Source organism: Aeromonas simiae (genome assembly GCF_014892695.1).
Classification (GTDB): domain Bacteria; phylum Pseudomonadota; class Gammaproteobacteria; order Enterobacterales; family Aeromonadaceae; genus Aeromonas; species Aeromonas simiae.
In genome coordinates this window covers 2,468,890-2,526,560 of the sequence record NZ_CP040449.1, presented here as the reverse complement: position 1 = coordinate 2,526,560, position 57,671 = coordinate 2,468,890, and the positions used below count along the sequence as shown (strand labels likewise).

At 59.2% G+C, this 57,671-nt stretch carries 49 protein-coding genes, 2 pseudogenes and 1 riboswitch (2 of these 52 only partly in view); of the genes and pseudogenes, 43 read left to right on the top strand and 8 right to left on the bottom strand.

Features of this window, described 5'->3' with window-relative positions; translation table 11 throughout:
• The 6 genes from FE240_RS11835 to FE240_RS11810 all read left to right on the top strand — a co-directional run.
• Positions 1–434: the 3' end of an amino acid ABC transporter permease gene (locus FE240_RS11835; RefSeq protein WP_226798799.1), read on the top strand. 751 nt of this gene lie to the left of the window's left edge; the window shows 434 of its 1,185 coding nt (coding positions 752–1,185); its start codon lies off the left edge, out of view; it ends in the stop codon at positions 432–434.
• Between the two features lie 9 nt (positions 435–443).
• Positions 444–1,538: an amino acid ABC transporter permease gene (locus tag FE240_RS11830; protein WP_193001154.1), complete on the top strand. Its 1,095-nt coding sequence runs from the start codon at positions 444–446 to the stop codon at positions 1,536–1,538.
• Positions 1,539–1,550: 12 nt separating this feature from the next.
• Positions 1,551–2,297 carry an amino acid ABC transporter ATP-binding protein gene (locus FE240_RS11825; RefSeq protein WP_193001152.1) on the top strand — a complete coding sequence of 249 codons (747 nt, stop codon included), beginning with the start codon at positions 1,551–1,553 and terminating at the stop codon, positions 2,295–2,297.
• Between the two features lie 61 nt (positions 2,298–2,358).
• Positions 2,359–2,853 (top strand): NUDIX hydrolase YfcD, encoded by a 495-nt coding sequence (yfcD, locus tag FE240_RS11820; RefSeq protein ID WP_193001150.1) that lies wholly within the window; start codon positions 2,359–2,361, stop codon positions 2,851–2,853.
• Between the two features lie 74 nt (positions 2,854–2,927).
• Positions 2,928–3,401: a peroxiredoxin gene (locus FE240_RS11815; protein WP_193001148.1), complete on the top strand. Its 474-nt coding sequence runs from the start codon at positions 2,928–2,930 to the stop codon at positions 3,399–3,401.
• Between the two features lie 94 nt (positions 3,402–3,495).
• Positions 3,496–4,461 (top strand): calcium/sodium antiporter, encoded by a 966-nt coding sequence (locus FE240_RS11810; protein WP_193001146.1) that lies wholly within the window; start codon positions 3,496–3,498, stop codon positions 4,459–4,461.
• A gap of 63 nt (positions 4,462–4,524) precedes the next feature.
• Here FE240_RS11810 and FE240_RS11805 read toward each other — a convergent pair whose 3' ends face one another.
• Positions 4,525–5,676 carry a type III PLP-dependent enzyme gene (locus FE240_RS11805; RefSeq protein WP_193001144.1) on the bottom strand — a complete coding sequence of 384 codons (1,152 nt, stop codon included), beginning with the start codon at positions 5,674–5,676 and terminating at the stop codon, positions 4,525–4,527.
• Between the two features lie 436 nt (positions 5,677–6,112).
• Positions 6,113–6,216, top strand: a riboswitch (glycine riboswitch).
• A gap of 105 nt (positions 6,217–6,321) precedes the next feature.
• On the opposite strand from FE240_RS11805, the gene FE240_RS11800 reads away from it, so the two are divergent.
• Positions 6,322–7,695: an alanine/glycine:cation symporter family protein gene (locus tag FE240_RS11800; protein ID WP_193001143.1), complete on the top strand. Its 1,374-nt coding sequence runs from the start codon at positions 6,322–6,324 to the stop codon at positions 7,693–7,695.
• Positions 7,696–7,761: 66 nt separating this feature from the next.
• On the opposite strand, the pseudogene FE240_RS11795 reads toward FE240_RS11800, so the two are convergent.
• Positions 7,762–8,440 (bottom strand): annotated as a pseudogene (locus tag FE240_RS11795) (lipoyl protein ligase domain-containing protein).
• Positions 8,441–8,529: 89 nt separating this feature from the next.
• Here FE240_RS11795 and FE240_RS11790 point away from each other — a divergent pair.
• Positions 8,530–9,645, top strand: a complete 1,116-nt coding sequence (locus tag FE240_RS11790) for a GGDEF domain-containing protein (protein WP_193001141.1) — start codon at positions 8,530–8,532, stop codon at positions 9,643–9,645.
• A 1-nt stretch (position 9,646) separates the two neighbouring features.
• Here the strand turns inward: FE240_RS11790 and FE240_RS11785 are convergent, their stop codons facing one another.
• Positions 9,647–9,895, bottom strand: a complete 249-nt coding sequence (locus tag FE240_RS11785; protein WP_193001139.1) for a YciN family protein — start codon at positions 9,893–9,895, stop codon at positions 9,647–9,649.
• Positions 9,896–9,967: 72 nt separating this feature from the next.
• The gene (locus FE240_RS11780) at positions 9,968–11,347 is read right to left on the bottom strand and encodes an MATE family efflux transporter (RefSeq protein WP_193001137.1); all 1,380 of its coding nucleotides are present in this window, start codon (positions 11,345–11,347) and stop codon (positions 9,968–9,970) included.
• 116 nt (positions 11,348–11,463) lie between these two features.
• On the opposite strand from FE240_RS11780, the gene FE240_RS11775 reads away from it, so the two are divergent.
• The 5 genes from FE240_RS11775 (at position 11,464) to ptsG (ending at position 18,835) form a co-directional block, all read left to right on the top strand.
• On the top strand, positions 11,464–12,342 hold the full coding sequence (locus tag FE240_RS11775; protein ID WP_226798797.1) for a helix-turn-helix transcriptional regulator: 879 nt from the start codon (positions 11,464–11,466) through the stop codon (positions 12,340–12,342).
• A gap of 33 nt (positions 12,343–12,375) precedes the next feature.
• On the top strand, positions 12,376–14,070 hold the full coding sequence (locus FE240_RS11770; protein ID WP_193001135.1) for an NAD-dependent malic enzyme: 1,695 nt from the start codon (positions 12,376–12,378) through the stop codon (positions 14,068–14,070).
• A 573-nt stretch (positions 14,071–14,643) separates the two neighbouring features.
• Positions 14,644–15,969 (top strand): maltoporin, encoded by a 1,326-nt coding sequence (locus FE240_RS11765; protein WP_042048101.1) that lies wholly within the window; start codon positions 14,644–14,646, stop codon positions 15,967–15,969.
• Positions 15,970–16,048: 79 nt separating this feature from the next.
• A complete protein-coding gene (locus tag FE240_RS11760) occupies positions 16,049–17,011 on the top strand; it encodes a MalM family protein (RefSeq protein WP_193001133.1) in 963 nt (320 codons plus the stop codon).
• A 393-nt stretch (positions 17,012–17,404) separates the two neighbouring features.
• Positions 17,405–18,835: a PTS glucose transporter subunit IIBC gene (ptsG, locus tag FE240_RS11755; RefSeq protein ID WP_193001132.1), complete on the top strand. Its 1,431-nt coding sequence runs from the start codon at positions 17,405–17,407 to the stop codon at positions 18,833–18,835.
• 92 nt (positions 18,836–18,927) lie between these two features.
• Here ptsG and FE240_RS11750 read toward each other — a convergent pair whose 3' ends face one another.
• The 4 genes from FE240_RS11750 to map all read right to left on the bottom strand — a co-directional run bounded on the left by FE240_RS11750 (position 18,928) and on the right by map (position 24,074).
• Entirely contained in the window at positions 18,928–19,314 is a 387-nt protein-coding gene (locus tag FE240_RS11750; protein WP_193001131.1) for a DUF3461 family protein, read from the bottom strand.
• A 113-nt stretch (positions 19,315–19,427) separates the two neighbouring features.
• Entirely contained in the window at positions 19,428–20,255 is an 828-nt protein-coding gene (dapD, locus tag FE240_RS11745; RefSeq protein WP_193001130.1) for a 2,3,4,5-tetrahydropyridine-2,6-dicarboxylate N-succinyltransferase, read from the bottom strand.
• 355 nt (positions 20,256–20,610) lie between these two features.
• Positions 20,611–23,235 (bottom strand): bifunctional uridylyltransferase/uridylyl-removing protein GlnD, encoded by a 2,625-nt coding sequence (glnD, locus tag FE240_RS11740; protein WP_193001129.1) that lies wholly within the window; start codon positions 23,233–23,235, stop codon positions 20,611–20,613.
• A 50-nt stretch (positions 23,236–23,285) separates the two neighbouring features.
• A complete protein-coding gene (gene map / locus FE240_RS11735) occupies positions 23,286–24,074 on the bottom strand; it encodes a type I methionyl aminopeptidase (RefSeq protein WP_042048109.1) in 789 nt (262 codons plus the stop codon).
• A 356-nt stretch (positions 24,075–24,430) separates the two neighbouring features.
• Here map and rpsB point away from each other — a divergent pair, with 356 nt between their 5' ends.
• The 30 genes and pseudogenes from rpsB to FE240_RS11585 form a co-directional block, all read left to right on the top strand.
• Positions 24,431–25,159: a 30S ribosomal protein S2 gene (gene rpsB, locus FE240_RS11730; RefSeq protein ID WP_042048110.1), complete on the top strand. Its 729-nt coding sequence runs from the start codon at positions 24,431–24,433 to the stop codon at positions 25,157–25,159.
• Between the two features lie 106 nt (positions 25,160–25,265).
• The gene (gene tsf / locus FE240_RS11725) at positions 25,266–26,147 is read left to right on the top strand and encodes a translation elongation factor Ts (protein WP_193001128.1); all 882 of its coding nucleotides are present in this window, start codon (positions 25,266–25,268) and stop codon (positions 26,145–26,147) included.
• 70 nt (positions 26,148–26,217) lie between these two features.
• Positions 26,218–26,952, top strand: a complete 735-nt coding sequence (gene pyrH / locus FE240_RS11720) for a UMP kinase (protein ID WP_042048112.1) — start codon at positions 26,218–26,220, stop codon at positions 26,950–26,952.
• A gap of 43 nt (positions 26,953–26,995) precedes the next feature.
• Positions 26,996–27,553 (top strand): ribosome recycling factor, encoded by a 558-nt coding sequence (gene frr, locus FE240_RS11715; protein ID WP_042048113.1) that lies wholly within the window; start codon positions 26,996–26,998, stop codon positions 27,551–27,553.
• A gap of 71 nt (positions 27,554–27,624) precedes the next feature.
• A complete protein-coding gene (gene uppS, locus FE240_RS11710; RefSeq protein WP_042048115.1) occupies positions 27,625–28,401 on the top strand; it encodes a polyprenyl diphosphate synthase in 777 nt (258 codons plus the stop codon).
• A gap of 23 nt (positions 28,402–28,424) precedes the next feature.
• Positions 28,425–29,273 carry a phosphatidate cytidylyltransferase gene (locus FE240_RS11705; RefSeq protein ID WP_193001127.1) on the top strand — a complete coding sequence of 283 codons (849 nt, stop codon included), beginning with the start codon at positions 28,425–28,427 and terminating at the stop codon, positions 29,271–29,273.
• A gap of 8 nt (positions 29,274–29,281) precedes the next feature.
• A complete protein-coding gene (gene ispC / locus FE240_RS11700) occupies positions 29,282–30,469 on the top strand; it encodes a 1-deoxy-D-xylulose-5-phosphate reductoisomerase (protein WP_193001126.1) in 1,188 nt (395 codons plus the stop codon).
• Positions 30,469–31,821, top strand: coding sequence for a sigma E protease regulator RseP (gene rseP / locus FE240_RS11695; RefSeq protein ID WP_193001125.1), 1,353 nt, complete (start codon positions 30,469–30,471; stop codon positions 31,819–31,821). The genes ispC and rseP overlap by 1 nt, the downstream gene beginning before the upstream one ends.
• Positions 31,822–31,855: 34 nt before the next feature.
• Positions 31,856–34,279 (top strand): outer membrane protein assembly factor BamA, encoded by a 2,424-nt coding sequence (gene bamA, locus FE240_RS11690; RefSeq protein ID WP_193001123.1) that lies wholly within the window; start codon positions 31,856–31,858, stop codon positions 34,277–34,279.
• Between the two features lie 107 nt (positions 34,280–34,386).
• Positions 34,387–34,893, top strand: a complete 507-nt coding sequence (locus FE240_RS11685) for an OmpH family outer membrane protein (RefSeq protein ID WP_042048120.1) — start codon at positions 34,387–34,389, stop codon at positions 34,891–34,893.
• Positions 34,894–34,907: 14 nt separating this feature from the next.
• The gene (gene lpxD / locus FE240_RS11680) at positions 34,908–35,930 is read left to right on the top strand and encodes a UDP-3-O-(3-hydroxymyristoyl)glucosamine N-acyltransferase (RefSeq protein WP_193001121.1); all 1,023 of its coding nucleotides are present in this window, start codon (positions 34,908–34,910) and stop codon (positions 35,928–35,930) included.
• Positions 35,931–35,953: 23 nt separating this feature from the next.
• The gene (gene fabZ, locus FE240_RS11675) at positions 35,954–36,415 is read left to right on the top strand and encodes a 3-hydroxyacyl-ACP dehydratase FabZ (protein WP_042048122.1); all 462 of its coding nucleotides are present in this window, start codon (positions 35,954–35,956) and stop codon (positions 36,413–36,415) included.
• A 2-nt stretch (positions 36,416–36,417) separates the two neighbouring features.
• Positions 36,418–37,209, top strand: a complete 792-nt coding sequence (gene lpxA, locus FE240_RS11670) for an acyl-ACP--UDP-N-acetylglucosamine O-acyltransferase (protein ID WP_084214820.1) — start codon at positions 36,418–36,420, stop codon at positions 37,207–37,209.
• The gene (gene lpxB / locus FE240_RS11665) at positions 37,202–38,341 is read left to right on the top strand and encodes a lipid-A-disaccharide synthase (protein WP_193001119.1); all 1,140 of its coding nucleotides are present in this window, start codon (positions 37,202–37,204) and stop codon (positions 38,339–38,341) included. The genes lpxA and lpxB overlap by 8 nt, the downstream gene beginning before the upstream one ends.
• Before the next feature lie 43 nt (positions 38,342–38,384).
• Entirely contained in the window at positions 38,385–38,975 is a 591-nt protein-coding gene (gene rnhB / locus FE240_RS11660) for a ribonuclease HII (RefSeq protein ID WP_193001117.1), read from the top strand.
• 4 nt (positions 38,976–38,979) lie between these two features.
• Positions 38,980–42,459 carry a DNA polymerase III subunit alpha gene (gene dnaE, locus FE240_RS11655; protein WP_193001115.1) on the top strand — a complete coding sequence of 1,160 codons (3,480 nt, stop codon included), beginning with the start codon at positions 38,980–38,982 and terminating at the stop codon, positions 42,457–42,459.
• Positions 42,460–42,473: 14 nt separating this feature from the next.
• The gene (accA, locus tag FE240_RS11650) at positions 42,474–43,424 is read left to right on the top strand and encodes an acetyl-CoA carboxylase carboxyl transferase subunit alpha (RefSeq protein ID WP_042048129.1); all 951 of its coding nucleotides are present in this window, start codon (positions 42,474–42,476) and stop codon (positions 43,422–43,424) included.
• Between the two features lie 281 nt (positions 43,425–43,705).
• Positions 43,706–45,202: a lysine decarboxylation/transport transcriptional activator CadC gene (cadC, locus tag FE240_RS11645; protein WP_193001113.1), complete on the top strand. Its 1,497-nt coding sequence runs from the start codon at positions 43,706–43,708 to the stop codon at positions 45,200–45,202.
• Positions 45,203–45,705: 503 nt separating this feature from the next.
• Complete coding sequence (cadB, locus tag FE240_RS11640; protein WP_042048131.1) at positions 45,706–47,034, top strand: cadaverine/lysine antiporter; 1,329 nt, start codon at positions 45,706–45,708, stop codon at positions 47,032–47,034.
• A gap of 78 nt (positions 47,035–47,112) precedes the next feature.
• Positions 47,113–49,245 (top strand): lysine decarboxylase, encoded by a 2,133-nt coding sequence (gene cadA / locus FE240_RS11635; protein ID WP_042048132.1) that lies wholly within the window; start codon positions 47,113–47,115, stop codon positions 49,243–49,245.
• Between the two features lie 64 nt (positions 49,246–49,309).
• A complete protein-coding gene (gene pdxY / locus FE240_RS11630; protein ID WP_193001111.1) occupies positions 49,310–50,173 on the top strand; it encodes a pyridoxal kinase PdxY in 864 nt (287 codons plus the stop codon).
• A gap of 417 nt (positions 50,174–50,590) precedes the next feature.
• Positions 50,591–51,889 carry an HAAAP family serine/threonine permease gene (locus FE240_RS11625; RefSeq protein ID WP_193001109.1) on the top strand — a complete coding sequence of 433 codons (1,299 nt, stop codon included), beginning with the start codon at positions 50,591–50,593 and terminating at the stop codon, positions 51,887–51,889.
• 170 nt (positions 51,890–52,059) lie between these two features.
• The gene (locus tag FE240_RS11620; protein WP_193001107.1) at positions 52,060–53,355 is read left to right on the top strand and encodes a methyl-accepting chemotaxis protein; all 1,296 of its coding nucleotides are present in this window, start codon (positions 52,060–52,062) and stop codon (positions 53,353–53,355) included.
• A 284-nt stretch (positions 53,356–53,639) separates the two neighbouring features.
• Entirely contained in the window at positions 53,640–54,557 is a 918-nt protein-coding gene (locus FE240_RS11615) for an IS5 family transposase (protein ID WP_193000518.1), read from the top strand.
• Positions 54,558–54,607: 50 nt separating this feature from the next.
• Positions 54,608–55,090 (top strand): annotated as a pseudogene (locus FE240_RS11610) (tyrosine-type recombinase/integrase); the annotation flags it as partial.
• Positions 55,091–55,143: 53 nt separating this feature from the next.
• Positions 55,144–56,043, top strand: coding sequence for a hypothetical protein (locus FE240_RS11605; protein ID WP_193001105.1), 900 nt, complete (start codon positions 55,144–55,146; stop codon positions 56,041–56,043).
• Positions 56,044–56,157: 114 nt separating this feature from the next.
• Entirely contained in the window at positions 56,158–56,391 is a 234-nt protein-coding gene (locus tag FE240_RS11600; protein ID WP_193001103.1) for a helix-turn-helix transcriptional regulator, read from the top strand.
• Positions 56,392–56,711: 320 nt separating this feature from the next.
• Positions 56,712–56,945 (top strand): hypothetical protein, encoded by a 234-nt coding sequence (locus tag FE240_RS11595; RefSeq protein WP_226798796.1) that lies wholly within the window; start codon positions 56,712–56,714, stop codon positions 56,943–56,945.
• Complete coding sequence (locus tag FE240_RS11590; RefSeq protein ID WP_043168316.1) at positions 56,942–57,220, top strand: hypothetical protein; 279 nt, start codon at positions 56,942–56,944, stop codon at positions 57,218–57,220. Before FE240_RS11595 ends, FE240_RS11590 begins: the two co-directional genes overlap by 4 nt.
• 111 nt (positions 57,221–57,331) lie before the next feature.
• Positions 57,332–57,671 carry the 5' portion of a hypothetical protein gene (locus FE240_RS11585; RefSeq protein WP_226798795.1) on the top strand. It continues 182 nt past the right edge of the window, so 340 of the gene's 522 nt are visible here — the first part of the coding sequence; the start codon lies at positions 57,332–57,334; the stop codon falls past the right edge of the window.

The following is a 57,671-nucleotide window of genomic DNA, read 5'->3' as shown; positions in this document are numbered from 1 at the left end:
ACTTCCACGGTGGGGTAACCGTGCTGCCCGAGTTGGCTGCGCTGCTCACCGCGCTGACCATCTACACCGCCGCTTTTATCGCTGAGACGGTGCGCTCGGGGATCCTCGCCATTGGGCACGGGCAGAGCGAGGCGGCCCATGCGCTGGGCCTCTCTAACTTGCAGACCTTGCGTCTGGTGATCATCCCGCAGGCGATGCGGGTCATAGTCCCGCCGTTGACCAGCCAATACCTGAACCTGACCAAGAACTCGTCGCTGGCCACCGCCATCGGTTACCCGGATCTGGTCTCGGTCTTCATGGGCACCACCCTCAACCAGACTGGTCAGGCGATCGAAGTGATCGCCATGACCATGGCGGTCTATCTCACCATCAGTATTGGTACCTCGATCCTGATGAACCTGTACAACCGCAAGATAGCGCTGGTCGAGCGTTAAGGAGTCACTATGGCAATCTATGAGCTGCAACCGACCCTGCCGCCGCCTTGCCAGCGCAGCGGTGTCCTTGGCTGGCTGCGCCACCGGCTGTTCCCTAACTGGTGGAGTGCTCTGCTCACCTTGGCGCTGCTCTATCTGTTGCTGCCGCCCTTGTGGCATTTCTTGCAGTGGGCCCTGCTCTCGGCCACCTGGCAAGGAGAGAGCCGGGCTGCGTGCAGCAGCGAGGGGGCCTGCTGGGCCTTCATCGGCCATCGCTTGAACCAGTTTATCTATGGCTTCTACCCGCCCGAACTCTATTGGCGGATCAATCTGGTGTTTGCCCTGCTGGCTTCGCTGATTGCCGGGCTGCTCTTGCCGCGCCTGCCTGGCAAGGGGCGGCTTGGTCTCTTTGCCCTGCTCGGCTTCCCGCCGCTGGCCTGGTGGCTCATTCACGGCGGCGCCGGGCTTGAGGTGGTGTCAACCAACCTCTGGGGCGGCCTGATGCTGACTCTGGTGCTGGCCCTCACCGGCATGGTGTTCGCCTTGCCGCTAGGGGTGCTACTGGCTCTGGGGCGCCGCTCCAAGATGCCGGTCATCGCCGCGTTTTCCGTGGTCTATATCGAGTTCTGGCGGGCGGTGCCGCTTATTACTGTGCTGTTCATGGCCTCGGTCATGCTGCCCCTTTTCGTCACCACAGGCGTTGAGATCGACAAGCTGCTACGGGCCATGATCGGCATCATCTTGTTCCAGTCGGCCTACATGGCCGAGGTGGTGCGCGGTGGTTTGCAGGCGGTGCCCAAGGGGCAATACGAGGCTGGGGCGGCTCTGGGGTTTAACTACTGGAGAGCGATGGGACTGATCGTGTTGCCGCAGGCGCTGAAAATCGCCATCCCCTCGATCGTCAACACCTTCATTTCCCTGTTTAAAGACACCAGTCTGGTGCTCATCATCGGCCTGTTCGATCTGCTGGCCATCTCCAAGGTGGCGCTGGCCGATCCGGCTTGGCTTGGGTTCTCCACCGAGGCCTATTTGTTCGTCGGCCTGGTGTTTTGGATATTTTGTTTCGGCATGTCGCGCTACTCCATCCATCTGGAAGGCAAGCTGCACACAGGCCACAAGCGTTAGGAGAGAAGTGACATGGATGCCCATCAGGTAGTGGTAGAGCTTAAGGATGTGAACAAGTGGTACGGCGAGTTCCATGTGCTGCGCAACATCAATCTGCAAGTCAGCCGGGGGGAGAAGATCGTCATCTGCGGCCCCTCGGGCTCGGGCAAGTCGACCATGATCCGCTGCATCAACCGGCTCGAGGAGCACCAGCGCGGCGACATCATCGTCAAGGGCACGCCGCTGACCTCGGATCTCAAGCAGATCGAGCAGGTGCGGCGCAGCGTCGGCATGGTGTTTCAGCACTTCAACCTGTTTCCCCACCTCACCGTGCTGGAGAACTGCTGCCTGGCCCCAATCTGGGTACAGCAGCGGCCGCGCAAAGAGGCCGAGGCGCTGGCGATGAAGTTTCTCGAGCGGGTACGCATTCCGGATCAGGCCCTCAAGTACCCGGGGCAGCTCTCCGGCGGGCAGCAGCAGCGGGTGGCGATTGCCCGCAGTCTCTGCATGAACCCGGAGGTGATGCTGTTTGACGAGCCGACCTCGGCGCTCGACCCTGAGATGGTGCGCGAGGTGCTCGATGTGATGGTCGAGCTGGCCCAAGAGGGGATGACCATGCTCTGCGTGACCCATGAGATGGGCTTTGCCAAGGAGGTGGCGGATCGGGTCATCTTCATGGATCGCGGCCAGATCGTGGAGGAGAACGAGCCCGGCGCCTTTTTCGGTCATCCCCAGTCGGAGCGTACCCGCGCCTTTCTCTCCCAGATCCTGGCCCACTGAGGGGTGGCGTTTGCCCTCGAGCCTCTTATACTGTCGCCCTTGCTAGAGCAAAGGAGCAGGCATGGAACTGGTCGATGTGGTAGACGAGAAGAACCAGGCGGTGGGCATCGCACCCCGTGACGAGGTGCGCAGAGACAACCTGGCCCACCGGGCCACCTACATCCTGGTGCGGCGCGGTGATGGCCGTGTGGTGGTGCAGCGGCGAACCCTCAGCAAGGATTTCTGCCCCGGCATGCTCGATGCCTGCTGTGGCGGCGTGGTGAGCGCCGGCGAGCAGTACGACGAGAGCGCGCTGCGTGAGCTGGGCGAAGAGCTTGGCATCGTCGGCGTGCCGCTCGAGGGGTTTGGCACCTTCCACGCCAAGGGGGAGAACTACCATGTCTGGGGTGGCCTCTACCTGTGCACCTATGACGGTGCACTGACCTTGCAGGCGGAGGAGGTGGCGGCCGTGCTCGAGCTGACCCTAGATGAGATCGCCGAGCGCGCCGCCGAGTTCACTCCCGATTCTCTCATCGCCATCGAGGCGCTGCGCCAGCGCGGCGCTTTTTCTCGATAACCCCAGGCCTTGGCCGGTGTTATCACACTGTCAGAGCCGCTATTCTAGCGACTTTACCCGCAAAGGAGCCTGCCATGATCAGCGAAGGAAGCACACTGCCCGACCACGAATTTACCTTCATCACCCCGGAGGGGAAGGTAACGCGCAGCAGCCGCGATCTGTTTGGCGGCAAGCGTATCGTGCTGTTTGCCGTGCCCGGCGCCTTTACCCCCACCTGCTCCAATGCCCATCTGCCTGGCTATGTGGTCAAAGCCGACGAGTTCGCCGCCTGCGGGGTGGACGGACTGTGCTGCCTGTCGGTCAACGATGCCTTCGTGATGCGCGCCTGGCAGCGGGAGCAGAACGCCGAGGCGATCACCATGCTGGCAGATGGAGATGGTTGTTTCGTGACCAAGTTGGGGCTTGGCAAAGAGACCGGGGCATTTGGCGGTCTGCGTGCCCAGCGCTTTGCCTTGATCGCCGACGATGGGGTGGTGACCCGGCTACGAGTCGAGGCGCCGGGTCAGTTCGAGGTCTCCGACGCCGAGAGTCTGCTTGCCCTGCTGTAAATTCATCGCCGACGGTTTACACTGGCGAACGTTTCGGGCCTGCCTGCGTGCAGGCCCGCCTGTTTCTCTATCCGTTTTGTGAGAGGATCTGCCCATGACGCTTCCCCTGCTGGCCATCCTGGTCGGACTGGCGCTGTTGGTCTGGAGTGCTGACAAGTTTGTTGACGGAGCGGCCGCCACCGCCCGCTATGCGGGGATGCCGCCGCTGCTCATCGGCATGGTGATCATCGGCTTTGGCACCTCGGCCCCTGAGATGGTGGTGTCGGCGCTGGCCGCTTCCCAGGGTAATCCGGGATTGGCGCTCGGCAATGCTTACGGCTCCAACATCACCAACATCGCGCTGATCCTCGGCCTCACCGCCCTGCTCAGCCCCATTGCCGTCGCCTCTCAGGTAGTGCGCAAAGAGATCCCCTTGCTGCTGGGTATCACTCTGCTCTCCGGCGCCCTGCTCATCGACGGGAATCTGGGTCAGGGAGATGCGCTGATCCTGCTGGTGGTCTTCTTCCTCCTGATGGGGTGGTCGATCTGGCAGGGGATGCGCGGGCGGGGGGATGCCCTCGATACCGAGATGCAAGACGACCTCGACGCAGAGGGGATGAGCCTGAAATCGGCCCTGTTCTGGCTGGTGCTGGGCCTGGTGCTGCTGGTAGGGGCCTCGCGCCTGCTGGTGTGGGGCGCCGTCGAGGTGGCGCACGGGCTCGGCATCAGCGATCTGGTCATCGGCCTGACCATAGTGGCCATCGGCACCTCGCTGCCGGAGCTTGCCTCCTCACTGATGGCCATCCGGAAGAAGGAACATGATCTGGCCCTTGGCAACGTGCTGGGCTCCAACGTCTTCAATACCTTGGCTGTGGTCGGCATCGCCGCCGGCATCCACCCGCTCGACGTCGATCCGCTGGTGCTCTCGCGCGACTGGAGTGTGATGATGGCACTGACGCTGGTGCTGCTGATCATGTGTGTCGCCCGCAAAGGGCAGGGGCGCATCAACCGCCTCGAGGGGGGGCTGCTGTTGGTCTCGTTCTTTGCCTATACCGGCTGGCTGCTGGCGAGCCAGTTCTGAGATCACAGGTAGCGAAAAGGGGAGCCGAGGCTCCCCTTTTTCATGGCGTGATGGTGTGGTTTCTCAGGCCACTGCGGTCAGCTTCTTACCCAGTTGGCTTGAGTCGATCACCAGGATGTCGGCCTTGGGGAAGAAGTTGAAGGTCGAGGCGGAGGCCCAGGTGTAGGCGCCCATGACGCGCCCCACCACCAGATCGCCGATCTCCAGCTCCGGCAGAACGATGTCATCACGGATGACGTCCACGCTGTCGCAGGTCGGGCCGGCCAGCACGCTGCGGTGCGGCTCGCCGTCGGCATAGGGCACGCTCACCGGGTAGGTGACATGGTCATACAGTTGGCCGTTGTAGCTGCCATAGAGACCGTCATCCAGGTAGTACCACAGCTTGTCGCCACGATGGGCCTTGCCCATGACACTGGCCACCGAGGTCATGGCCGGCGCCGAGATGAAACGGCCCGGCTCGGCGATGCGCTGCACTGTGGCGGGCAGCTTGGCTAGCGCTTCACGGATCGGGGCGCAGAAGGCGTCGATGTCGAGATCGCCCCCCTCATAATCGACCGGGAAGCCGCCACCGATATCCAGCACCCAGGGTTTGAGACCCAGCTCCCACGCCTGCTCGAGGATCTCGCGGCAGGCGTCGATGGCCTGCACGTGGCGCTTGGCGTTGGGCACCTGGGAGCCGACGTGGAACGACAATCCCATGACCTTGAGACCCTTGGCCTGGGCCAGTTGCATCAGGGGCAGGGCCTGCTCCGGGGTGCAACCGAACTTCTTGGAGAGATCGACCTTGGTCTCGGGATTGGGGAAGCTCACCCGCAGCAGCAGCTTCACTTCGTCCTTGTAGGGCAGGAACTTGTCGAGCTCCCACGGGTTGTCATACACGAACACGGTGCAGCCGTACTCCAGGGCGTGGCAGATATCGCCGTCACGCTTGATGGGGTGGGTATGGATGCAGCGACCGGGGCGGACTCCCTGGCTTTTGACCAGATCCACTTCGCCATTGGTGGCCAGATCGAAACAGGCTCCCTCTTCCTTGAGCACCTCAACCAGCGCCGGGTGGGGCAGGGGTTTGAGGGCATAATGCAGACGCACATCGGGGAGGGCGGCGGCCAGAGCCCGGTATTGCTTGCGGACGGCGGCCTTGTCGAGGAGTAGCAGGGGAGAGCCGTGTTGTTCAACCAGTTGGCGGTAATCCAGAGCCAGAGAGGTCTCGTTCATTGTCGTGTGATCATCCTTAGGGGGCGTGGGCCCAGTCCTGTGACAGTGAACCGGCGGCGGCCGGCTCAGGCGAAGGGTCAAGAGTGACCCGAACTAAGGCCTCCCATGAGGTGCTTAGTTATGCGCGTGATTATCGGCAGATTGCGCATTTGTGCAACAGTGGTGACTGGATATGTTGGCGAGTATTTCTGTTCGAGACGAAAGGGGAATCTGCTGTTGTCATATCTGGGCCGGATCGGCGCTGGTTGATGCTGCTGACCTACCATATAGGGGGAGAAAAAATCGAGCCGATGCGGGACAGATCACACTTTTTTTATTACCATAGCCCGGCCTAATCCAAATTTAGTTCGGATGAAGGTGGCAGGAGAGCGATGGGGAACCATCCACCGAAGAAGTGAATCTTTCAGGTACCGGGCAACCGGTGTGGACTGCCACTGGACGATACTCTGGAGAGACCCGTTGAATCGGGCGCCGAAGGAGCAAGGCTACCGACCCGTGCGGTAGCCGGAAACTCTCAGGCAAAAGGACAGAGGGGATGGGATGGTTGTACCCGGGCTTATGCCCTTCGCATCGCCTCTGCGATCGTATTGCTATTGGGAAGATCATCCTTCTCCTCCTTAACTAGCTGTATTTTAAGGAGGATGCATGTCATCAATTCAATCGGCCTTACAGGCCATCGACAACTTCATCTGGGGCCCGCCCCTGCTCATGCTGCTGGTCGGTACCGGCATCTACCTCACTTTCCGCCTCGGGTTGTTGCAGATAGTGCGCCTGCCGCAGGCGTTGCGTCTGGTGTTCGGTCGCGATCAGGGACACGGCAAAGAGGGCGATGTCTCGAGCTTCGGTGCCTTGTGTACCGCGCTGTCGGCCACCATCGGCACCGGCAACATTGTCGGGGTTGCCACTGCCATCAAGCTCGGTGGCCCTGGCGCCCTGTTCTGGATGTGGATGGCTGCCCTGTTCGGCATGGCCACCAAGTACGCCGAGTGCCTGCTGGCGGTCAAATACCGGGTTACTGACGCCAATGGTCAGATGGCCGGCGGCCCCATGTACTACCTCGAACGTGGACTGGGCTCCAAACCGCTGGCCAAGCTGTTTGCCCTGTTTGGTATCGGGGTAGCTTTCTTTGGTATCGGGACTTTTCCCCAGGTCAACGCCATCAGCGACGCCATGAGCCTCTCCTTCTCGGTGCCGCGTGAGGCCACAGCCGTGGTGCTGACCTTGTTGGTGGCCATGGTTACCCTGGGGGGCATCCACTCCATCTCCAGCGTGTCGAGCAAGATAGTGCCCTTCATGGCGCTCTTTTACATCGTCTCCTGCCTTGGGGTGCTGATCGCCAACGCCGCGGCACTGCCGCAGGCGGCCGCCCTGGTGGTCACCTCCGCTTTCAGCGGTCAGGCGGCGACCGGCGGGTTTGTCGGCGCGGGCATCATGCTGGCGATCCAGTCCGGGGTGGCGCGTGGTGTGTTTTCGAACGAATCTGGTTTGGGTTCAGCCCCCATCGCGGCGGCGGCGGCCAAGACCGATTCGTGTGTCGAGCAGGGACTGGTCTCCATGACCGGCACCTTTTTTGACACCATCATCATCTGCACCATGACCGGTCTCACCCTGGTGGTGACCGGGGTGTGGAGCGGCGATCTGAGCGGCGCGGCCATGACCAGTGCCGCCTTTGCCCAGGGGCTCAATCCCCACGTCGGCCAGTATCTGGTGAGCATCGGGCTGCTCTTTTTTGCCTTCACCACCATCCTCGGCTGGAACTACTATGGTGAGCGCTGCGCCGAGTACCTGTTCGGGGTCAAGGCCATCAAGCCTTATCGCCTCATCTTCCTGGTGCTGGTGGCGTGCGGCGCCTTCCTGCACTTGGACATGATTTGGCTGCTGGCCGACATCGTCAACGGCCTGATGGCGATCCCTAACCTCATCGGCCTCATCGGTTTGCGCCATGTGGTGCTGGCTGAAACCCGTGCCTTCTTTGCCAGTGCATCGCAGGAGCAGGAGACGCAGACACAGACTGCGTGATAGCAGGGGTAGGTAAAGTCGCGAGCCCGGCCAGTGCCGGGCTCGCTTGTTTCTGCCGTGGTGTGATTAAGCGAGTTCGCTGAGTAGGGTGGTGCGACAGCGCTCGATCAGCGCCGCTTCGCTCCCTTGCCAACCGAGTTGGGCCGCCACCGTGGTGGAGGTGCCGGGCTGGAAGCGAGTCGGGCTGCCGGCCAGCTCATAGAAGCGGCTCGCCATCTCGGTGCCGAGATCCATGTCGCCGTCGACCATCACCATAGCGTGGGCGAGGACGGCCCCTGCATGTATGCCAGAGGGCCGTGCCGGTGATCTTGAGCCCGCCCACCACCAGGTTGTAGCGGCCGTCACAAAACGATCCCGGTACCGGGCCGTAGTGCGCATCGAGGCCGAGCCGGCCCAATGTCGTCAGCAGTGGGGCTCCGAGACGCTGGTAGTAGTAATCAGGCGCGGCACCGGGGATGACGGGCAAGAACAGGGAGAGGTTGAGGATGCCGGGGCCAGCCGGTACCGCCGTGCCGCCGCTGTCGCGCACATGCACGGGCCAGCCGAGGGCAGCAAGGGCCTGGCAGGCCGCGTCATAGTGGGGCAGCCGGGTATCCTTGCGGGTGACGATCAGGGCGCGGGTCTGGCGCCAGAGTCGGGCGGTGGGTTGCCCATCGCCGGCCACGCTGCGCAGCCACCGCAGCTCGGCGGCATGGCCTTCAGTTGGGGATACGGCGATGGGGTCATCCACCAGCCTGAGGGGCAGTCGATCGGTCGGGTGTGGCATAAGACGCATGATTATCAGGGATGCTGCCAGTAGAATGAAGGCTCGCAAGCAAGAAAGGAAGGTGCCTGGTGCTGAAACTGTCCGAGATCTGGAGTGCGGCCTGTCACTCCCAAGACTTCACCATGACTCGGGTCGAGTTCATGACGGTGCGCTTTCGCTGGCTGGCGGCATTGTTGATGCTCGGCATCCCTGCTTGGTCGCTGATCGACTGGTTGACGCTGGATGCGGCCCTGCACGCCTTCTTACTCAAGGCGCGCATGACCACCTTCCTGGCCCTCTCACCGCTCATCCCTTTCTCATTTTTTATCGACTACCGGCTTGGCCGTATGCGGGTAGCCCTGTTCTACCTGATGGGGGTGATGCTCGCCTTCGCCCTGGCGTGCATGGTAGCGCTCGGTAACCCGGCCGAGCTACAGGTGGGTTACACCGCCTTTCCCTATCTGATGATCAGCTTGTTTGCGGTGTTCCCTCTGACTCTGATGATGGGATTGCTCATCTCCCTGCTCATCTTCGTGAGCCTGCTCGGCGGTCGCTGCTTGCTGCTCGGCCAGCCGTTATTTGGCATGGAGACCCTCAACCAGCTCTGGCTGCTCGGCATGTTCACCTTGGCCGCCGCCTGGGTGCAGTGCGGCCAGCTCAACATGCTGCTGCGCCTCTATCGTGAGTCGACCACGGATGAACTGACCGGCATGATGAACCGCCGCTTGCTGATGAAGAAGATCAGCCAACTCTGCGAGGAGGAGGGCTGTGAGGGGTGGACCCTGATGCTGATCGATCTCGATCGCTTCAAGCGGGTCAACGATGAGTTCGGCCATCTGGCCGGTGATGCGGTACTACACACGGTGGCCACGACCCTGGCCGAGCAGTTGGAGCAGGCCCAGGTGCTGGGACGCTACGGCGGGGAGGAGTTTGTCATTCTGCTGCGTCACGAGGGGGGTCGGGAGGAGGCGCGGCGACTGGCCGAGCGGCTGCGGCTCTCGGTGGAGGCGCGCCAGGTCAAGAGCCCGACAACCGAGACCCTGATCGAGGTGACGGTCAGCATTGGTGTGGCCATGGGGCGCAAGGGGGATTCGGCGCAGAGCCTGATTGGGCGGGCCGACGAGAGCCTCTACCAGGCCAAGATCGACGGGCGCAACTGCGTGGTGGTGGAGCCGCCACCGGCTTCGGTGCCGATGGCGGGCTGAGTCAGACCAGTTGGTACTTGTCTGATAGCTGGTGGGCCAGGTACTTAAACATATTGAACACGGCCATGGTCTTACCGGTCGGGGTGCCATCGTCGGCCAAGAAGTACTCTCCCTTGAACACCAGCACATCGCCGCGTTGTTCGACGGCGTCGGCCTGCATGCCATGGATGAAATCCTCGTGCTCGCGGATCATCCGGTTGGCCATGGTGAGCAGCTCTTCCTGGCTGATGGGTGCTCTTTCTGAACGCATAGAACTCTCCTCATGTATCAAGCTGGCGCATGATAACCGACCCTGCGTCGCGATGCATTGATGTGACGCAGATCACTCGAGGATCAGGTTACGCAGCCAGCGGCGGCGGCCGATGCGCTGTAGCACCAAGATGGCCTTGCTCACCTCCTCCAGCAGTACCACGGCCACCACGGCCGGCAGCGACCAACCCAGCAGCACCACCGCCAGCGTCGCCAGCGGCAGACCGATGCACCACATGCTGATGATGTCGACCAGTATGGTGTAGTTGATGTCCCCGCCGGCGCGCAGTACCCCGACGATCCCTACCATATTGAACACCTTGATGAGCATACCGAGGCAGAGGATGGCGAGCACTTCGCTGGCCTGGCTGCTCAGCTCGGCGGGCAGGTTGCCTACCCAGGCCAGCAGCGGTGCCTGCATCACCCAGACACACAGCCCGATCAGCAGCGCCCCAAGCGGAGCCAGCAGCAGAAATAGCTGGGATTGCTGCCAGGCCTCTTCATAGCGCTCGGCGCCCAGGTTGTGGCCGAGCAGGGTGGAGCAGGCGACGGCTAAGCCAAAGAACAGGGAGATGAGGATCCCCTCCAGCGCCCCCAGCGTGGTCATGATGGCCAGCTCATCCACCCCGAGCCGGGCGTAGAGAAAGCCATAGAGCATCATGCCGAAGGCCCACAAGCCGTCATGCACCAGCAGCGGCAAGGCGATGAAGCCGAAGCGGCGCATCTCGCGGCGCTGCATGGCCGCGAGCCAGTCCGGCAGGCGTGGCCACAGGCGGGCCTCACAGCGCAGCAAATAGCCGAGCAATAGCGCGCTTTGCAGCAGGCGGGCCAGTACTGTGCCCCAGGCAGAGCCAGCCACCCCCAGCTCCGGGCAACCTAGGTTGCCGAAGATAAGGGCATAGTTAAACAGCACGTTGGCCAGAATGGTGACCAGGCCAATGCGGGTCGGGGCGGCAGCATTGCCGACCGAGCGCAACGCCGCTTCAAGCGGGATCACCAGCGCTGTGCAGAGCAGGGAGGGGCCGGTGATACGCAGAAAGTGATCGGCCAGTGGGCGCAGCACGGCGTCGTCGGTGGCCAGTGCCATCACCTGACCGGGCGCCAAGGTGTAGAGCAGGACAAAGGGCAGCGAAACCAGCAGGGAGCCGGCCAGCGCCAGCGCCAAGGCGCGGCGAACCCCGGCCAGATCGCCGCGGCCGAAGTATTGGGCTGCCAGCACCGATACCCCGCCACACAAGCCGGCGATCACCAGCAGGTTAAAAAAGAAGACCCGGTTACCCAACCCCACCGCCGCCACCTCGGTGGCGCCGAGTTGACTCACCATCATGATATCGATGAGGCCGAGCAGGGAAAACATCATAGATTGCAGCGACACCGGTAGTGCGAGCTGCCACAGCCGCTGCATGAAGTCGCGGTCTTGAGTTTGTTTTAAAATTGCCTTCCATTGAATCATTGCTGCCAACCGGATCAGAAAAATCAACATCTATGCCGGATATGATAAGGAAAGTTGGCTCGTCTGTGCTGTGGCAGACTATCCACTTGGTTGTGCAAAACTAGCAAGGAGTGACGATGGAACGGTTTGCAAATGAGTGCCTCGAGATTGCACCAGGCTGCCTGGAGCGAATGGTGGGGCGCGAGGGCGTGCCGCTGCTGGGGGAGACCGGTATCTTCTTGACCGGCTTGTCGACCCTGCGCGATCACTATCTCATCCGGCGCAACCGACCTGATTTTCACATCCTGCTGATGAGCCACAACGAGGGGGGGCTCCTGCTGCTGCCGGGACAGGAGCGAGCGATCCCTGCGGGTTCGTTGGTGTTTCTACCCGCCGGTTGTGCGGGGGGCTTTGCCCTGGCGCGAGACGGTTGGCAGATAAGCTGGGTGCTGCTCGACGATGTACCGCGCTGGCGCCATTTACATCGCGTGGGCCGCCAATTGCACCCAAGCGGCGAGGTGCAGCCTCTTTATCATTTGCTGGAGTTGCTGCACGGGGAGTCAGCGCGCTCCCCTCTGCTGCTAGATCTGCTGACCCTGTTGGTGGCGCTGGTGGAGCGGGCGCTGCAAGGGGAGGGGAGAGAGGCCTCAAGGTTGAAGCTGCAAGCCCTGTTTCGTGAGATAGAAACGCGCCTCGGCGAGCCGTGGAGTGTGGCCAGTATGGCGGCGCTGCTTCCCTGCTCGCCGGCGCACCTGCACCGGCTCTGCCGGCAGTGGCTCGGTTGCGGCCCCATGACCCAGTTGACCCGGCTGCGGATGGAGAAAGCCAAGCAGTGGCTGCTCTACACCGACTGGCCGCTGAGCGAGCTGGCGGCCCGGCTTGGCTACAGTGACGATGCCAACTTTGCCAATCGCTTCCGCCGCCACAGCGGCATGGCGCCAGGCGCTTTTCGCCAGCATGGACGGCTGCCTGTGGGGAGCTCGGCAGGATTTGATATTGCAGGAGGAACTCCCTAGTATCGGCTGGCAACCACACGAAGGTGAACAGCCATGTTTGAAGATAATAATCAGAAACGTCCTCTCTATATTCCCTATGCCGGTCCGGCCCTGCTAGAAACCCCTCTGCTCAACAAGGGGAGTGCCTTCACCGCCGAAGAGCGGGCCTCGTTCAACCTCGAAGGGCTGTTGCCCAACAACATCGAGACCATTGAGGAGCAGGCCGAGCGCGCCTACCGCCAGTTCCAGGCGTTTGGCAATGACATGGACCGCCATATCTACCTGCGCAACATTCAGGATACTAACGAGACCCTCTTCTACCGTCTGCTGCAAAACCACCTCAAAGAGATGATGCCCATCATCTACACCCCGACCGTGGGGCAGGCGTGCCAGGAGTTCTCCAACATCTATCGCCGCGCCCGCGGTCTGTTCATCTCTTACCCGGATCGGGATCGCATCGACGATATGCTGCAAAACGCCACCAAGCAGAACGTCAAGGTGATCGTGGTCACCGACGGTGAGCGGATCCTGGGCCTTGGCGATCAGGGGATCGGTGGCATGGGGATCCCCATCGGCAAGCTCTCCCTCTATACCGCCTGCGGTGGGATTTCGCCGGCCTACTGCCTGCCGGTGGTGCTGGATGTGGGCACCAACAATCAGCAGATGCTAAACGATCCCTTCTACATGGGCTGGCGCAATCCGCGCATCGCCGGCGATGAGTATGCCGAGTTCGTCGATGCCTTCATCCAGGCGGTCAAGCGGCGCTGGCCCGATGTGCTGCTGCAATTTGAAGATTTTGCCCAAGGCAACGCCATGCCGCTGCTTAACCGCTACAAAGATGAGCTGTGCTGCTTCAACGACGATATTCAAGGCACTGCCGCCGTGACTCTTGGCAGTCTTATTGCCGCCTGCAAGGCATCGGGGGCCAAGCTCTCGGAGAAGCGGGTTGCCTTCCTCGGCGCCGGCAGCGCCGGGTGTGGCATCGCCGAGCAGATCGTGGCCCAGATGAAGGCCGAGGGGCTCACCGATGCCCAGGCGCGCGCCCGGGTCTTCATGGTGGACCGATTCGGCCTGATCACCGATAAGATCCCGAACCAGCTCGAGTTCCAGCGCCGCCTCTCCCAGCCGGTTGAGCGGGTGGCCGACTGGCCGGTGGGGGACAACATCTCTTTGAAGGAGGTGATGGAGCACGGTCACCCGGACATCCTCATCGGTGTGTCCGGCCAACCTGGGCTGTTTACCGAAGAGGTGATCCGCACCATGCACAAGCACTGTGCCCGCCCCATCGTCTTCCCGCTCTCCAACCCGACCTCCCGGGTTGAGGCGACCCCGGCCGACATCCTGCGCTGGACCGATGGCCAGGCGCTGGTGGCCACCGGCAGCCCGTTTGCGCCGGTCGATGTGAAGGGCAAGCTCTACCCCATCGCCCAGTGCAATAACTCCTACATCTTCCCCGGCATTGGCCTCGGGGTGCTGGCGAGTGGCGCCAAGCGGGTGACCGACGCCATGCTGATGTCGGCAAGCCGCGCCTTGGCAGAGTGTTCGCCGCTGGTACTGGGTAGTGGTGATTCGCTGCTGCCGGATCTGGGGGATATCGAGGCGGTGTCGCGTCATATCGCCAAGATGGTGGCCAAGACCGCCATGTTGCAGGGCAAGGCAGTACAGACCCCGGATGAGGTGATCGATCGCGCCATCGAGGCGAACTTCTGGCGCCCGGAATATCGCCGCTACCGGCGTACTTCATTCTGACCCAGGCAGAGGTGGGTCATTATAGAGAAGGGCGATACACATAGGGGGGCTTCAAGCCCCCCTAAAAAATGGTTTGAGAGTTGTGTCAGGTGCTCGCAGGGCAAGTACAAAAGTGGAGTATTAACTCTGATAATTTATCTGTTTGATGATGGAATTATCAGACGACATCATGGTCTTACTAGTAGTTATTCTTTCTTTCCTGAAAATATCTCCCACTTATAGAAAGCGCTTTCAGTCATGTTTTCACTATTTAAACAGGCTGTATTCAGTTTATTTTTGTGGAGAAATAACCACTGATATCGCTTTCATGTGGTTATGTTTTTATTAAAGCAATAACTATTGAGTGTAAGTTAGCGTGGAAACCGGTTTCCTTTGGTTTTGCTTTGCATTTATTTCTGTCGGAAGCGTTTGTCATCGTTTTGTGAATTGCCTCATAGTTTATTCCTTTTGCCACTTCTTATAATCCCTCTCGGTTATCGTCCTCACTATTTTCAGACTCGTGAAAATAGTAAGGATTCGATAGTTACCAGTTTTCAGGAACACACATCCACAACGGGAAAAAAGGAACTAAACATGAACGCAAAGTGGCTCCCGATTGCAGCAGCAGTGACCGCTGCTCTGGCTTCCGCCTCTGTCTCCGCCGTTGATTTCCACGGCTACTTCCGCTCCGGCGTCGGCGTTTCCGGCGACGGCGATATGCAGACCAACCTCGGTGGTGGCGATGGTAAGAAGAAAGTAGGCCGTCTCGGTAACGAGAAAGACACCTACGGTGAAATCCAGCTGGGTCAGGAAGTATTTAACAAGGACAACAAGTCTTTCTACGTTGATTCCATGGTTGCCATGACCTCCAACGGCTCCAACGACTGGGAATCCACTGAGTCTAAGTTCCGCTGCACTGGTGCTGATGGTGTTGTTGCCAACTGTGAGAACAAAGAAGACTCCACCTTTGCTCTGCGTCAGTTCAACGTACAGGCCAAGAACCTGTTCGGTGGCAACGAAACTCTGTGGGCCGGTAAGCGCTTCTACCAACGTCACGACATCCACATCTCCGACTTCTACTACTGGAACATCTCCGGTGCCGGTGCCGGTATCGAGAACATTCAGGCTGGTCCGGGCAAGCTCTCCCTCGCGTGGGTACGTAACGACCGTAGCGGTACTAATGATGGTTGGAACTTCAACGACGACCTCAACGTCAATACTCTGGACTTGCGCTATGCCGGTATCCCGCTGTGGCAAGATGCCTCCCTTGAGCTGGGCGTAGACTACGCCATCGTTAACGCCACCGATGCTCAAAAAGACTCTTCTAACACCAATTATGACGACGCTAAGAACGGTGTGATGCTGACCGCCGAGCTGACTGCCGGTGTGCTGGGTGGCTTCAACAAGACCGTGTTGCAGTATGGTACCGAAGGTTACTCCAAGACCATGGCTTTCTATGGTGACGGCTCCTGGTACGGTGCTGAAGCTAAGAGCGGTGCCGATGGCTTCCGTATCATCAACTGGGGCGTGATCCCGATGGGTGGTAAGGTTGAAATGGGTCACCAGCTGGTCTACGGCGTAGGTAACGAAATGTGGGATGGTAACGACAAGTGGGAAGCTATCTCTGCTGTCGTTCGTCCGATGTACAAGTGGGATGACTACAACAAGACCATCTTTGAAGGTGGTTACTTCCAGGACAAGAACAAGTCCACCAGTGGTGCTAGCCAGAAGGATAGCGGCTATAAGCTGACCCTGGCTCAAGCTTGGTCTGCTGGCTCCAGCTTCTGGGCCCGTCCGGAAATCCGTGTGTTTGCTTCCTATGTGGCGGCTGATGATACTGATATGAGTGGTAAGCCGTTTGATGGCAATACCTCCAAGGACAACTGGAACTTCGGTGTTCAAGCTGAAGCTTGGTGGTAAGTTCCGCTTGAGTTAAGTTGATAACTGCCCCCTAATGGGGGCAGTTTTGTTTCCTCTGATGATTCGATAGGGAGTAGGGATGAAGTTGGTAAACGGATCCTTGGCGGCCTTAGTGGCTGTCGCTTTGTCTGGTTGTGTGAACATAGGCGTACCGCTGCAGGAGTATGCCGGAGCCCTGGATCAGAGCCAATCCGCCAAGCAGTCACTGGCTGCGGTACAGAGCTGCTGCGCCTCGCTGGCCGAGCTTAAGTACCAGCCCTTGCCCGAAGGTAGCTCGGTGCTGACTATAGATGGCGCCTCCCAGGCGTTTCGCTTCGAGGAGGGGATGAGCTACCTCGGTGCCTACCGTCTGCCAGAGAACACGGGGGATCTGATCATCAAAGTAGCGGCCCAGGTCGGCAAGAGTGTGCTGGTACCCCAAGTGTTGATGCTCGATAGTAACCATGAAGTGACCCGGGTGCTCGGTAAGTCGGTGTTTACCTACCAACCGGCCCACCTGATGGACAACGATCGCATTGAAGGCACCATCTATGTGAGCCGTAATGCCGTAAAGCAAGAAGCTTATATGGTGATTTATACGCCAGCAGCCGAACTCTCCGGGGCGACGACAGTACTGCATCCGGCCAAGGCGTTTGCCCGTGCGAACGGTAACCAGGAGCCGGATATTCCCGATCCCGTTATTCCCCACTCCGCCTGGGGGGTGCTCGCGGTGGATGTAAAAGATCGCGCCAAGGAACAAGGGTTGGATAATGTCTTTAAGACCGAATACAGCGATAAGATAGCCTTAAGCCAGGGGGTTCAACCTTCGGTGACGACGACTGCCGCCGTTGCTAGTGGCACCACCGTGGCGGCCGCCACTCGCCCGCAGCCGGCCCCCGCCATGCTGAGCGAGACCGAGACCTTCTATCAGGCTCAGATCGAGAAAGCGGTGCAGGACGGTAACATAGAGAAGGCGATGAAGCTGGTGGAGGAGGCGCAACGTGCCGGTTCAACCAGAGCCAAACAAACGTTCGTCGACGCAATCAAGCGTTCACAGAAATAAGCATTCCATCGTTTGATGAAAAGACTCCTGCTTTGGCAGGGGTTTTTTTTATTCTCACCAAAGTTACACTTTGTTACCTTTTGCATTGTTTTGGTGCTACGGCAATACAGTTTGTGACTAATCTTGTTGTGCAGCTTTGATATAGTTATTTTGGACGTTATTAGCTTTATTTTTATATATTTATCTGCTTAGTTAATTCCTGTGATCTCCCCTCCAAATTCATTCTTTCATTCATATAAAGTACAGAAAGTTTGTCTTCAAGAAGTTATATTTAGCCTGGCCAATAGAATTAGCCCAGCATGAAGACCGAATCGCTCGTATTGCAACCGGTTGAATCACAGCTGGTCTCATATGAATTCCTATAAGGGATTTTATCTAAATCAGGAGCACACAATGTTGAAAAATGCATTCTCCAATCTGCAAAAGGTCGGTAAGGCGCTGATGCTGCCCGTATCGGTCCTGCCGGTTGCAGGTATTTTGCTGGGGGTGGGTGCGGCCCACTTCAGCTGGTTGCCGGAAATTGTCTCCCAGCTGATGGAGCAAGCCGGTGGTTCCGTCTTTGGCCAGATGGCGCTGCTGTTTGCAGTGGGTGTGGCTCTGGGCTTTACCAATAACGACGGCGTATCCGGTCTGTCTGCCATCGTTGGCTACGGCATCATGATCGCCACCCTGAAGGTAATGGCGCCTGTGATGGGCGTTGAAAGCATCGAAACCGGTGTGCTGGGTGGTATCCTGGCCGGTGGTATCGCCGCGTGGGCCTTCAATCGTTTCTACAAGATCCAGCTGCCTGAGTATCTGGGCTTCTTCGCCGGCAAGCGTGCCGTACCCATCATCACCGGTTTCCTCTCCATCGGTCTGGGTGTCATCCTGTCCGTGATTTGGCCGCCGGTCGGCGCCGCTATCGGTGCCTTCTCCGACTGGGCTGCTAACCAGAACCCGGTACTGGCTTTCGGTATCTACGGCGTGGTTGAGCGCTCCCTGATCCCGTTTGGTCTGCACCACATCTGGAACGTACCGTTCTTCTATCAGGCCGGTACCTGCGTCAACGGTGCGGGTGAAACCGTCCACGGTATCATGACCTGCTTCCTGACTGCTGACGATGCTTCCCGCGCTGCGGGCAATGGCTTCGGTCAGCTGGCCGGTGGCTACCTGTTCAAGATGTTCGGTCTGCCTGCCGCTGCATTTGCTATCGCTCATGCTGCCAAGCCGGAAAACCGTGCCAAGATCGTGGGTATCATGGCCTCTGCAGCCCTGACCTCTTTCCTGACCGGTATCACCGAGCCGATTGAGTTCTCCTTCCTGTTCATCGCCCCGGTGCTGTACGCCATTCATGCCGTACTGGCTGGTCTGGCCTATGTGCTGACCAACACCCTGGGTATTGTGCATGGTCACACCTTCTCCAACGGCTTCATCGACTTCGTGGTGCAATCGCCGCGTGCCGATAAGATGCTGCTGCTGGTTGGTCTGGGTCTGGTTTACGCTGCCATCTACTACGTCGTGTTCAGCTTCGTTATTCGCGCACTGAACCTGAAGACGCCTGGCCGTGAAGACGAAACTGCCGAGGTTGCGGTAAATCAAGGCAAGGACGAAATGTCTGCCTCTCTGGTGGCTGCCTTTGGTGGTAAAGAGAACATCACCTCCCTGGATGCCTGCATCACCCGCCTGCGTGTAGGTGTGAAGGATGTGGCCAAGGTTGACCAGGCTGGTCTGAAGAAGCTGGGGGCGGCCGGTGTGGTCGTGGCTGGCTCCGGTGTTCAGGCCATCTTCGGTACCAAGTCTGACAACCTGAAGACGGACATGGACATCTGGATCAAGAACAACTGATCCCAGATTGAATGATGAAAGGGAGGCCAATGGCCTCCCTTTTCTGTTTTTGCGCTGAGCTAAGCGGCTCTGTTGAGGAGCCATGGGCCGCCTCAGAGTTTCTCCAGATCTTGCTCTATCTCGCGGATCTTGTTTTGCACGACCTTCTCGAGGTGGCGCAGATCGGCCAGGATCTTCTGTTTGATATCCGGGTTGATTTGGGGAGGGTGAGCGCCCTGGGTCAGGCTGTCCAGCTCGTCGACCACGTACTTGAGGTTGGCGTTGATCTCGGTGACATCCTTGTACTCGTGGGTGCCTGAGTCGATCAATATGGTCTTGCGCTGGCGCGGGTATTTGAACTTGACGCTCTTGGCGAAGAACTCGCCCTTCTGCTTCTTGAAATAGATCTTGAGAATGTCGTGGTTGGCTTCTTGGCGCAGGGTGTAGCTTTCGATCGTGTCGGGGTCTTGGATCCCTAAGCTCTTGAGATTGTCGTACATCGCTCTTCCTCGGCTGAGAACATTCCTTGCGCACTCATCTTAACTCAAGGTAGCGACCATGATACAGGCATGAAAAAGGGCGCCTTGTGGCGCCCTTTGCATACCCGGTTGCATCACTCGTCGATGGAGCGCAGCAGAGCGTTGATACCCACCTTGGCGCGGGTCTTGGCATCGACCTTCTTGACGATGACTGCGGCGTAGAGGCTGTACTTGCCACACTTGGAGGGCAGGGAGCCAGAGACCACGACCGAGCCCGCCGGCACACGGCCGTAATGGATTTCACCAGTTTCGCGGTCATAGATACGGGTGGACTGGCCGATGAAGACGCCCATGGAGATAACGGAGCCTTCCTCGACGATGACCCCTTCTACCACTTCGGAGCGGGCGCCGATGAAGCAGTTATCCTCGATGATGGTCGGGTTGGCCTGCAGCGGCTCCAGCACGCCGCCGATGCCGACGCCGCCAGAGAGGTGGACGTTCTTGCCGATCTGAGCGCAGGAGCCCACAGTGGCCCAGGTGTCGACCATGGTGCCTTCATCAACAAAGGCGCCGATGTTGACGTAGGAGGGCATCAACACGGTATTGGGGGCGATGAAGGAGCCTTTGCGAGCGGTGGCAGGGGGAACAACACGCACGCCGGCAGCCTTGAACTCGTCGCTGCTGTAACCGGAGAACTTGAGCGGCACCTTGTCATAATACTGGGCATCGTCGCCTTTGATGATGGCGTTGTCATTGATGCGGAAGTAGAGCAGCACGGCCTTTTTCAGCCACTGGTGCACTACCCACTCGCCGGCGATCTTCTCGGCCACACGGGCCTGGCCCTTATCGAGCAGTTCAATGGCCTGCAAGATGGCAGACTTGGTTTCGGCATCCACGCTGCCAGGAGTGATGGTATCGCGGCGCTCGAAGGCGGCTTCGATGATCTGTTGCAACTCGGTCATGTCAGTTCCCTTTCAAAAAATTCTGCTTGTTGTATCACACTTTGCCGCCGGGTTCAGCCATCGTCCCTACCTTTGGGAAAAGTTGTCTGCGGGCCGTGTGCCTTGATGCTGCGAACGTAACCCGTGGTAGGGGGGCGCGCTAGGCTGCGCTCCTAACGTGGTTAAAAAATGGGCTCAACACATGATAGAGCCCCACCTTTCCAAAAACACCGCATGGATTCACTTCAACGTCACGTAAATGGGCCTCTGTAGAGGCCCAGAGCATGGCTTAAAATTGCCGCGCCTGAAATATGCACACCTTGAGAGCACAACCTAAGTGACTACCGCTTAGCAGATGGGCTGCCGGTTGTTGCATTTACCCCTCGGTCAGCTCGGCCAGTTGCTGGATCAGCCGCTCCTCCAACTGGCGCTGCTGCGCTAAGTTCAGTGGCTCCCCCTCCAGGGTGGTGAGGCTGAAAAAGTCCTCCACCCGCTCGCCGATAGTGGTGATCTTGGCGGCGTGCAGCGCCAGTCCGCACTGCTGGAAGACGGCACCGATGCGCGCCAGCAGGCCGGGCGCATCGAGGGCGATCAGCTCGACTAAGGTGTGGCGCACCTCGCCCTTGTGGGGCAAAAAGGTGACCCGGGTCGGGACATTGAACTGGCGATGGCGGCGCGAAAGGGGTTTGCTGCGCAGCACCAGCTTGCCCGGTGCCTCCAGCGCCTTCTCCAACGCCCCCTTGATGGTGGCGATGCGGTTGGGGCTGATGGGTTGGCCATTGGGTTCGAGCACGATGAAGGTATCGAGCACGAAACCGGTGCGTGAGCTCATAATCTGGGCATCATGGATGTTGAGGTTCTTTTGATCCAATGCCGAGGCCACGGTGGCAAACAGGTTGGGCATGTCGCGGCAATAGATGAACAGCTCGCTGCCGCCGCGGCTGGGGTGCTTGCCCACCAGTACCAGCGGTACGGAAGGATCAGCATGAGCCAGGATGTGACGGGTGTGCCAGGCGATCTGCTCCGGAGTGTGGCGCAGGAAATAGTCAGCCTTGAAGTCGCTCCACAGCAGGGTTACTGCCTCGTCGCTGGCCTGCTGCTGCCCCAGCAGTTGGCGAGCCTGGCGCTGGTTCTCGCGGATCTTGAGGCGCATGTCGGGCGGGTTCTCGAGCCCTTGGCGTAGCGCCTTTTGAGTGGCGAAGAACAGCTCGCGCAGCAGGGTGCCTTTCCAGTCGTTCCACAGGGTGTCGTTGGTGGCACAGATGTCGGCCACGGTGAGGCAGCAGAGCAGCTCAAGGTGCAACTCGTCGCGCACCTTCTGGGCAAAGTCGGTGATGACGTCCGGATCATAGATATCGCGGCGCTGGGCGGTCACTGACATCAATAGGTGGTGGCGCACCAGCCAGGCGACCAGCCGGCTCTCGTAGCGATCAAAGCCGTGCAGCTGGCAGAACTCTAGGGCATCGACGGCGCCGAGTTCGGAGTGATCCCCCTTGCGACCCTTGGCGATGTCGTGAAACAGGGCGGCCACGAACAAGAGCTCGGGCTTGCGCAACTGGTTGAACAGCTCGTGGCAGAGCGGGTGGGGCTTGCGGCTGGCCGGATCGGTGAAGAAGTGGAAGTGCTTGAACAGGCGATGGGTGTGCTCATCCACCGTGTAGGCGTGGAACATGTCGAACTGCATCTGGCCGACGATGAGGTGCCACTGGGGCAGGTAGGCCGCCAGGATGCCGTATTTGTGCATCAGGGTCAGCGGCAATCCAATGCCGCCTGGGTGGCGCAGCAGGGCGATGAACAGGCGGCGGCACTCGGGAATGTCCTGCAACCAGCAGCCGAGCTTGCGCCGAGCCTCGCGCAGCTGGCGCAAGGTGGCCGAATGGATGCCGGTCACATTGGGGTGCTGGGCTATCTGGTAGAAAAGACGCAAGATGGCCGCTGGCTCACGGCCGAACAGGTCGGGCTCGACCGCATCGATGAGGCGACCCCGTAGCTGGAACTCGTCGCTGATGCGGCGCACGTCCATGGCGCTGTTGCCGAGGATGGCCTCGTCAAACAGTTGCAGCAGCATCTCATTGAGCTCGGCTACTCGGCGCACCGTCTGGTAGAAGCGCTTCATCATCTGCTCGACCGGGCCGTTACCCTCGCCGGTGAAACCGAGGATCTCGGCCACGGTGCGCTGCCTGTCGAACAACAGGCGGTTGTCCCCCCGGTTGATGGCCAGATGCAGGGCGAAGCGCACCTGCCACAGGAAGGTCTGGCAATCTTGCAGCTCTTGGTACTCGGCCTGGTTGAGAAAGCCCTGGCTGCTCATCTCAGCCAGCGAGGTGGCACCAAAATGACGGCGGGCGACCCAGGCCAGGGTCTGGATATCGCGCATGCCCCCCGGATTGCTCTTGATGTCCGGCTCAAGCTTGTAGGCGGTGCCCTGGAACTGACGGTGGCGGTCGATCTGCTCTTGGCGTTTGGCCTCGAAGAAGGCCTCGCTCGGCCAGAACAGCGAGGGGGCGGTGGCGGCTTGCAGGGCGACAAAGCCCGGCTCATGGCCGGTGATGTAGCGCGCCTCGATGAGGTTGGTGGCCACCGTGATGTCACGCTCTCCTTGGGCGACACACTCGGCGATGCTGCGCACCGACTGGCCCACCTCGAGGCGCAGATCCCACAAGAGTGCGATGAAGTCGCCAATACGCAGCCCCAGCACTTCGTCCGGCTTTTCTTGGTAGAGCAGCAGCAAGTCGATATCAGAGTGGGGGTGCAGCTCGCCACGCCCATACCCGCCGACGGCGATCAGGGTCAGCCCCGCCACCTTGTCGAAACCGAACTGTTGCCACAGTTGGGTCAGCAGGGCATCCATGAAGCGTGAGCGCTCCGCCACCAACTGGGTGACCGGCTCGCCTTGGCGAAAACGTTCGGCCAGGCGTTCTGAAAATAGATGCAGTGCACTGCGATAGGCTTCACGTTCGAGAGGTTGGGCGCAGGAGGGGAGCAGGGAGAGATCGTCCATGGGGTCTCGCTTAAGTGAAAGACCCCGGCGTGGCCGGGGTCTGCATGATATCAGGCGTGCTTGATGATGCGCTCGAGGGTTTCGTCATTGCGCAGGGTCAGCACCTCGCAGCCATCCTCGGTCACCAGCAGGGTGTGTTCCCACTGGGCCGAGTCACCGCCATCCTTGGTGGTCACGGTCCAGCCATCCTTCGGATTGATCTTGCAGTGGTGCTTCTTGGTGTTGACCATCGGCTCGATGGTGAAACACATGCCGGGCTTGAGCTCGAGCTTGGCGCTGTTGCGATAATGCAGGATCTGCGGCTCTTCGTGGAACTCTTTACCAATGCCGTGACCGCAGTAGTCACGCACCACGGAGAAGCCGGCCTTCTCGGCGATGGGCTGGATGATGGCGCCGATCTCGGTGATGCACATGCCGGGGCGCACCTGGCGAATGGCGGCGTAGAGGCTCTCCTGAGTCACCTTGCACAGCTGGTGGCGCAGCGGGGTGGTCTGGCCGACGATGAACATGGCCGAGGTATCGCCGTGATAGTCATCCTTGATGACGGTGATGTCGAGGTTGACGATATCCCCTTCGCGCAGCTTCTTATGATTGGGGATGCCATGACAGATGACGTCGTTGACCGAGGTGCAGATCGACTTGGGAAAACCGTGATAGTTGAGCGGGGCCGGAATGGCCTGCTGCACGTTGACGATGTGGTCGTGGCACAGGGTATTGAGCTCATCGGTGGTGACGCCGGCCTTGATATGGGGGGCGATCATCTCGAGCACCTCGGCGGCCAGGCGGCCGGCAACGCGCATCTTTTCTATCTCTTCGGGGGTCTTGATCTGGACAGTCATGGCTTCTCTCTTGGTGCCCTTCTCATGCCGGGCGACACGCCAGGCGGGGCAACTGAAAACGGTTTGCGTTTGCAACAGGTTCAAAATTTTACCCGCAACCCCCCCTCAAGTTCCAGTGTGATTGTCATCACGGCGCCACGGAGGGCGCTCATCATGGTTCAGTCGTGCCCCTGACGGTACCATGCCAAGGTGGTGTTTCATCCGTGACTATGGTATAAAGCGCGCCGAACCTGGGTCTGTCCCGGGTTTTCCACCCTAACCTAAACAACACACACACATCGACACCTGTGCCGGGGTGCCCCTTGCGGGTCGGTTACATGGGATGTGTGGAGGCCTAACCCCAATAGAGGTATAAAATGGCTAAAGTTTCTATGCGCGACATGCTGCAAGCCGGCGTCCACTTCGGTCACCAAACCCGTTACTGGAACCCCAAGATGAAGTCTTACATCTTCGGTGCTCGTAACGGCGTTCACATCGTGAACCTGGAAAAGACCGTTCCGATGTTCGACGATGCCATGAACTTCCTGAGCTCCACTGCTGCCAAGAAGGGCAAGGTTCTGTTCGTCGGTACCAAGCGTGCTGCCTCTGAAGCCGTCAAGGAAGCTGCTTCCCGTTGCGATCAGTTCTATGTGAACCATCGCTGGCTGGGCGGCATGCTGACCAACTGGAAGACCGTTCGTCAGTCCATCAAGCGTCTGAAGGATCTGGAGACCCAGAGCCAAGACGGTACCTTCGACAAGCTGACCAAGAAAGAGGCGCTGATGCGTACTCGCGAAATGGAAAAGCTGGAGAAGAGCCTGGGCGGTATCAAGGACATGGGCGGCCTGCCTGACGCACTGTTCGTGATCGATGCCGAGCACGAGCACATCGCCATCAAGGAAGCCAACAACCTGGGTATCCCGGTAATTTCTGTCGTTGATACCAACTCCAACCCGGATGGCATTGACTACATCATCCCGGGTAACGACGACGCCATCCGCGCCGTACAACTGTACCTGAACGCTGCTGCCGACACCGTGCTGGAAGCCCGCGAGCAGGACATCGTTGTTCAAGCCGAGAAAGATGGCTTCGTTGAAGCTGAGTAATAAATAAGGTCTGTAAAGCCCTTTTATTGACCAAGCTGAAACATTGGTTGGCAGGGGCCCTTGATGGCCCCTGTTTCTTGTTAATTCGAGACCGAGGATACTGGACATGGCAAACATTTCTGCCGCCCTGGTAAAAGAACTGCGCGAGCGCACTGCCGCTGGCATGATGGATTGCAAAAAAGCGCTGGAAGAGGCCGCTGGTGATATCGAGCTGGCGATCGAAAACATGCGTAAATCCGGCCAGGCTAAGGCTGCCAAGAAGGCTGGCCGTATCGCCGCCGAAGGCGTTATCTTCGCCCGCACCGAAGGCAACGTTGCCGTTCTGATCGAGCTGAACTGCGAAACTGACTTCGTTTCCAAAGATGCCAGCTTCCTGGCCATGGGTCAGAAGATCGCTGAGATCGCTGCAACCCAGAAGATTGCTGATGTTGACGCCCTGAAGGCCGCCGACTTCGGTAACGGTGAGAGCGTTGAGCTGACCATCACCAACCTGATCGCCAAGATCGGTGAGAACATGAACCTGCGCCGCGTGGTGCTGGTGGAAGGTGACAACCTGGGCACCTACGTTCACGGCTCCCGCATCGGTGTTATCACCAAGCTGGCCGGTGGTACCGACGAGCTGGCCAAAGATCTGGCCATGCACGTTGCGGCCAACAGCCCGCAATTCGTTAAGCCGGAAGACGTGTCTGCCGAAGTGGTCGCCAAAGAGCGCGAAATCCAGATCGACATCGCCATCAACTCCGGCAAGCCGAAAGAGATCGCCGAGAAGATGGTTGAAGGCCGCATGAAGAAGTTCACCGGTGAGGTTTCCCTGACTGGTCAGCCGTTCGTGAAGGATCCTTCCATGACCGTTGCCGAGCTGCTGAAGAAAGAAGGCGCTGACGTCGTCTCCTTCACCCGCTACGAAGTAGGCGAAGGCATCGAGAAGCAGGAAACCGACTTCGCCGCCGAAGTGGCTGCCCAGATCGCTGCCGCTCAAAAGGCCTAATTGAACCGGTTTTACCGTTCCCCGGACCGCGACTGATGTCGCGGTCTTTATATGACCAGGAATCAGTCTCATGAGTACCAATCCCAAGCCAGCATACAGACGTGTTCTTCTTAAGTTGAGCGGTGAAGCCCTGCAGGGCGCAGAGGGTTTCGGCATCGATCCGGCCGTCCTGGATCGTATGGCGCAAGAGATCAAGGAGCTGGTCGAGCTGGGGGTTCAGGTCGGTCTGGTCATCGGTGGCGGCAACCTGTTCCGTGGTGCCGGCCTCGCCAAGGCGGGAATGAACCGCGTGGTGGGCGACCACATGGGTATGTTGGCGACCGTGATGAACGGCTTGGCCATGCGTGATGCCCTGCATCGTGCTTATGTGAATGCCCGTCTGATGTCTGCCATCTCCTTGCAGGGGATCTGCGACTCCTATACCTGGGCCGAGGCGATCAGCCATCTGCGCGCCGGTAAGGTCGTCATTTTCTCTGCCGGTACTGGCAACCCTTTCTTCACCACCGACTCAGCAGCTTGCCTGCGCGGCATCGAGATCGAAGCCGACGTTGTGCTCAAGGCCACCAAGGTCGATGGTGTCTACAGTGATGATCCGGTTAAGAATCCGGATGCGGTGATGTATCATGAGCTGAGCTACGACGAGGTGCTCGACAAGGAGCTCAAGGTTATGGATCTCGCGGCCTTCACCCTGGCCCGTGACCACGATCTGCCGATCCGCGTGTTCAACATGAACAAACCGGGGGCCCTGCGCCGTGTGTTGATGGGTGAGCCGGAAGGTACCTTGATCCACCATCTCGGCAAGTAACAACGTCGGATCCACTGCCCACGCATTACAAGGAAATACCACCGTGATCAACGAGATTAAGAACGATGCCAAAGAGCGCATGAACAAAAGTGTGGAAGCGCTCAAGACCCAGATGTCCAAGATCCGTACCGGCCGTGCTCACCCGAGCCTGCTCGATGGTATCCAGGTTGAGTATTATGGCTCTGCCACGCCGCTCAAGCAGTTGGCTAACGTGGTCGCCGAAGACTCCCGTACTCTGGCGCTGACCGTGTTCGATCGCACCATGATCCAGGCAGTTGAGAAGGCCATCATGAGCTCCGATCTGGGCCTGAACCCGGCCACTGCCGGCACCACGATGCGCATTCCGCTGCCGCCGCTGACCGAAGAGCGTCGCCGTGACCTGACCAAGGTCGTTCGCGCTGAAGCAGAGAACGCCCGTGTGGCCGTGCGTAACATCCGTCGTGATGCCAATGCCGACCTCAAGGCACTGCTCAAAGATAAAGAGATCTCCGAGGATGACGACCGTCGCGCTCAGGACGATATCCAGAAGCTGACCGATACCTACGTCAAGCTGGTGGATGAAGCCTTGGCCGCGAAGGAAAAGGAGCTGATGGAAATCTAAGGCTCCGACAGGTATATTACGAGCGCCGTACAGCCCCCTGTGCGGCGCTTTTCTGTTTGTGGGAGATATGCATGTCGCTTTCGGCCGTCGTCGGTGAGACCGCCAACCAGAGTCTACCCCGCCACGTGGCCATCATCATGGATGGTAACGGGCGCTGGGCCCAGCAACGCGGCAAGATCCGTGTGCAGGGGCACAAGGCCGGGGTCAAGTCGGTACGCGAGGCTGTCTCGTTTTCCGCTCGGGCTGGGATGGAGGCGCTGACTCTGTTTGCCTTCTCCAGTGAGAACTGGCGTCGCCCGGAAGGGGAAGTCAGTGCCCTGATGGAGCTGTTCATGATGGTGCTTGGCCGTGAGGTCGACAAGCTTCATCAGAACGGCATCCGGTTGCGGGTGATTGGTGATATCTCCCGTTTCAGCGAACGGCTGCAGGAGAAGATTGCCAAGGCCGAGGCGCTCACCGCCAACAATGCGGGCATGACCCTCAATATCGCCGCCAACTATGGCGGTCAGTGGGACATAGTGCAGGCGGCCCGGCGATTGGCTGACGAGGTGGCTGCCGGCCACCTGCGCAGCGACCAGATCACCGAGTCTACGTTTTCCGATTATGTCTGCATGGCCGATCTGCCGCCGGTGGATCTGCTGATCCGTACCGGTGGCGATCATCGCATCAGCAATTTCCTGCTCTGGCAGATGGCCTACGCCGAACTCTATTTCACCCCCGTGCTGTGGCCCGATTTTGACGAACAGCACTTCAGCGAGGCCATCGCCTCCTTCGTCAGCCGCGAGCGGCGTTTTGGTTGTACCGGCGAGCAGATCCGTACGCTGATTGCTGAACGACAGACCAAGTAACCGCTCCCCGAAGAGGAACTCTCTTGCTAAAACAACGTATCATCACTGCCCTACTGTTAATTCCCCTGGTCTTCGGGGCGCTCTTCTTTCTGCCCATCAAGTGGTTTGCCCTGCTGGTCGCCGGTGTCTTCCTGCTCGGCTCGCTGGAGTGGGGGGCTTTTGTCGGCGCCCGATGGCGTTACCCTGTCTCGCTGCTGCTCTGTCTGCTGCTAGGTGGCACGCTCTGGTGGCAACCGGTTGAACAGTTGTGGGGGCCGGCGTTGGCCGCCCTGCCTAATGCGACCCTCTATCTCTCCGGCTCTTGGTGGCTGCTGGCCTTGCTGCTGGTGGTGCGTTACCCGGCCAGTGCCGTTCTATGGCGCAGTTCTGTCTGGCTCAAGACCCTGTTTGGTGCCGCCACCCTGATCCCCTTCTTCTGGGCCATGCTCTCCCTGCGTAGCGTCGAGATCTGGCACGACAGCAGCACTGGCGCCTGGATCCTGCTGTTTGTGATGGCATTGGTGTGGGCCGCCGACTCCGGCGCCTATTTCTTTGGCAAGGCGTTTGGTAAGCACAAGCTGGCGCCTGCGGTCAGCCCGGGCAAGACCAGAGAGGGGATGTTTGGTGGTCTGCTGTGTGCCAGCCTGCTGGCCGTGGGGGTGACCTGGTATCAGGGAGCCGATGGCCACACCACGCTGATTGTGCTGGCCAGCTCCCTGCTGGCGGTGCTGGCCTCTATCCTCGGCGATCTCAGCGAGAGCATGTTCAAGCGTGAGGCCGGCCTCAAGGACTCGGGGGCTCTGCTGCCAGGCCACGGCGGTATCCTCGATCGTATCGATAGCTTGACCGCAGCACTGCCGGTGTTCCTGCTCAGTTACCTGCTGCTCTCCTAGGAGTGATCATGGAAAACCTGGTGATCTTGGGCGCTTCCGGCTCCATCGGCCAGAGTACCCTCAAGGTGGTGCGTCAACACCCGGGGCGCTGGCAACTGCTGGCGCTCACCGCGGCGCGCAGTGTCGATACGATGCTGCGGGACTGCCTCGAGTTCTCCCCCCGCTTTGCGGTCATGGTGGACGAACTGGCCGCCGGTGAACTCTCTGGTCGCCTGCGGGCTCATGGTTGCTCCACTCGGGTCTTGTCCGGCACCGATGCTTTGTGTGAAGTGGCGGCTCACCCCGATGCCGACAGCGTGATGGCGGCCATCGTCGGCGCGGCTGGCTTGCCGGCCACCCTGGCGGCGGTGCGTGCCGGCAAGCGGGTACTGCTGGCCAACAAGGAGTCACTGGTGATGTCGGGGGCGCTGTTCATGGAAGCGGTGCGTGAGCACGGTGCGACCTTGCTGCCCATCGACAGCGAGCACAACGCCATCTTTCAGAGCCTGCCGGCCGAGGTGCAGGGTAACCTCGGTTTTTGCGATCTCGCCGCCGCCGGGGTCAGCAAGATCCTGCTGACCGGCTCGGGTGGCCCTTTCCGCTATCGCGATATTGAAACGCTGGCGGCAGTGACCCCCGAGGAGGCGATCGCCCACCCCAACTGGTCGATGGGGCCGAAGATCTCGGTTGACTCGGCCACCATGATGAACAAGGGGCTCGAGTACATCGAGGCGCGCTGGCTGTTCAATGCCGCACCCGAACAGATCCAAGTGATCATCCATCCTCAGTCGGTGATCCACTCCATGGTGCAGTACAAGGATGGCTCGGTGCTGGCCCAGCTCGGCAATCCCGACATGTGCACGCCGATCGCCCACGCCATGGGCTATCCGCAGCGGATCGTCTCCGGCGTGGAACCTCTGGACTTTTTCAGTGTCGGAGAGTTCAGTTTCATTCGTCCCGACGACCGGCGTTACCCCTGCCTGCGGCTGGCCATCGAGGCCTGCGCCGCCGGACAGGCGGCCACCACGGCGCTGAATGCGGCCAATGAGGTGGCGGTTGCGGCCTTCCTGCAAGGCGGCCTTGGCTACATGGCCATCGCCGGTCTGGTCGAGCGCGCCTGTAGCCGCTTTGGGGGCGAGGTGGTGAGCGATCTGGCGGCGTTGCGGGATCTGGATGACCGGGTCAGACGACAGACGCAACAATGGCTGGAGGAATAATGGGCGGAGTACTCTGGAATATTGGCGCCTTCATCATCGCGCTGGGCATTTTGGTCGCAGTGCATGAGTTTGGCCACTTCTGGGTGGCGCGGCGCTGTGGCGTGAAGGTGGAGCGTTTCTCCATCGGCTTTGGCCGGGCCATTTGGCGCCGACTTGGCAAGGATGGTACCGAATATGTGGTGGCCATGATCCCGCTCGGCGGTTACGTGAAGATGCTCGATGGCCGGGTCGACGAGTTGCAGCCCGGTGAGGAGCGCTTGGCCTTCAATCACAAGAGCGTCTGGGCCCGCATGGCCATCGTGGCTGCCGGCCCGTTTGCCAACTTCATCTTTGCCCTGTTTGCCTTCTGGCTGATGTTCATGATCGGCGTGCCCTCGGTCAAGCCGGTGGTCGGCGAGGTGCGACCCGGCTCCATCGCCGCCGAGGCTCGTCTTGAGCCCGGTATGGAGATTGTCGGGGTGGGGGAGACCGCAACCCGTGACTGGGAGGGGGTGACCTATGCCCTGCTTGAGCGCATGGGGGAGTCGAGCCTCACCTTGCAGGTGCAGCAAAAAGAGACCCAGTATGCGGTGAGCCGCGAGCTGTCGATTGCCGGCTGGCGCTTTGATCCGGACAAGGAGTCGCCAGTCACCAGCCTCGGTATCATTCCGCTCGGGGCCCAGGTGCTGCCTGAGGTAGCCATGGTGGTGCCCAAGGGGGCGGCCGAGCAGGCTGGCCTGCAGGCTGGCGATAAGCTGCTGCGTATCGGCGATCAGACCATCACCCACTGGGAGGAGTTTGCCCGTGTGGTGCAGTCGGCGCCCGGCCAGAGTCTGGTGCTTGAGGTGCAGCGCGGGGACGCTATCTTGCCACTGACCTTGGTGCCACAGAGCCGGACGACTAAAGGTGTCACCAGCGGTTATGTCGGCGTGGCGCCCAAGGTGGTTCCATTACCGGATGAATATCGAATTCTGCTACAGTATGGCCCTCTGCAGGCCCTGTGGCATGGCGCGCTCAAAACCTGGGATCTGATCGGCCTGACGTTCAACATGATTGGCAAGTTGATCGGTGGCATCGTTTCCCTCGACAATCTGAGCGGCCCGATTTCGATTGCCAAGGGAGCCGGTAGCAGTGCCGACTACGGCCTGGTCTATTTTCTGGGTTTCCTGGCGCTCATCAGTGTCAACCTGGGGATCATCAATCTGTTCCCCCTGCCGGTGCTGGACGGTGGACATCTGGTCTACTTCCTGATCGAGGCGGTACGGGGGCGCCCTGTGTCCGAGCGGACCCAGGAGATCGGTTTCAAGATTGGTGCAGCCGTTCTGGTATTCCTGATGGGAATTGCGCTGTTTAATGATTTCACCCGCCTCTGAGTGGCGGGCATCAACAAGGACACATAAGAACAAAATGGCCGTGAAAAATGCATTGGTGTTGAGCTGCCTGTTGGGCGCCTCTCTGACCGTTCAGGCTGCCCCTTCCACCTTTACCGTGCAGGATATCCAGGTGGACGGGCTGCAACGGGTGACCCTGGGTGCCGCCCTGTTGAACCTGCCGATCCGGGTCGGTGATCAGGTTGACTCGGTTTCGCTGGCTGGCGCCATCAAGCGCCTGTATGCCACCGGTAACTTCGAGGATGTGCAACTCTATCGCGATGGCAATGTGCTGATGGTGCAGGTCAAGGAGCGCCCGACCATCGCCAGCATCGAGTTTTCCGGCAACAAGGACATCAAGGAGGAGCAGCTGACCCAGACGCTGGAGTCCTCCGGCATCCGCGTTGGTGAGCCGCTCGACCGTACCATGCTGAGCTCCCTCGAGAAGGGGCTGGAAGATTTCTACTACGGTGTGGGTAAGTACTCCGCCAAGGTCAAGGCCATTGTCACCCCGCTGCCGCGCAACCGGGTCGATCTCAAGCTCACCTTCGTCGAAGGGCAGGCGGCCAAGATCCAGCAGATCAACATCGTCGGCAACCAGGTGTTCCCAGAAGAGAAGCTGCTCAGCCAGCTCTCGCTGAAGGATGATGTGCCTTGGTGGAACTTCACCGGCGACCAGCGTTACCAGAAGCAGAAGCTGGCCGGTGACATCGAGGCCCTGCGCTCTTACTACATGGATCGCGGTTACATCCGCTTCCAGCAGGAGTCGACCCAGGTCTCCATGACCCCGGACAAGAAGGGGGTCTATGTCACCCTCAACATCAAGGAAGGGGAGCAGTACAAGATCGCCGGTATCCAGCTCAAGGGGGATTTGATTGGTCGCGGTGGTGAGATGCAGGCGCTGATCCCCATCGAGTCGGGCAGTACTTACTCCGCCAGTCAGGTGACCCACACCGAAGAGGTGCTCTCCAAGTTCCTCGGCCGTTACGGCTATGCCTACCCCAAGGTGGCCACCTTCCCGCAGATCAATGACCAGACCAAAGAGGTCGAGCTCATCGTCAACATCGAGCCGGGCCCGCGTGTCTATGTGCGCAACATCAACTTCACCGGTAACGTGACCACCAAAGATGAGGTGCTGCGCCGTGAGATGCGTCAGATGGAGGGCACTTGGCTCTCTTCCGACAACGTCGAGCAGTCTAAGACCCGTCTCAACCGCCTCGGTTATTTTGAGACCGCCGAGGTGGAGACCAAGCGAGTACCGGGCAGCGATGACCAGGTCGATCTCGATTTCAAGGTCAAGGAGCAGCCTGCCGGCTCGATCAACGCCGGTATCGGCTACGGCACCGAGTCGGGCATCAGCCTGACCGCCGGTCTGCAACAAGACAACTTCATGGGTACCGGTAAGAAGATCGGTATCACAGCCAGCACCAACGACTACTCCAAGAACGTTGATCTGAGCTACACCGACCCATACTTCACCGTGGATGGCGTCAGCATGGGCGGCCGGGTCTACTACAACAAGTTCAGCGCCAAAGACGCCAACATTGTCGACTACGAGAACGAGACCATAGGTCTGCGCGTCTCCAGCGGTTTCCCGGTCAACGAGACCAACCGCCTCGACTTCAGCGTCGGTGTCGAGCAGAACAAGATCTCCCAGGTGAACGCCTACCTGCAAATCCAGAAGTTCTGGGATATCTACGCCGATAGCAGCGACAGCTCGGGCCGCGTCAAGTTTGACGTGGTGGACTTCACCGCTGGCTGGACCCGCTCCACCCTCAACAAGGGGATGTTCCCGACCTCCGGTGACCGTCAGCGTCTGAACGGTAAGATCACCGTGCCCGGCATGGATCTGCAGTACTACAAGCTGAACTTTGAAGACGCCCACTACTTCCCGATCGATAACGAGCACAAGTGGGTGATGGCCGGTAAGTTCCGCGCCTCCTACGGCAACGGCTACGGCAGCAACGGCGATTACGACCACACCCTGCCGTTCTTCGAGAACTACTTCGCCGGTGGTTTCGACACGGTGCGTGGCTTCAAGAGCAACACGGTCGGTCCTAAGGCGCTCTATCGTGCCAACGATTTTGGTAACGACGTCATCATGGGCACCACCAGCTCGGTCGGGGGTAACGCCCTCACCGTGGCCTCGTTTGAATTTATCGTGCCGACGCCGTTTGCCTCTGAGAGCTACCAGCCGCAACTGCGTACCAGCTTCTTCGTGGACGCCGGCTCGGTGTGGGACACCACCTTCAACTACGACGTCTATGCCGATCGCTGCGTGAGCGGCTGTCAGTATCTCATCGACTACTCCGATCCGGCCAACATCCGGGTGTCGGCGGGGATGACGATGCAATGGCTCTCGCCGATGGGACCGCTGGTATTTACCCTGGCGCGCCCCCTCAAGAAATATGAAGGGGACAGTACTGAGTTCTTCTCCTTCAACATCGGCCGTACCTTCTAACAGGGAAAGCCTTCAGGGCGCCGCGAGGCGCCCTATAACAAAGGCGGTCATGCCGCCCCTAGTGGTTTGTCAGTCACCCTAAACAGATATAGGGACGAGGAGTTAGTGTGAAGAAAGTAGTGAAAGTTGCTGGTTTGACCCTGGCCCTGATGACCGCCGGCATGGGTTCCGCCATGGCCGACACCAAGATCGGCGTGGTTGACATGGAGCAAGTGTTCCAGCGTCTGCCGCAGCGCGAGCAGGTTTCTGCCCAGCTCAAGCGTGAGTTCGAACCGCGCGTGCGCGAGCTGCAAAAGCTGGAGCAAGAAGGTCAGAAGCTGGTCGAGAAGTTCCAGAAGGACGAAGCCTTCATGAGCAAGGACCAGAAGAAGCAAAACCAGGAGAAGCTGGCCAAGTTGCAGATGGAGTTCAACCAGAAGCGTCAATCCTTCGAGCAGGATAACGCCCGTCGCCAAGGCGAAGAGCGCGCCAAGATCCTCAAGCAGGTCAAGAGCGCCATCGACCAAATCGCCCGTGACGGTGGTTATGACCTGATCCTGGAGAACAACGCGACTCCGTACTCCTCCAGCAAGATGGACATCACCTCCCAGGTTATCTCCAAAGTCGGCAAGTAAGAGCATCTGATTCAATGGCATTCACTCTCGAACAGTTGGCCCAGCGTCTGGGGGCCCAGGTCCACGGTGACGGTAACCTGGAAATTCGCAAGGTAGCGACACTGGAAAAGGCCGGGGAGGGGGAGATCTCCTTCCTGTCTAACAAGAAGTATCGGCATTACCTGGAGCAGACCCAGGCCGCCGCGGTGCTCATCACCGAGGCCGACCTGCCGTTTTGCCCCACCAATGCCCTGGTGCTGAAGGACCCTTATGTCGGTTTTGCCCGCGTGGCCCAGCTGCTGGACACCACGCCGCAACCGGCGCAGGACATTCATCCGAGCGCCGTCATTGCGGCTGACGTGAAACTGGGCGAGAGGGTTGCCATCGGTGCCAATGCGGTCATCGAGTCCGGCGTGGTGCTGGGCGACGATGTCCGCATCGGCCCGGGCTGCTTTGTCGGCAAGCACAGCAAGTTGGGTGACCGCTCCCGCCTGTGGGCCAATGTCACCCTCTATCACAATGTGACCATGGGCACCGACTGTCTGGTTCAATCCGGCACAGTGATCGGGGCCGATGGTTTCGGTTATGCCAACGAGCGTGGCGAGTGGATCAAGATCCCCCAGCTCGGCGGCGTCACCATCGGTAACCGGGTCGAGATCGGTGCCTGCACCACCATCGACCGGGGTGCGCTGGAAGACACCCGCATCGCCGACAACGTCATCATCGACAACCAGTGCCAGATCGCCCACAACGTCGAGATCGGCTACGGCACCGCCGTGGCGGGGTCGACCGTGATGGCCGGTAGTCTCAAGGTCGGCAAATACTGTATCATTGGCGGCGCATCTGTCTTCAACGGGCACATGGAGATCTGCGATCAGGCCACCGTGACCGGCATGGCCATGGTGATGCGACCGATCACCGAGCCCGGTATTTACTCCTCCGGCATCCCCCTGCAAACCAACAAAGAGTGGCGCAAGACCGCCGCCCGGGTATTGCGTATCGAGGAGATGCACAAACGGATCAGCAAGCTCGAAAAGAAGCTGAGCGACGAACAATAAACGATTGGTATAGGGTTACTCCTTTGACACAAGAAGCGAAACGCCTGGATATCCAGGAAATCATGGGGCTGTTGCCGCACCGTTATCCGTTCCTGATGATCGATCGCGTGGAAGACTACGTGATCAGCGAAGAGCGCAAGACCCTGCGTGCCATCAAGAACATCTCGTTCAACGAGCCCATCTTTCAGGGGCACTTCCCGGCCAAGCCGGTGTTCCCCGGGGTGCTGATCCTCGAAGCCATGGCCCAGGCCACCGGCATCCTGGCTTTCACCATGGTGGGCAAGCCCTCCCCGAACGAGCTTTACTACTTTGCGTCCATCGACAATGCCCGCTTCAAGCGCCCCGTCGGCCCCGGTGATCAACTGGTGCTGGATGTGGAGTTCCTGAAAGAGCGGCGCGGTATTGCCAAGTTCACCGGCGTCGCCACCGTCGACGGTGAAGTGGTCTGTACTGCCGAGCTGATGTGCGCCAAACGCGAGATTTAACTGTGACTGACCAGACTGCCATCATTCACGACACCGCCATCGTCCATGAGTCTGCTGTGATCGGCAAAGGGGTAGAGATCGGCCCCTTTTCCGTCATCGGCGCCGAGGTGACGATCGGTGACCACACCTGGGTCGGTTCCCATGTGGTGATCAAGGGCCCGACCAAGATCGGTCGCGGCAACAAGATCTTCCAGCACACCTCCATCGGTGAGGATTGCCAGGACAAGAAGTACGCCGGTGAGCGCACCTATCTCGAGATCGGTGACAACAACGTCATCCGCGAGAACTGCACCATCCACCGTGGTACCGCCCAAGATCAGAGCCTGACCAAGGTCGGCAGCGGCAACCTGTTCATGGTCAACGTGCATGTGGCCCATGACTGCGTCATCGGTGACAACTGTATCTTTGCCAATAACGCCACTCTGGCCGGTCACGTCCACATCGGGGATTTCGTGATCTTCGGTGGCCTCTCTGCCATTCACCAGTTCGGCCGGGTCGGCTCCCACGCCTTCGTCGGTGGCTGCGCCGCCCTCAACAAGGATGTGCCGCCCTACGTGATGGCCGCCGGCAACTATGCCAAGCCGTTCGGGGTCAACTCCGAAGGGCTGCGTCGCCGTGGTTACAGCAGTGAGGCCATTGTGGCGGTCAAGCGCGCCTACAAGGAGATCTACCGCTCCGGCAAGACCATCGAAGAGGTGCTGCCGGTGCTCGAAGAGATGGCCAAGGCCGAGCCGGCCGTCCAGCTCTATGTGGATTTCCTCAAGGCCAACGAGCGCGGGATCATCCGTGCCTAAGCCGATCCGCATTGGCATCGTCGCCGGAGAAGTCTCCGGCGACATCCTCGCGGCCGGCCTGGTACGCGAGCTTCTGCAGCGCTACCCGGATGCCCAGTTCGAAGGGATCGCCGGGCCGCGCATGCAGGCGCTTGGGGTCAAGGCGCTGTTTGAGATGGAAGAGTTGGCGGTGATGGGGATCAGCGAAGTGCTGGGCCGTCTGCCGCGCATTCTGTCCGTTCGTCGTCAGCTGCTGCGCCATTTCATCGATAATCCGCCCGATATTTTCGTCGGTGTGGATGCCCCCGATTTCAACATCGGTGTGGAGCTCAAACTGCGCCGCGCCGGGATCAAGACGGTCCACTATGTCAGCCCCTCGGTGTGGGCCTGGCGTCAGGGCCGCATCCACAAGATCAAGGCCGCCACCGACATGGTGCTCGCCTTCCTGCCGTTCGAGAAGGCCTTCTACGACCGCTTCGATGCCCCCTGCCGCTTCGTCGGCCACACCATGGCGGATGACATTCCGCTGGCGCCGGAGCAAGCCCCGGTGCGCGCTGCGCTCGGTATCGATCCGGCGCGGCGCTGGCTGGCAGTGCTGCCCGGCAGTCGCAGCGCCGAGGTGGGCTTCATGTCGCCCCTGTTTCTCGAGGCGTGCAAGCGCCTGACGGTGCGCTATCCGGATCTCGGCTTCATCGTGCCGCTGGTCAATGAGCGGCGCCGCGAGCAGTTCATGGCCATCAAGGCCGAGGTGGCGCCGGAGCTCGACATGGTGCTGCTGCAAGGGCAGGGGCGTGAGGCGATGATCGCCGCCGATGTGGTGATGCTCGCCTCCGGCACCGCCGCGCTTGAGGCCATGCTGGTGAAAAAGCCGATGGTGGTGGGCTATAAGCTCAAGCCTTTCAGCTACTGGCTGGCTCAACGGTTGGTAAAGACGGAGTTTGTTTCGTTGCCGAACCTGCTCGCCGGTCGCATGCTGGTGCCTGAGCTCATTCAGCACGAATGCACGCCCGAGAATCTGGTGGAGGAGGTGAGCAAGTTCTTCGAGCACGACAACCGTGCGCTCATCACCACCTTCACCGAGCTGCACCGCCAGATCCGTTGTAATGCCGATCGTCAGGCCGCCGAGGCGGTACTGGCGTTGATCGCCCGATAATCTCTGGCGCAGCACAGGCTGCGCCCTCTCTCAAGGTAGAACCATGACCATCGAGATCCCGAGCAACCTGATCGTCGCCGGCGTGGATGAGGTGGGTCGCGGCCCCCTGGTGGGGGACGTGGTCACCGCCGCGGTGATCCTCGACCCACGCCGCCCCATCGCCGGGCTCAATGACTCCAAGAAGCTCTCCGAGAAGAAACGGCTGGCCCTGTTTGACGAGATCAAAGAGAAGGCGCTGGCGTATGCCATCGGCCGGGCTAGCCCGGCAGAGATCGACGATCTCAATATCCTGCACGCTACCATGCTGGCGATGCAGCGCGCCGTGGCGGGGCTCGCCATCTCCCCCGAGCTGGTCTTTATCGACGGCAACCGCTGCCCTGACTTACCGATGAAGGCGCGCGCCGTGGTCAAGGGTGATAGCCTGGTGCCGGCCATCAGTGCCGCCTCGATCCTGGCCAAGGTGACTCGCGATGGCGAGATGACCGAGCTGGATGCCCGCTACCCCGAGTACGGTTTTGCCCGTCACAAGGGCTACCCGACGGCGGAGCACCTCGCCATTTTGGCCAGCCGTGGCCCGTTGCCCGAGTATCGTCAGAGCTTCAAGCCGGTGCGCCGCGCCTTGGGACTGGAGTAACCCCATGGCAGAACCTCGTTTCGTACACCTGCGCGTCCACTCCGATTTCTCCATGGTCGATGGCCTGCAAAAAGTCGGCCCTCTGGTCGGTGCGGCGGCGGCCGACAACATGGCGGCCCTGGCCCTGACCGATCAGATGAACATGTGCGGTCTGGTGCGCTTTTACGGCGCGGCCCACGGCAAGGGGATCAAGCCTCTGGTCGGCGCCGATTTCTGGGTGCAGAGTGAGGAGCTCGGCGACGAGCAGTTTCGCCTCACCCTGCTCGCCATGGATAACGACGGTTATCAGAACATCACCATGCTCATCTCGCGTGGCTATCTGCGTGGCCACGTGCAAGGGCACCCTGTCATCGACAAGGCTTGGCTCAGCGAGCATGCCAAGGGGGTGATTGTGCTCTCGGGCGCGCGCGAGGGGGACGTGGGCAAGTTCCTGCTCAAGGGCAATCGCATGATGACCGAGCAGTGCCTCGCCTTCTACCAGCAGCACTTTCCCGACGCCTACTACCTCGAGTTGCAGCGCACCGAGCGCAGCGATGAGGAGGCCTACCTGCACATGGCGGTGGAGCTGGCTGGCGAATTTGAGCTGCCGGTGGTGGCCACCAACGAAGTGGTGTTCCTCTCCGAGGAGGACTTCGACGCCCACGAGATCCGGGTGGCCATCCACGACGGCTACACCCTGGACGACAAGCGCCGGCCACGGCGCTACAGCAAGCAGCAGTACTTCAAGAGCCAGCAGGAGATGCTGGAGCTGTTTGCCGACATTCCCGAGGCGATCGAGAACACGGTGGAGATCGCCAAGCGCTGTAACGTCACGGTGCGTCTGGGCGAATACTTCCTGCCCAACTTCCCGACCGGAGAGATGACCACCGAAGATTTTCTGGTGATGAAGTCCAAAGAGGGGTTGGAGGATCGGCTCGCCTTCCTGTTCCCCGATCCGGCCGTGCGGGCGGCCAAGCGCGGTGAGTATGACGAGCGCCTTGAGATCGAGCTCAAGGTGATCAACCAGATGGGCTTCCCTGGCTACTTCCTCATCGTGATGGAGTTTATCCAGTGGTCCAAAGACAACGGCATCCCGGTTGGGCCGGGGCGGGGATCAGGGGCGGGGTCGCTCGTGGCCTACGCCCTCAAGATCACCGATCTCGATCCCCTTGAATTCGATCTGCTGTTCGAACGTTTCCTCAACCCCGAACGGGTCTCGATGCCCGACTTCGACGTCGACTTCTGTATGGATCGGCGCGATCAGGTGATCGAGCACGTGGCCGAGATGTACGGCCGCGATGCGGTGTCGCAGATCATCACCTTCGGTAGCATGGCGGCCAAGGCGGTGGTTCGGGACGTAGGAAGGGTGCTGGGGCACCCCTATGGCTTTGTCGATCGCATCTCCAAGCTCATTCCGCCCGATCCGGGCATGACCCTGGCCAAGGCGTTCGAGGCCGAGCCCAAGTTGCCCGAGCTCTATGAGCAGGACGAAGAGGTCAAGGATCTCATCGACATGGCGCGCCGCCTGGAAGGGGTGGTGCGTAACGCCGGCAAGCACGCCGGCGGCGTGGTGATCGCGCCGACCAAGATCACCGACTTTGCGCCGCTCTATTGCGATGACGAGGGGCACCACCCGGTGACCCAGTTCGACAAGAACGACGTGGAGTACGCCGGTCTGGTGAAGTTTGACTTCCTGGGCTTGCGTACCCTGACCATCATCGATTGGGCGCTCGGGATGATCAACCCGCGCATGGCGCGCGAGGGGCGGCCACTGGTCGACATCGCCGCCATTCCGCTCGACGATGCCCCGTCGTTTGCCATGCTCAAGCGCTTTGAGACCACTGCGGTGTTCCAGTTGGAATCGCGCGGCATGAAGGATCTCATCAAGCGGCTGCAACCGGACTGCTTTGAAGACATGATCGCTCTGGTGGCCCTGTTCCGTCCGGGCCCGCTCCAGTCGGGCATGGTGGATAACTTCATCGACCGTAAGCACGGCAATGAGGCCATCTCCTACCCGGACGCCACCTGGCAGCACGAGAGCCTCAAACCCATCCTTGAGCCCACCTACGGCATCATCCTCTATCAGGAGCAGGTGATGCAGATAGCCCAGACCCTGGCGGGCTATACGCTGGGCGGGGCGGACATGCTGCGCCGGGCCATGGGTAAGAAGAAACCCGAGGAGATGGCCAAGCAGCGCGCCGGTTTCGAGGAGGGCGCCGTCAAGAACGGGGTCGACGGCGAGCTGGCGATGAAGATCTTCGATCTGGTGGAGAAGTTCGCCGGTTACGGCTTTAACAAGTCGCACTCTGCCGCCTATGCGCTGGTCTCCTACCAGACACTGTGGCTCAAGGCGCACTTCCCGGCCGAGTTCATGGCGGCGGTGATGACCGCCGATATGGATAACACCGACAAGATCGTGACCCTGGTGGACGAGTGCAACCGCATGGGACTCACCGTGATACCGCCGGACGTCAACACCGGCCGTTATCGCTTCAGCGTCAATGACGACGGTCACATCGTCTATGGCATCGGCGCGGTGAAGGGGGTGGGGGAAGGCCCCATCGAGGCGATCCTCGAGGCGCGTGACCAAGATGGCCCGTTCCGGGATCTGTTCGATTTTTGCAACCGGGTCGACATCAAGAAGCTCAACAAGCGGGTGATGGAAAAACTGATCCTCTCCGGCGCTATGGACAGGCTCGGGCCGCACCGCGCGGCCCTGATGGCGACTCTGGAAGAGGCGATGCGCGCCGCCGATCAGCACGCCAAGGCCCAGGCGATGGGTCAGGTCGACATGTTCGGCGTGCTCACCGAGGAGATCGACGACGTCAAGAAGGCGTTCGCCAACGTGCCGCACTGGCCGGACAAGGTGTGGCTGGAAGGGGAGCGTGAGACCCTGGGTCTCTACCTGACCGGTCACCCCATCAACCAGTACAGCGGTGAGCTGCGCCGTTACACCTCGGGTCGCTTGTGCGACCTGCATCCGACCGACCGGGACAAGGTGACCACGGCGGCCGGTTTGGTGATCGCGGCCCGCACCATTATCACCAAGCGCGGCAACAAGATGGGCATCATGACTCTGGACGACAGATCCGGACGCCTCGATGTCACCCTGTTTAGTGAGGCGCTGGAGCGCTACGAGGCGCTGCTCGAGAAGGACCGCATTTTGGTGGTGTCGGGACAGGTCAGCTTTGATGACTTCTCCGGTGGCCTTAAAATGTCGGCCCGCGAAGTGCTGGACATCGATGAGGCGCGGGAGCGGTTTGCCCGTGGCATTCGTATCTACATCGATGAAACCCGGATCGATGAGCGCTTTTTCCAGCGTTTTACCGAGATTTTGGAACCTGCCCGTGCCGGAGTCTGTCCGGTTCAGGTACACTACCGTCGCCCCGGTGTTCGGGGACGATTGACGCTCGGTACCGAGTGGCGGGTGACCCCCACCGACCAACTGATGGATGACCTGAGAGTCCTGCTGGGGCGGGACCGGGTGGAATTGGTTTTTGAATAGAGGTTCTAGGCCCTATGAGTCTTTTTCTGGATTTTGAACAGCCGATCGCCGAGCTGCAGGCGCAGATCGATGAACTCAAGCACGTAAGCGAGCACAACAATGCCGTTGATCTGAATGAGGATATCCGTCGGCTGGAGAAGAAAAACGAAGAGCTGACCAAGAAGATCTTCGCTGACCTGGGGGCCTGGCAAGTATCCCAGATGGCACGCCATCCCCAGCGTCCCTACACCCTCGACTACATCGAGCACATCTTCACCGAGTTCGACGAGCTGGCCGGTGATCGCGCCTATGCCGATGACAAGGCCATCGTGGGCGGTATCGCCCGTCTCGACGGCGAGCCTGTGATGGTCATCGGCCATCAGAAGGGGCGTGAGACCAAGGAGAAGATCAAGCGCAACTTCGGCATGCCGCGCCCCGAGGGGTATCGCAAGGCCCTGCGCCTGATGAAGATGGCCGAACGTTTCAAGATGCCGATCATCACCTTCATCGACACCCCGGGCGCTTACCCCGGCGTAGGTGCCGAGGAGCGTGGCCAGTCCGAGGCGATTGCTCGCAACCTCAAGGAGATGGCCGGCCTGACCGTGCCTGTGGTCTGCACCGTGATTGGTGAAGGCGGCTCCGGCGGCGCCTTGGCCATCGGCGTGGGCGATCGTGTCAACATGTTGCAGTACTCCACCTATTCGGTGATCTCACCAGAAGGGTGCGCTTCTATTTTGTGGAAGAGTGCTGACAAGGCCACCGTCGCCGCCGAGGCGATGGGGATCACGGCCCAGCGCCTCAAAGAGCTCAAGCTCATCGATCACATCGTCAGCGAGCCGCTCGGCGGCGCCCACCGTGATGTGGAGAAGATGGCCAAGAGCCTCAAGAGCCGCATCAAGCAGGATCTCGATGCCCTGCGCCCACTGGATAACGAGCAGTTGCTGGAGCAGCGTTATCAGCGCCTGATGAGCTACGGTTACTGCTAAGCTCGTTGAGGTAAAAGCCCCCGCCCATGGCGGGGGCTTTTTATTTGGACGGAAATCATCGGCACTACGACATGGGTATTAAGTTGGGGTAGATCAATTTTTATCGCATTAAATTGATGTTAAATTTGAATTGCACCACACTTTTTGAATAAAGTTTTGTTTATAGCGGTATGTGTCGTATGAATGACAGTGCGGCACGGTCGTAACTATGGGTCGAGCAGGGCACCCCCCTCCTCGTCAATCGCACTTCCCACCCTCCTTAAATCGCAGACGTATTGGCCATGGTATTACCCTTTTACCGGATCCATGACTGGGTCCTCCGCGTTGATGAAAACAAGCTCTACCGTCAGGATCGCGAGGTCTCGCTCGAGCCGCGCCTGGCCAATTTGCTGCGCTTTCTGGCGGACAACCCAGAGACCGTCTTCGGGCGTGACGAACTGATCGAGTCGGTGTGGGAGGGGGCGGTGGTGACCGACCAGGTGGTGACCCAGTCCATTTTCGAGCTGCGCAAGATCCTCAAAGATGGGGATGCCAACCCGGTGGACTATATCGCCACCGTGCCTAAACGTGGTTACAAGCTAGTCGCACCCGTCAGCGAGCTGGATGAGGCCGAGGTGAAGGCGCTGACTGCACAAGAGGTGGCTCCCGCCGAGGAGGCTCCTCCTGCCCCCCCCCCTTTCCCGGCTGGGCCGTTGACGCGCTCGCTCTCACTGCGGGTCCATCAGGCTAATCGCGGCGGACGTTGGCGCCTACTTAGCTTCGATCTCTTCGTGGTACTGGTGCTGGTGGCCCTGGTGAGCACGCTCACCTGGCAGCAGTCCAAGCCCCATGTGCAGAGTGTGCTCGACCCTGAGCTGGTGGTGTTTCGCCTGCATGGGGGCGAGGGCAGTGAGCGTGAGGGGCGGCTGGCCGACGGTATCACCCGCGCCCTGATGCGTGAGGTGACGGCGGCGACCCCGCTGCGGGTGCAACTGGATGAGGCGGGATTGACCGGCGGAATCCAGCCTGGGCGTGAAGTCAACATCCGGGTAGCTCGCCAGAGCGGCGGCACCTATCTCGATCTGGAGTACCGTAACCACGGCGCCGGGCGGGTGATGCTGAGCCAGCAGTATCAGCTCGGCCAGCAGCATGTCGGGGCGGCGCTGGCGGCCAGCAGTCGCGATCTGTTGCGGGCGCTGGGCAGTGAACACAGCGAGCCCGGACAGGAGTGGCCAAGCGACGAAGGGGCGCTGGTGGCCATGATGGAGGCCTACTACTACATCAACAGCAATCAGCTTGAGAGCCAGCGCCATGGCCTCGGGCTGCTCGATCGGGCGTTGCAAGATGAGCCGGACAACGCCCTGCTGCTGGCCGAGCGCTACTTGGCCGGCATGGTGCACCTGGCGCTGGGCGGCAAGGAGGAGGGGACGCCGCTGGCGGAGAGCGGCCAGCGCCTGCGCGGCCAAGCCGAGGGGCTGAACTATGGGGTCGCCTCCAGGGTTTGGGAGGCGCTGGCCTTGCAGGCCTTGCTGGAGGGGGATCTCTCCCAGTCCCGTCAGGATCTGGCCCAGGCGGCCCTGCATGGCCAGAGCGTGCTCTATCACATCCTCTCCGGCAAGCTGGCCGAGCTGGAGGGGCATGCCGAGATGGCGGGCGATGCCTACGCCGAGGCCTTCCTGATGGAGGCGAGCGAGCAGACCTTCCGGCTCTGCGCCCACCTTGGCTTTGACAGCCATCTTGAAACCCTGGCTCCCTATCTCTACCACAGCATGACCCCGAGCGAGGTCAAGCTCTTCTAGGCACTCTGAGTGCAGGCTCCCGGCGTACGCGTGCGCCGGGGGCCGATGGCGCGCTCGCCCCTTCTTCTGCCATCATCGCCCCGCTTGGTGACTGGCTCGTCGCGTGTCAGTGACCATTTACTTCCTCCCGTCCCCATCCGCTCTGACTGAGCGAGACCAGCCGCTTGCCGCCCTCTTTCTTCTCACGTGTGCGCCGGCGCGCTACGTGCCCTGCGCGCACCGTGGCGAGCGAAAACCGGCTTATCAGGAGGGGCTGATGACATCATGAAAATATCATGGCAGCGGGCGGCAGTCTCTTTTAACACCATGAAAATAAACATCTTTATGTTTTTTTAATGCCTGATGCACAACGTTTTACCGGCGCAGGGCTAATGTTTTTATCCCTGAGCCCTTCCTGATGTCTTTAAGCCCCCTTCTCCCTACTCTGCAACCACTGCCCGGCGGGATGTCCGCCAGGTCACGCGGCGCAGCGATGCGCCCCCAAGGTTTTCGGAGTCGTTCTTATGTCAGATACGAAGAAGATTGGCCTCATCGCCTGTACGGGCGTAGTGGCCGGTAACATGATGGGCAGCGGCATCGCGCTGCTTCCCAGTGCGCTGGCCACGATAGGTTCAATCTCGGTGTTCAGTTGGGTCATCTGCCTGTTCGGGGCGATGGGCCTGGCCTTCGTGTTCGCCCGCCTGGCCACCAAGAACCCTCAGGATGGTGGGCCTATCGCTTATGCCGGTGAGATCTCTCCCGTGTTCGGTTTCCAGACTGGTGTGCTCTATTACCACGCTAACTGGATCGGTAATCTGGCCATTGCCATCACCGGGGTCTCCTACCTGTCGGTGTTCTTCCCGATCCTCAATGATCCGATCCCGGCCGCCGTTGCCACCATCGTTGCGGTCTGGGTGTTCACCTTTGTCAACCTGCTCGGCGGCAGCTGGGTGAGCCGTTTGACCACCTTAGGCCTGGTGCTGATCCTGATCCCGGTGATCGGTACCGCCCTGATCGGCTGGGGTCACTTCGACGGCGCCCTCTACAACCAGAACTGGAACACCTCCGGCAGCAACGACATCCACGCCGTCATCAGCGCCGTGCTGATCTGCCTGTGGTCTTTCGTCGGGGTCGAATCGGCGGCGGTCTCCTCCGGCATGGTCAAGAACCCCAAGCGCACCGTACCGATCGCCACCATGCTCGGTACCGCCATGGCCGGTGTCATCTACATCCTCTCGACCCAGGTGATCAGCGGCATGTTCCCAGCGGCCGACGTGGCTGCCTCCGGGGCCCCGTTCGCCATGGCGGCGGCGGCGATCTTCGGGGAGTGGTCAGCACCGTTTGTCTCTGCCTTCACCGCCCTGGCCTGCTTCACCTCGCTCGGCTCCTGGATGATGCTGGTGGGCGAAGCCGGCAAGCGCGCCGCCCATGATGGCAACTTCCCGAAAATCTATGGGGAAGTGGACAAGAACGGCGTCGCCAAGAAGGGGCTGGTGCTGGCCTCGCTCAAGATGACGGCGCTGATGGTGGTGCTGACCGCCTTCACCGCCCAGTCTGCCCACGCGGCCGATCTGTTCAACGTGCTGACCACAGATGCGGTGCTGCTGACCATGCTGCCCTACTTCTACTCCAGCATTAACCTCATTCGCTTCGAGGGAATGACCTCCCGCAGTGCCGGCGTCATGCTCTTCTCCGGGGTGGCCTGTGTCTTCTGCCTGATTGCTCTGGTGGGGGCCAAGGGCTCCAACCTGACCGCGACCTTTGTGGTCTCCCTGGTCATCCTCATGTTCTACGCCAAGAAACTTGGCCTGCGTCAGCACGACGCCCAGCAAACCAGTCACGCCTCGGCCTGATTCCCCTTTCCTTCCGCAGCGGCGCTCCCACTCACCCTGAATCACAGGGGGAGCGCCCCCTTACACGTGGAGTGTTCTATGAATATCATCGCCATCCTCAACCACCTGGGGGTCTTCTTCAAAGAAGAGCCGATCCATCAGTTGCAGGCTTCCCTTGAGAGCAAGGGGTTTCAGGTGGTCTATCCGGTCGACGTACAAGATCTGCTGAAGCTCATCGAGAAGAACCCGCGCGTGACCGGTGTCATCTTCGACTGGGACAAGTACTCCCTCGGTCTGTGTAAAGAGATCCACGATCGCAACGAAAAGCTGCCGATCTTCGCCTTCGCCAACGATCAGTCGACCCTCGACATCCACCTGGCCGACCTGCGCCTCAACGTGCACTTCTTCGAGTACCGTCTCGGCATGGCCGACGACATCGCCCTCAAGATGGGGCAGGCGACTCAGGACTATCAGGATACTATCCTGCCTCCGTTCACCAAGGCGCTGTTCAAGTACGTGGAAGAGGGCAAGTACACCTTCTGCACCCCGGGTCACATGGGGGGCACTGCCTTCCAGATGAGCCCGGCCGGTAGCATCTTCTATGACTTCTACGGCCCCAACGCCTTCAAGGCGGACGTCTCCATCTCCATGCCGGAGCTGGGCTCGCTGCTCGATCACTCCGGCCCGCACAAGGAGGCCGAAGAGTACATCGCGCGCACCTTCAACGCCGATCGCTCCTACATCGTCACCAACGGCACCTCGACGGCCAACAAGATCGTCGGCATGTTCTCGGCGCCGGCCGGCAGCACTGTGCTGGTGGATCGCAACTGCCACAAATCGCTCACCCACCTGATGATGATGAGCGACGTGACCCCGATCTATTTCCGCCCGACCCGCAACGCCTACGGCATCCTCGGCGGTATTCCGCAAAGCGAGTTCTTGCCCGAGACCATCCATGCCAAGGTCGCGGCGACCCCAGGCGCCAAGATGCCGCGCTACGCAGTGATCACCAACTCCACCTATGACGGCCTGCTCTACAACACCGGCTTCATCAAGGAGAACCTGGAGACCCCCTTCATCCACTTCGACAGCGCCTGGGTGCCTTACACCAACTTCAGCCCCATCTATGAGGGCAAGTGCGGCATGAGCGGCGACGCCATTCCGGGCAAGGTGGTCTATGAGACCCAATCCACCCACAAGCTGCTGGCGGCCTTCTCCCAGGGCTCGATGATCCACATCAAGGGGGAGGTGGAGGAGGAGACCTTCAACGAAGCCTTCATGATGCACACCTCCACCTCACCGCAATACGGCATCGTCGCCTCCACCGAGATCGCGGCGGCCATGATGCGCGGCAACACCGGCAAGCGTCTGATCAAGGACTCCATCGATCGTGCTATCTCGTTTCGTAAAGAGATCAAGTACCTGCGCGAGCAGAGCGAAGGGTGGTTCTTCGACGTGTGGCAGCCGGACAACATCGATAGCGTCGAGTGCTGGAAGCTCGATCCCAAGGATGCGTGGCACGGTTTCAAGGACATCGATGACAACCACATGTACCTCGATCCCATCAAGGTGACCCTGCTCACCCCGGGGATGGGGAGTGACGGCCAGCTGCTCGGCAGCGGCATTCCGGCTTCGCTGGTCTCCAAGTTCCTGGACGAGCGCGGCATCGTGGTTGAGAAGACCGGCCCCTACAACCTGCTGTTCCTCTTCTCCATCGGTATCGATCAGTCCAAGGCGATGCAGCTGCTGCGCGCCCTGACCGAGTTCAAGCGTGCCTATGACCTCAACCTGAGCATCAAGAAGATGCTGCCGGCCCTCTACAACGAGGCCCCGCACTTCTATGAAGGTATGCGCATCCAGGAGCTGGCCCAGGCCATCCACGAGCTGACCATCAAGTACCGCCTGCCGGAGCTGATGTTCAAGGCCTTCGACGTACTGCCCGAGATGAAGATGACCCCGCACGCCGCCTGGCAGCAAGAGCTGGCCGGTAACGTGGAAGAGGTGCCGTTGCAGCAGATGGTGGGCCGCGTCAGCGCCAACATGATCCTGCCCTATCCGCCGGGAGTGCCGCTGGTGCTGCCGGGTGAGGTGGTGACCGATGCGTCGCGTCCGGTACTGGACTTCCTGCAGATGCTCTGCGACATTGGCGCCCATTACCCCGGTTTCGAGACCGATATTCACGGTCTATACCGTCAGGCTGATGGCAGCTACACGGTGAAAGTACTGCGTTAAGACGCAATGATAAAAAACGGGCAGGGATGCCCGTTTTGTTGTTTTCAACTCCAACGGTGACCTTATGAAACGCATTCTCTCTATCCAGTCCCACGTGGTATTCGGCTGCGCCGGCAACAGCGCCGCCGTTTTTCCGATGCGCCGCCTGGGGCTGGAGGTGTGGCCTGTCAACACGGTGCAGTTCTCTAACCACACGCAATATCGTCAGGGCTGGCGCGGCATGGCGATGCCGGCAGGGCACATCAGCGATCTGGTAGAGGGGATGGCCGGGATCGAGGTGCTCGGTCAGTGTGATGCGGTGCTCAGCGGCTACCTCGGCTCGGCGGCCCAAGGCGATGAGATCCTCGCTGCCGTGAGGCGGATCAAGGCGGCCAACCCGGCAGCGCTCTACTTCTGCGATCCGGTCATGGGCCACCCGGAGAAGGGGTGTATCGTCGCCCCCGGCGTGAGCGAGTTTCTGACCGAGCAGGCACTGCCGGTGGCTGACATCGTGGCCCCGAATCTGCTGGAGCTTGAAACCCTCACCGGGCGTCATATCGAGGATCTGGCCGGGGTGCGCAGTGCCTGCGACCAGCTACTCAGCCGCGGGGTGCAGATGGTGCTGGTCAAGCATCTGGGGCGGGCGGCGCAGCATCCTGAGCGTTTCGAGATGCTGCTGGCCTGCCGTGAGGGATTTTTCCACATCGAGCGCCCGCTCTATGATTTTGCGTTGCAGCCGGTTGGGGTGGGGGATCTGCTCAGTGCCATGATGCTGGCCAACCTGTTGGTCGGTCATGATCCGGTGGCCGCCTTTGAGCGTACCAATGCCTCGGTCGATGCGGTGCTCAAGGCGACCTGGCAGGCGGGGGCGTATGAGTTGCAACTGGTGGCGGCGCAAGAGGCGTTGGCCGCGCCTGTGGTGAGACACCGGGCGCAACGCCTTAACTGATACAAGGTGATAACAACGGCGGGGTGCATGGGCCACCCCGCTGTTGTTTACGGCGCCGCTGTCACATTTACCTAACAAAAAAGGGGCGACAGGCAAAATTAATCAAATATTGTTTATGTTTTGTAGCTAATGGCGATTTTTTGTGTGATCCCCACACGTCAAAAACAGACTGAAATCAAACTTTCGTTGAAAACTTCAAAAAACACTGTGCTTGTAAAGGGCATTTGACTAGAGTCGTCCTTGCACAGGGTGAGCGCGTTAACGACATGTTGAATGCGCAGGGGTACACCCTGGATTCCGGGTAGAGGCCGCCGGCACAGCGGCATTGTGGCAGACAGCACAAGGAAGGGTGTTATCGCAATCAGGATGCGAATGCAGCCCCCGGTCACACACAATAAATTTCGACAGGAATGACAGATGTCTGACATGAATATTGCCGCCGAAGGCGTCGTAGCCCAGCAGGTCTCTCAGGCGAGCCGCTGGCAAAAGGTTGACCTGGTGTGGATGCTGGGTCTGTATGGCACCGCAATCGGAGCCGGCGTGCTGTTTCTGCCGATCAACGCCGGTGTCGGTGGGTTGTGGCCGCTGATAGCGATGCTGGTACTGGCGCTGCCGCTCACCTTCTTTGCCCACCGTGGGCTGACCCGTTTCGTGCTCTCCGGCTCGACCCGTGATGGCGACATCACCGAGGTGGTGGAAGAGCACTTCGGTAAGGCAGCCGGTAAGCTCATTACCCTGCTCTACTTCTTTGCCATCTACCCGATCCTGCTGATGTACTCGGTGGCCATCACCAACACGGTCGAGAGCCTGATGGTGCACCAGCTTGGCATGACCCCGCCGCCGCGTATCATCCTCTCCCTGGTATTGATCCTCGGCCTGATGGCGATCGTTCGCCTCGGCGGTCAGTTCATCGTCAAGGCGATGAGTGTGCTGGTGTTCCCGTTCGTGTTGACCCTGATGGGGCTGGCGCTCTACCTGATCCCGCACTGGAACGGCGCCATCATCAGCGAAGCCCCGGCCCTGTCCGATGCCTTCAGCGGTGACTTCGTGAAGACCCTGTGGCTGGCCATTCCGGTGATGGTGTTCTCCTTTAACCACTCTCCCATCATCTCCTCCTTCGCGGTGGACAATAAGGGCCGCTACGGTGAGCAGGCTGAGAAGAAGTGCAGCAGCATCCTGCTGGGCGCCCACATCATGATGGTGATGACCGTGATGTTCTTCGTGTTCAGTTGCGTGCTGAGCCTCTCCCCGGCTGACCTGATGGCCGCCAAGGAGCAGAACATCTCCATCCTCTCCTATCTGGCCAACCACTTCGACAACCCGGTGATCGCCACTGTGGCACCGCTCATCGCCATGGTCGCCATCAGCAAGTCGTTCCTCGGTCACTACCTGGGAGCCCAGGAAGGGATGAACGGCCTGATGGCCAAGGCGCTGCGCGAGCAGGGAAAGAAAGTGGATGTGAAGCAGCTCAACAAGGTGACCGCTGTCTTCATGATCCTGACCACCTGGATCATCGCCACCATCAACCCGAGCATCCTCGGCATGATTGAAGATTTGGGTGGCCCGATCATCGCCATGCTGCTGTTCCTGATGCCGATGTACGCCATCATCAAGGTACCGGCCATGCGCAAGTACGCCGGCAACCTGAGCAACGGTTTCGTTACCCTGATTGGCCTCATCGCCATGTCTGGTATCCTCTACAAGCTGCTGTTCTGATAACCGTCAGGCCAGTGATAAAAGCCGCCCTTCGGGGCGGCTTTTGCATTGGTGCGCTGGCACGTTTCTCGCACTCCCTCCTGGCGCGAATCATCAGGCCTGATGAAGGTGCGTCAGACGGCAGTGGCCATGTGGCCGGAAAATGTGACTCTCATTGTGCGAGGACCCTCATGTTCAACTCCAAACTCAAGCAGGAGCTGGCCGCGCTTGGCCAGAGTCTGGCCCGGATCGAGGCATTCGACCAAGGCTTGCGCCAGCATCTGGCGATGGCCGAGTTTAGCCCCGAAGGGGTGTGCCTCGAAGCCAGCCCCCTGTTTTTGCAGCTGGTGGGGTATGCCAGGCATGAGTTGGTGGCGCAGCCCCACACCCTGTTGTGTGATCCGGCTGATACCAAAATGCAACGCTACCGTGATTTATGGATGCAATTGGCAAATGGCCGCCCCCAGCAGGGGATCTTCCGCCACCTCGGCAAAGGGGGGAGGGAGCTGTGGCTGGAGACGACCTATTTCCCGGTGCGCGAAGAGGCGCGGGTGGAGAAGATAGTGCTGGTCGCTTCTGAGGTGACGGCGATGTATACGCAGCTCATCACCCTCCAGTCGGTGTTTGCGGCGCTCGATCGCTCCATGGCCATCATCGAGTTTCAGCCCGATGGCAATATCCTCACCGCCAACAGCAACTTCCTCAACACCATGGGTTATCGGCTTGAAGAGATCGTCGGGCGCCATCATCGCCTCTTTTGCGACGAGCGTTTCTATCAGGAAAACCCGAACTTCTGGGCCGAGTTGGGCAGTGGGCAGTTCCAGTCAGGGCGCTTCCTTCGCTTTGACAAACAGGGGCGTGAAATCTGGCTGGAGGCGACTTACAACGCGGTGCGTGACTCCGATGGCAGAGTGGTCAAGGTGGTGAAGTTTGCCTCTGATATCACCGAGCGGATCAAGCAGGCGCAGGCGGTGCAAGAGGTGGCCGGGGTGGCCCACGAGACCGCCATCGTCACCGAGCAGTCGGCCGGACGTGGCGCCGAGTTGCTGCTGGGGGCGGTGTCGACGTCCGGCAGCATCGTCAGCCAGATGGAGAGCGCCAGCACCCTGATGGCGCGGCTCAGCGAGCAGGCCAAGAGTATCGAGGCGATCGTCTCGACCATCAGCAGCATCGCCGATCAGACCAACCTACTGGCGCTTAACGCCGCCATTGAGGCCGCCCGCGCCGGCGAGCAGGGGAGGGGATTTGCGGTGGTGGCTGATGAGGTGCGCCAGCTGGCCGCCCGAACCTCCTATTCCACCAGCGAGATAGCCGGTGTGGTGCAGCAGAATCAGGCGCTGACCAGCCAGGTGAACGATCAGATGCAGGCTGCCGCCCAGCGTGCCCGGCAGGGACAGCAGCAAATTGGTGAGGTGGCCGACGTGATGGAGGAGATCCGGCGCGGTGCTGAGCATGTCGCTGCCACCATCGCTGGGCTCTCCCGCTAAAGCATGTAGCTGGCGCACAACAGATAATATGCATGGAGAGTGGGTTTTCCCCTGCACAAGCGGGCATAGCGTTCGGGGGCGTCATCACGGCCCTTCTCTCTCGCGTGATGTCGGTTGCCTTCGTTGCCTGTACGTTGTCGATGCTGAATATCGCTTGTTATAGGCAGCCTCATTTCGCTGGGGTGGCGTGCTCAAGGGCGTTGTTTCCCAAATCGATGCAGCTTGAATGGAACTAACAGAGGACTTGGTGATCTGATCACCACCATCCTCTTCAAGTCTGCATTATGGGCAAGTCGCTTCACCCCATCACCAATTGGCCTAAATACAACAAGTCTTTGATTAACCGAGGTTCACTCACCTTCTGGGTTGATGCCGAAGTCATGAACAACTGGCTCTACCACGACCATCATGGGCGGCGGGGCCGCAGCCAGCTTTACACTGACCAGACCATCTGTACCTTCCTGATGCTCAAGGGAATTTTCAACCTCACTCTGCGGGCTACTCAGGGACTATTCGACTCCCTGTTCGAGTTGATGAATGTGCCGTTGTGCGCACCGGACTATAGCTGTGTCAGCAAGCGGGCCCGCACGGTGACCGTGACCTATCGGCAGCCCAGCAAGGGGCGCATCACCGACCTGGTTATCGACTCGACTGGCCTGAAGGTGTTTGGCGAAGGCGAGTGGAAGGTTAGAAAACATGGCGCTGAGAAGCGGCGAGTGTGGCGCAAGTTGCATCTGGCGGTAGACCCGGTGAGCCACGATATCGTGGCGGCGGAAGTCTCGCTGGAAAATGTCCATGATGCTGAGGTGTTGCCCACCTTGCTTAACCCTCTGCGGCGTAAGCTGGGGCGTGTTTATGCAGATGGCGCCTATGACAGCAAGGCCAGCCATCAGCTTATCTCGCGCAAAGGGGCGATAGCCTGTATCCCGCCTCGCAAGAGTGCGGGGCTCTGGAAAAAGGGGCATCCAAGAAATGAGGCTGTGCTGGTGATGCGCAAGGAAGGGTTGGCGCACTGGAAGAAGATATCGGGGTATCACCGTCGCTCGCTGGCAGAGACGGCGATGTACCGGTTCAAACAGTTGCTGACGGGGAAAATCAGTCTGCGTAACTACAACGGTCAAGTGGGAGAGGTCATGGCCTACGTGTGTGCGATGAACAAACTGAATACCCTTGGCCTACCTGTCAGAAAGCCCCGAGTGTAGCGCTCACCCTGGGCTGGGAACGTCATGACTTGCTGGCTGATTTGGGAAACAACGCCGATGAGATCGACTTTGAAGGCAGAGTCTGGAACATTCCTGCAGATAGAATGAAGATGGATCGCCCTCATCGGGTGCCACTGACCTCGCAAGCACTTTCCCTTTTAGAACGCATGAAGCCCATTAGCGGGCACCGTCCCTATGTCTTCCCTGGATATCGCGATCCGTTAGGACATATCAACAATCAAAGTGCGAATGCAGCTCTGAAGAGATTGGGATATGGCGGCAGACTAGTCGCCCATGGTTTACGTTCCCTTGGTAGCACGACCCTGAACGAACAAGGGTTCAACCCAGACGCTATTGAAGCAGCACTTTCCCATAGTGATGAGAACGAAATCCGCCGAGCCTACAACCGAACAGACTATTTTGAACAACGAGTAATCATGATGGATTGGTGGAGTAACCATATTGAGCAAGCCAGCCAAGGTAATTTATCTCTAGCTATTGGCTTTCAAATCCGTCAAGCCGTGAATGAGTAAATATAAAATCAAGGCGACCTTCGATATAAAAGGAAAAGTAAAGAGGCATTAGCATGGTTGATAAGCTACAGCAAGGAAAACCATCTCTCATCCCTCTCGAGTATTGCACACCTGTACGAGCTGCTCGTTTATTGGATTGTGAGCTTGAAGACATATATCATTGGGCATACATTGGTGCCATCATATTTTATGCGGACTTTACCGACTCTGAGTTCTACTATAGTAAGTATGAGGACTCGGTTATTATAAATGATGATATTGGTAACAAATTCGCCACTGAAATAATAGTAGATGAGACCATTCCTAAAATTTACTCATACACTGATTCGAGAAGAACTGAATTTGGCTTATACGGCCCAGATAATTTTATCTATGATGCATCGCTGAATTTTCCTCCTCAAGATGAATCGGTTAACATTCAGATTTCTATCTCTGGCTTCTGGGAAGTAAATAACTTCAAGATATCTCACACAGAAGTTTTTGGGCGGCGTAGCCCTCTACATTGGGATCTCAGAGCTAGTTATGTTGAAGATGGAGCTTCTCATGCTAAATACATCAATTTATTAGATATCGAAATATGTGATATGAATAGCAGATTGAGGGTGATGCATGATGATTTGAAAAAAATCTATGAACACATGATATCTGGTGAGTTGATGGTAAAAAATAATTATATAAACCAAACCAGAGCAAGCCATTTTACTACAGAAAAAAGACATAAGCCTCATGGCAATGCAGAAAGATTTGCAGCCAATCGTGAAGTAGTGCTAAAGGCTGCTATCTACGCTAAAGCACAGTGGCCAGAAGAATGTAGTACAGCCAAGGGGTGGGCTGAAATCATTTTAGATCAAGAATGGACTCTTTTTGGTGAAAAAGGGTGTCCACTGGAAATCAATACAATCGAGAGATTGCTTGGCTCCGCAATGAATAAGCCATACGTAGATTCTCCATAATGAATGACTATTGACGTGTAAATTTACTAAGCAGTTTAATAAATATTACACGTCATCGTTTCCCGTCCAACTCGTGCTCTAATAACTCCATCGACACAAAACGATGAGGCAATTATGGAGCAATACATCCCAACCCCCAATCAAACACTACGTTTTATTCGTGTTGGGGAGGCAGTTAAAAAAACAGGATTATCAAAAAGCTCTATCTATGACTTGATGGCCCAAGATCTTTTCCCCAAAACGGTTCGCCTTGGAGCTCGATCGGTAGCATTTATCGAATCAGAAATCGATGCTTGGATGGTAGAGCGTATCGCCACACGCAATGTTCCCAATAAACGGCATCAATAGGGTAAATACGCTTAGGGGATAACTGCTACCGCCCACAGGTCGGACCGATGACCTATGGACGGCTTAGCGCAGTTACCCCCAGTCGCAACGAGAATTTTACTCCTGCGCTTTTAGATCCTGTTTATCTCTTGTTTATATATATTTAAGGGACGATAACCATCTGATTATAAACAGAAAAAACATTAATAGGTGAAGCAAAATGGGGTGAAGGTGAAGCAAAACAGAGTGAAGGTGAAGCAAAACAGGGTGAAGGTGAAGCAAAACAGAGTGCTTGTGGATAACTCAATAATGAGTACTACAATTAGTGAACGGGAGCATTAATGATGGAACATATCGGGATTGCCCTACTACCACAGCAAGAATTGATAGACCTGATAGAGTCAGTATCACCTAACCTACATCCCGAGCATGTTGAATTACTGGCCAAACAGTTGCAGCCAGCGCTCGCACCGCTTAATGCAGCATTTGCGATTGTCGCTAACCACCCTGTTCTGCATGAAGCTTTCGGCGAGCTGCTGTGCCGCATAGGCGCAGGCATGGAGGGCATTGCATGATCGCTCTGGTTCTGGCCGCTGCTGTAGCGGCCTCAGATGCCCCGCTGGGGGCTGTCGATATGGCCGCCACGGCGGCCAAGGTGCAGGCCGACATCAAGCGGATGTGCCCTTGGGTACCCATCAAGGTGGTGGAGTGCAACAACGCGCTCCCCTGCTCCAAGGCGGAGCTCAAGCGGGTTATGGAGCTGCACAACCGTTGCAATGACTCCCTTCGCCGCATACTGGCCTGCACGGCCTCCGGCGTTCCAGTGGACGTGTGCAAACAAAGTCTTTAATTAAATAAAGGTGAAGTGAATTAATATTTATCTTCACCTTCAAAAACGCATCATTTAATTGTCTAAATTATCTGCCACTTGTATATTGCATATATACAAACGGGAGGCTATATGTTTTCAAAAATGCTTTTAGCAAAAGCTAAACAGTATTCTGTTGCCGGTGTGTTGTTTGCGGGTATCTGGATGGGCTCTAGCTTAAACGCCCGTGCTGTATTAATGGCGTATGATTGGCCCGCCTTTCATGCTGTTATGATAGAAATGCTGATGTTTATCCAGTTTATTTCTTGCGTTTGGGTTGTGTTGAAATGCCGAGCTGCAATTCCCGCGATCTTGTTGTTAATTGGTGTGTGGCAAGCGCCAATATTGATTGACGTTCTTTCTGGGTATCGTGCTGCTGTTGATCTGTTCGGGGCCAAGTTCCTGCTTGTTGTGCTGTTGATACTCCCTATTC

Bases quoted from the DNA above. Each gene is read 5' to 3' on its own strand.
- FE240_RS11830 (WP_193001154.1), top strand. From the start codon at position 444: ATGGCAATCTATGAGCTGCAACCGACCCTGCCGCCGCCTTGCCAGCGC.
- FE240_RS11825 (WP_193001152.1), top strand. From the start codon at position 1,551: ATGGATGCCCATCAGGTAGTGGTAGAGCTTAAGGATGTGAACAAGTGG.
- yfcD (WP_193001150.1), top strand. From the start codon at position 2,359: ATGGAACTGGTCGATGTGGTAGACGAGAAGAACCAGGCGGTGGGCATC.
- FE240_RS11815 (WP_193001148.1), top strand. From the start codon at position 2,928: ATGATCAGCGAAGGAAGCACACTGCCCGACCACGAATTTACCTTCATC.
- FE240_RS11810 (WP_193001146.1), top strand. From the start codon at position 3,496: ATGACGCTTCCCCTGCTGGCCATCCTGGTCGGACTGGCGCTGTTGGTC.
- FE240_RS11805 (WP_193001144.1), bottom strand. From the start codon at position 5,676: ATGAACGAGACCTCTCTGGCTCTGGATTACCGCCAACTGGTTGAACAA.
- FE240_RS11800 (WP_193001143.1), top strand. From the start codon at position 6,322: ATGTCATCAATTCAATCGGCCTTACAGGCCATCGACAACTTCATCTGG.
- FE240_RS11785 (WP_193001139.1), bottom strand. From the start codon at position 9,895: ATGCGTTCAGAAAGAGCACCCATCAGCCAGGAAGAGCTGCTCACCATG.
- FE240_RS11780 (WP_193001137.1), bottom strand. From the start codon at position 11,347: ATGATTCAATGGAAGGCAATTTTAAAACAAACTCAAGACCGCGACTTC.
- FE240_RS11775 (WP_226798797.1), top strand. From the start codon at position 11,464: ATGGAACGGTTTGCAAATGAGTGCCTCGAGATTGCACCAGGCTGCCTG.
- FE240_RS11770 (WP_193001135.1), top strand. From the start codon at position 12,376: ATGTTTGAAGATAATAATCAGAAACGTCCTCTCTATATTCCCTATGCC.
- FE240_RS11765 (WP_042048101.1), top strand. From the start codon at position 14,644: ATGAACGCAAAGTGGCTCCCGATTGCAGCAGCAGTGACCGCTGCTCTG.
- FE240_RS11760 (WP_193001133.1), top strand. From the start codon at position 16,049: ATGAAGTTGGTAAACGGATCCTTGGCGGCCTTAGTGGCTGTCGCTTTG.
- ptsG (WP_193001132.1), top strand. From the start codon at position 17,405: ATGTTGAAAAATGCATTCTCCAATCTGCAAAAGGTCGGTAAGGCGCTG.
- FE240_RS11750 (WP_193001131.1), bottom strand. From the start codon at position 19,314: ATGTACGACAATCTCAAGAGCTTAGGGATCCAAGACCCCGACACGATC.
- dapD (WP_193001130.1), bottom strand. From the start codon at position 20,255: ATGACCGAGTTGCAACAGATCATCGAAGCCGCCTTCGAGCGCCGCGAT.
- glnD (WP_193001129.1), bottom strand. From the start codon at position 23,235: ATGGACGATCTCTCCCTGCTCCCCTCCTGCGCCCAACCTCTCGAACGT.
- map (WP_042048109.1), bottom strand. From the start codon at position 24,074: ATGACTGTCCAGATCAAGACCCCCGAAGAGATAGAAAAGATGCGCGTT.
- rpsB (WP_042048110.1), top strand. From the start codon at position 24,431: ATGGCTAAAGTTTCTATGCGCGACATGCTGCAAGCCGGCGTCCACTTC.
- tsf (WP_193001128.1), top strand. From the start codon at position 25,266: ATGGCAAACATTTCTGCCGCCCTGGTAAAAGAACTGCGCGAGCGCACT.
- pyrH (WP_042048112.1), top strand. From the start codon at position 26,218: ATGAGTACCAATCCCAAGCCAGCATACAGACGTGTTCTTCTTAAGTTG.
- uppS (WP_042048115.1), top strand. From the start codon at position 27,625: ATGTCGCTTTCGGCCGTCGTCGGTGAGACCGCCAACCAGAGTCTACCC.
- ispC (WP_193001126.1), top strand. From the start codon at position 29,282: ATGGAAAACCTGGTGATCTTGGGCGCTTCCGGCTCCATCGGCCAGAGT.
- rseP (WP_193001125.1), top strand. From the start codon at position 30,469: ATGGGCGGAGTACTCTGGAATATTGGCGCCTTCATCATCGCGCTGGGC.
- bamA (WP_193001123.1), top strand. From the start codon at position 31,856: ATGGCCGTGAAAAATGCATTGGTGTTGAGCTGCCTGTTGGGCGCCTCT.
- lpxD (WP_193001121.1), top strand. From the start codon at position 34,908: ATGGCATTCACTCTCGAACAGTTGGCCCAGCGTCTGGGGGCCCAGGTC.
- rnhB (WP_193001117.1), top strand. From the start codon at position 38,385: ATGACCATCGAGATCCCGAGCAACCTGATCGTCGCCGGCGTGGATGAG.
- dnaE (WP_193001115.1), top strand. From the start codon at position 38,980: ATGGCAGAACCTCGTTTCGTACACCTGCGCGTCCACTCCGATTTCTCC.
- accA (WP_042048129.1), top strand. From the start codon at position 42,474: ATGAGTCTTTTTCTGGATTTTGAACAGCCGATCGCCGAGCTGCAGGCG.
- cadC (WP_193001113.1), top strand. From the start codon at position 43,706: ATGGTATTACCCTTTTACCGGATCCATGACTGGGTCCTCCGCGTTGAT.
- cadB (WP_042048131.1), top strand. From the start codon at position 45,706: ATGTCAGATACGAAGAAGATTGGCCTCATCGCCTGTACGGGCGTAGTG.
- cadA (WP_042048132.1), top strand. From the start codon at position 47,113: ATGAATATCATCGCCATCCTCAACCACCTGGGGGTCTTCTTCAAAGAA.
- pdxY (WP_193001111.1), top strand. From the start codon at position 49,310: ATGAAACGCATTCTCTCTATCCAGTCCCACGTGGTATTCGGCTGCGCC.
- FE240_RS11625 (WP_193001109.1), top strand. From the start codon at position 50,591: ATGTCTGACATGAATATTGCCGCCGAAGGCGTCGTAGCCCAGCAGGTC.
- FE240_RS11620 (WP_193001107.1), top strand. From the start codon at position 52,060: ATGTTCAACTCCAAACTCAAGCAGGAGCTGGCCGCGCTTGGCCAGAGT.
- FE240_RS11615 (WP_193000518.1), top strand. From the start codon at position 53,640: ATGGGCAAGTCGCTTCACCCCATCACCAATTGGCCTAAATACAACAAG.
- FE240_RS11605 (WP_193001105.1), top strand. From the start codon at position 55,144: ATGGTTGATAAGCTACAGCAAGGAAAACCATCTCTCATCCCTCTCGAG.
- FE240_RS11600 (WP_193001103.1), top strand. From the start codon at position 56,158: ATGGAGCAATACATCCCAACCCCCAATCAAACACTACGTTTTATTCGT.
- FE240_RS11595 (WP_226798796.1), top strand. From the start codon at position 56,712: ATGATGGAACATATCGGGATTGCCCTACTACCACAGCAAGAATTGATA.
- FE240_RS11590 (WP_043168316.1), top strand. From the start codon at position 56,942: ATGATCGCTCTGGTTCTGGCCGCTGCTGTAGCGGCCTCAGATGCCCCG.